Genomic DNA, 54,292 nt, shown 5'->3' on the forward strand with positions numbered 1-54,292 from the left:
GCGCAGCGTTGTAGTCGGACCAGTTCGTCGTGCGATAGCGGGCGGGCTTGGGCTTGCTCATACCACGCGTCTAACTGCATGGATTCGCGATGTGAATCCTTCGCAGCCAGAGTTCTGCAACAATGCCCATCGCTGCCTATCGCAAGATGATCGACGTGTGCCGGGCCTCGGCGCCGAATATCACCGTGATGTGGTCGCCACTCGGTGACGAGGGGATGGAAGAGTATTACCCCGGCGACGATTATGTCGATCTGGTGGGCGTGTCGGTCTTTGGGCTGCAGGCCTGGGATCAGGCGAAGTTCGGCCATGACCGGACCTTCGACGAGATCTTTGGTCCGCGCTACGAGCGCGCCGCCTCGTTCGGCAAGCCGGTCGTGGTGGCCGAGCTCGGCTATGTCGGCAAGGAAGATTACGTCAAGATGTGGGAGAACTCGGTCCGTCAGGAAAAGGCCGAATATCCCAACCTCGTCGGCGTGTCCTACTTCAACTACCCCGAGGTCTATCCGTGGCCGGAAGGCTTCGGGATGCCCGACTGGCGTGTGAAGAACCAGATCCTGAAATGACCAATAAAACTTGGCAAAAATTCGCCGAGTCTGGTCAGCTTCACTAACCTATTGGCCGCGCGCGGAAAAATCTCCGCGCGCGGCCTGATCTTTTCTCGCCCCATTGTTGCCCCAATTCCGCCCCGCTCACGACGCTCTTGACGGGTAGAAAAGTTTTTACCATTCCCGGAGCTAATGAGAGCGCCATGTCTCGTGCGAGAGGAATGGCACCGGATCGTAACTTGAGGCGGAGCGAAATGTCCAAACTCGGAATGATCAAGCACGTGAGCGTGGTGACTCTGGTTGCCGCAGCGATTGCAATCGCCGCCCCGGTGGCGCCGGCCAAGGCTGAGCAGACCGGGGTGATTGCCCTGTCGCCGGTTCGCCTTGCGGCGAAGTCGGTGGCCGGCAAGGGCGAGGCCCGGTTCGACTGGCTCGCCAAGCGTAACACCAAGGCCAAGTCCGACACGCAGCCGGTGCTGGCCTCTGCCACCCCGGTCGGGCATGGCAGCTGGGTGTGCTCGCCGGCCGGTTTCGGCACCAAGTCGCGCTGCTACAAGCGCTGAACCACGATCGTATCGACTGCGAAGGGGCGGGCCGAGGGGCTCGCCCGTTCGCGTTTGGCGCAGCGTCTGGTGGGTGCTGCGTCCGAAGCTCCAAGATTTTGCGACAAAGGGGATTCACAAGCCGAATCACCCATGCTAGCGTTCCCTTAATCAAGGATCTCAAGATCCACAAAAATGAGGCGGGACATACAGGCAATGAAAACGGGCTATCAGGGCACGTTTGTCATTTCATGGGCTCAGACGGAACTCGATGGCGCGGTTGGCGCGCCGGTTGCGGATGTCAGGGTCGGAGCCTGTTGGCGCTGGTGGGGCCAGGCGGTGCGCGTCGACGGCCCCAACGATTACCTGATCTTGCAAAATGCCAAGGGCGAGGCTGCGTTGCGTGCGCGGGCGGCGCGCATGGTGGGGCGGCTGATGGGCATGGCGGTGCAGGGTGGCCAGCCCGACGCCGCGCCCGAGGATGACGCCGCCATTCCCGAACAGAGCTTTTCGGTCACCGACGGGTTTCGGATCTACGTGGTCTCGCTGATCGAGCTGCCGGATGTGGCGGCGCGGCTGCTGATGTTCGTGGGGGCGATCCCGCCGAGCGATTGCGACCTCTGGGTTGTCGATCGCACGCTCGATCCGCGTCCGCGCCAGCTGCGCCTGCCCGAGCCGGGGGTGATCTGTTTCACGCCGGGGACGATGATTGCGACACCCGAGGGGCCGCGCCCGGTCGAGGCGCTGCGTCCGGGCGACCGGGTGGCGACGCGCGATGACGGCCCGCAAGAGGTGCTCTGGATGGGGCAGCGGCGGATGTCGGGGGCGCGGCTGTATACCCTGCAGCATCTGCGCCCGATCCGCATCCGTGCGGGCGCCTTTGGTCTGGACGAGCCCGAGCGCGATCTGCTGGTCTCGCCGCAGCACCGGATGCTGGTGCGCGGACCGGCCGCGCAGGCGTTGTTCAACGACTCCGAAGTGCTGGTGCAGGCCAGCGACCTGATCAACGGGCGCTCGGTCCGGGTCGAGCCGGGCCTGTCCGAGGTGCATTACATCCATCTCTTGCTGGAGCGGCATCAGGTGATCTGGGCGAACGGGCTGGCGACTGAGAGCTTCCACCCCGCCTCGACCGCGCTTGAACTGATCGCCGAGGACCAGCGCGCGGGGCTGCTGCGGATATTGCCCGGGATCGCCGAAGATCCGCTGAGCTATGGCGCCTATGCGCGCCGCGCGCTGAGCGCACCCGAGGCGGCGATCCTGCGCCACGATCTGGCGGCCTGAGGGGCTGTCGCGGGGCAGGGGCGCTGCCCCTCTGGCCTTGCGGCCATTCACCCCGGAGTATTTTTGGCTCGATGAAAGGGGCGGGTGTTGACTCCCGGTTGGTGGGCTGTATAAGCCCGCCATCCCGGGATGCGGCGACGCGGCCCGGGGTATTCATTGGTGTTGGTGGACCCCGCAAGGGGAAACCTGTCGCCCGAAGATGCCTGCGGGGCCCTGTGGCCAAGGTGTCGGGGGAAAGGACAACGCCCTTCGAAACGCTAAGAAGGAGATCAGCCGTGACCAAACGCACGTCTGCCAAGTACAAAATCGACCGCCGCATGGGCGAAAACATCTGGGGCCGCGCCAAGTCGCCGGTGAACCGCCGCGAATATGGCCCGGGCCAGCACGGCCAGCGCCGCAAGGCCAAGCTGTCGGACTTCGGTACCCAGCTGCGCGCCAAGCAGAAGCTGAAAGGCTACTACGGCGACCTGACCGAAAAGCAATTCCGCCGCATCTACGCCGAAGCCGAGCGTGTGAAGGGCGACACCGGTGAAAACCTGATCGGTCTGCTCGAGCGCCGCCTCGACGCGATCGTGTACCGCGCGAAATTCGTGCCGACCGTCTTCGCCGCCCGCCAGTTCGTGAACCACGGCCACGTGACCGTGAACGGCAAGCGCGTGAACATCCCGTCGTACCGCGTCAAGGAAGGCGACGTGATCGCCGTTCGTGACCGCTCGAAGCAGCTCGCCATCGTGCTCGAAGCCGCCCAGTCGGCCGAGCGTGACGTGCCGGACTACCTCGATGTCGACCACTCGAAAATGACCGCGTCCTTCGTGCGCACGCCCTCGCTGTCGGACGTGCCGTACCCGGTCATGATGGAACCGAACCTGGTCGTCGAATTCTACGCGAAGAACTGATCCTTCAGTCTTCGCCGACAGACACGAAAGGCCGCCCGGTTGGGCGGCCTTTTGCGTTGCGGGTGCGGGTGTCAGGAACGGCCGAAATGGCCTTCGTACCAGCGCGCGCCGTCGCGGTTTTTCAGGGCCTCGCCGGGGAACAGGGCGCGGTCGAGATCGCCATTGGCAAGCGCGTCGAAGAAGCTGCGGATGCCCGCGGCGCGGCGCAGGTCGGGGCGAAATCCGCTGTCTTGCTTGAGCAGAATGCGGTCGGCGGCGCGGCGCAGGCCGCGGTCGGTCGCGCGGGTCCAGAGCCCGTCGATTTCGCCGAAATAGAGCTCTGAGAGGGTGAGCTTGCGCTTGAGCGTGTGGCGCAGCACCCGCGGGCTTTCGTGCCATATCCGTTCGAGCGGGGAGATCGCGGCATGAGCGGGGGCGGCGCTGACAAGCGCGAAGCTTGCGCAGATGAGGAAGCGGCGACGGTGCATGGAGGCCTCCGATCGGGACGGGCATGGACCTGCTTGAGTCTCGTTTGGAATGTGGCTCCAAGCGGGCAGTGCGCCGGTTGAAATCGCGCGTTTCGCTAAAGCTTTATCCAATCGCGGGGTGCAACTTGCGCTGGCATTGGCGCGCGGCGCTCGCTAGAAAGCGCGGAGTTGCGAGGAGTGTCTCATGGCCAGTTCGATCAAACCCCAACCCGGCATCATGGAGATCGCTCTCTATCAGGGCGGCCAGGCGCATGTGCCCGGGCGCACGGATGCGATCAAACTGTCGTCGAATGAAAACCCCTTCGGTGCCTCCGACAAGGCGCGCGAGGCGTTTTCGCGCGCGGTGCATTCGCTCCATCGCTATCCGAATACCGATCACGCCAGCCTGCGGCAGGCGATTGGCGATGTGCACGGGCTTGACCCGGCGCGGATCATCTGTGGCGTCGGCTCGGACGAGATCATCCACTTCCTCTGTCAGGCCTATGTCGGCCCGCGCGATGAGGTGGTGTTCACCGAGCACGGGTTCCTGATGTATCGGATCTCGACCTATGCGGCGGGCGGCACGCCGGTTTCGGTGCCCGAGCGCGAGCGCACGACCGATGTCGATGCGATCCTCGCGGCCTGCACGAAAAAGACCAAGCTGGTGTTCATCGCCAACCCGAACAACCCGACCGGCACGATGATCGGCCTGGCCGAGCTGGAGCGTCTGGCCAATGGCCTGCCGAAAGGCGCGCTTCTGGTCGTCGATGGCGCCTATGCCGAATATGTCGAGGGCTATGACGGCGGCGCGGAGCTTGCGACGCGGCTGCCCAACGTGTTCATGACCCGGACCTTCTCCAAGATCTACGGGCTGGGCGGGCTGCGCATCGGCTGGGGCTATGGCGCGCAGGACGTGATCGACGTGCTCAACCGCATTCGCGGGCCGTTCAACCTGTCGACGGCGCAGCTCGAGACCGCCGAGGCGGCCGTGCGCGATCAGGATTACGTCAAGAAATGCCGCGACGAGAACATGCGCCTGCGCGGTATCCTCGCCGAGGCGCTGGCCGAGAAGGGCGTGCCTTCGGACACCTCGACGGCGAATTTCGTGCTGGCGCGCTTCGGCTCGGCCGAAGAGGCCGAGGCCTGCGACGATTACCTGAAATCCGAAGGCATCATCGTGCGCCGCGTCGGCGGCTACAACCTGCCGCATTGCCTGCGCATCACCGTCGGCGATGAACCGTCATGCCGCCGCGTCGCGCATCTGATCGGCGTGTTCAAGGCGGGCGGGGCATGAGCCGGGTCTACAACCGCGTCGCGCTGATCGGGCTGGGGCTGATCGCCTCGTCGATCGCGCATGCGGTGAAGTGGAAGGATCTGGCTGGCGAGGTCGTGGGCCATGCCCGCTCGCGCGAGACGCGCGAGACCGCTCTGGAAATCGGGCTGGTGTCGGAAGTGTTCGAGACCGCCGCCGAAGCCGTGAAGGACGCCGATCTGGTGGTGCTCTGCGTGCCCGTGGGCGCGATGGCCGATGTCGCCGCCGAGGTTGCCCCGCATCTGGCGCCGGGCGCGACCGTGACCGACGTCGGCTCGGTGAAGCAGGCGGTGATCGAGGCCGTTGGCCAGCATCTGCCCGAGGGCGTGCATTTTATTCCGGGCCACCCGCTGGCTGGCACCGAGCATTCGGGGCCGCGCTCGGGCTTTGCGACGCTCTTCGTCAACCGCTGGTGGCTCTTGACCCCGCCCGAGGGCACCGACCCCGAGGCGGTCCAGCGTCTGCGCAGCTTCATCGAGGCGATGGGGGCCAATGTCGACCAGATGGAGGCGGGGCACCATGACCTCGTGCTGGCGGTCACCTCGCACACGCCGCACCTGATCGCCTACACGATGGTAGGCGTGGCCGATCACCTGCGCCGCGTCACCCATGAAGAGGTCATCAAATATTCGGCCTCGGGGTTCCGCGATTTTACCCGCATCGCGGCTTCGGACCCGACGATGTGGCGCGACGTGTTCCTGACCAACAAGGACGCGACGCTCGACATCCTTGGCCGCTTCACCGAAGAGCTTTTTGTGCTACAACGCGCGATCCGGATGGGCGATGGCGATGCGCTGTTTGACTATTTCACGCGCACCCGCGCTATCCGGCGCGGCATCATCGAGGCCGGTCAGGATACCGACGCGCCCGATTTCGGCCGAGGCGCGCCCAAGTCCGACGCCTGATCGCTACCAGAGCCGCGGCGCCGGTCCGAGCGCGAGCGGCCCGAAAAAGATCCCTCCGCTGCGAAACGCCAGAGGCAGCCGCAGCACCCCGTCGGGCGATTGCCGCGCGAGGCTCTCGGCGGCGGCCAGCAGCATCGCCTTGTTCTTTGCGGGCACAAGACCCTGCGCCTCGGCCGTGGCAATCCAGTCGCGCCACTCCGCGCTTTCCAGCACCAGCTTGCCCTGCGGATACCCCGCCGCGTCCGGCGTCAACTCCCCCTGCACCAGCAGGCGTTTCCCGGCCCAATCCAGATAGAGGCGGCGCAGCGAGAGATGCTCGGGGCGGGGCGGGGTCTGGGTTTCGGCGAGGTGACGATCAAGCGGCGCCGTGAGGCTGACCACCGCATCCAGCGTGAGCTGCGCGATCGGGTCGTCGAGCGCGGGGCTGGTCGCATCAAGCAGTTCAAGCCCGATCCGGTAGGCCGGGGCGTCGGGCGTCTCGGGCTGGGCCGGGGCGAGGGCGATTGCGCCGCGGAGTTGCCGGGCCTCGGCGCGCAGGGCGCCCTGGGCCCCGGCCAGCGCGGGCGTCTCGATCACCAGCGTCGCTTCGCTCAGTGGCGCGGCCTCGTTCAGGCCGACCTCGACCGAGGCGCGCATGTCTGTGTTGGTCAAGGTAAAGGCCTGCCCGCCAAGGCGCAGCTCCTGCTCGGGCGGGGCCCAGAAGATCACGCGGTTCGGCTGATAGCTGAGCGCGAGGATCTGCGCGACAGGCGCGCGCCATTCAAAGGCGCCCGCCGGATCGGTCACGCGCGGCGCGTCCAGCGTCAGGTCGAAGCGCGAGGGAAAGCCCGCAAGGCTCAGCCCGCCCGCATCGCCCCAGCCTGCCCGGCGCACCTCGACCAAGGCGGCCTCGGCCCCGCCGCGCAGGGCCTTCGCCCCAAGCGCCCAATACCCGGCGTAAAGCCCCGAAAGGGCCAGGACCACCCAGATCAACCGCCGCATCGCGCGCATCCTTTCCTTCTGCTCGCAGCAGATGTAGGCATCGGGAGGGAAAAGGGGAAGCGCAATGACGGATCGTCTCTGGATCTTCGGCTATGGATCGCTGCTTTGGGACCCGGGTTTCGTGCCCGAGCGCAAGCTGCGCGCGCGGGCACAGGGTTGGCATCGCTCATTCTGCATGCGCTCGGTGGTGCATCGCGGCACGCCCGGAAAGCCCGGGCTGGTGCTGGCGCTGGACCGGGCCGAGGCGGCCAGCTGCTCGGGCGTCGCCTTTGCGGTGCGCCCCGGCGAAGAGGAGACCGTTCTGGCCGATCTGCGCGCGCGCGAGCTGGTTACCGACGCCTATTTCGAGCAGCGCATCGCGCTTGAGGCCGAGGATGGCGCGGCGCTTGAGGCGGTCACCTATGTGATCGACCGCAGCCATGCGCAATATTGCAACCTCTCGCTCGAAGAGCAGGCGCAGGTGATCGCGCGGGCCTCGGGCGGGCGCGGACCGAACCGCGATTACCTGTTCAACACCGCCGCGCATCTGGCCGAGATGGGGGTCTGCGATGCCGATCTCGACTGGCTGGTGCAACGTGTGCGTGCGTTGACGGTTTAAGCCTTGGCAAAGGCGCGGGCGCGCGCCTATCCTCGCCCCCGGGCAGCCAAGCAAGAGGGCCGGAATGCGTAGCAAGGCCGAGCGGTTCGAGACACATTTTTCCCAGCCGGTGCGCCAGATCACGCTGATGCTGATTGCGCTGGGGCTGGTGGGCGCGGGGGGCTGGTTCGCCTATGCCCGCATCTTCCCGATCTTTCTGGCGAATCCCTGGCTGAACGGGTTTATCCTGACGGTGTTCTTTGTCGGTTTGCTGGCCTGCTTCTGGCAGGTGGTGCAGCTGGTCAAGGCGGTCAGTTGGATCGAGGGGTTTGCCGCCGATCGACCGGGGCGCCCGCAGCACCTGCCGCCCTCGATCCTCGCGCCCTTGGTGGCGCTTTTGGGCGGGCATGAAGGCGGGCGGCGCCAGATCGCGGCGACCTCGGCGCGTTCGATCCTCGAATCTGTGGCGACCCGCATCGACGAGGCGCGCGACATCACGCGCTATGTCACCAACCTGCTGATTTTCCTTGGTCTTCTGGGCACGTTCTACGGGCTGGCGACGACTGTTCCGGCCGTGGTCGAGACGATCCGCGCGCTCGCCCCGCAAGAGGGCGAAAGCGGTTTGCAGGTTTTTGACAAGCTGATGAGCGGGCTTGAGGCGCAGTTGGGCGGCATGGGCACGGCGTTTTCCTCGTCGCTTCTGGGCCTTGCCGGGTCGCTTGTCGTGGGGCTCCTTGAGCTTTTCGTGACCCATGGCCAGAACCGCTTTTATCGCGAGCTTGAAGAATGGATTTCCTCGATCACCCGGCTCAGCTTTACCGGCGCCGAGGGTGAGGGCGAGCAGTCGATGGTGGCGGGCATCCTCGACCACATGGCCGAGCAGATGTCGATGCTGCGCGACCTTTTCGCTGAAACCGAGGCCGGGCGCATCGCCACCGACGAGCGACTGAACCGGCTGGCCGACGGGGTCGTCGCGCTGTCCGATCATCTGGGTTCCGAGATCAAGGCGCGTTCGGCGCAGGCGGCCGCGTTGCAGCGCATGGCCGAGGGGCAGGCGCGGCTGACCGCAGCGCTTGAGGCCAATGCCGCGCGCATGGCCGAGGCGGGCGATGAGTTCGATATTCAGGCCGAAATGCGGATGCGGTTGCGCTCGATCGACACGCAGATGCTGCGGATGCTTGAGGAGCTGACGGCGGGGCGGCAGGAAAGCCTGGCCGAGTTGCATAACGATTTCGCGGCCCTCACCCGTGCGGTGCTGACGCGCAACGCGCAGGAGCGCTGAGATGGCGCTGGCACGCCGCAACGGCCAGCGTTTCGCCTCGACGGTCTGGCCGGGTTTTGTCGATGCGATGACGGCGCTGTTGCTGGTGCTGATGTTCGTGCTGACGATCTTCATGGTCGTGCAGACCGTGCTGCGCGACACGCTGAGCACCAAGGAGCACGAGCTCTCCGCGCTTTCGGCGCAGGTGGCGGAGCTGGCAGGCGCGCTGTCTCTGCGCGTGGCCGAGGTCGATGCGCTGAATTCCGATCTGGCCGAGGCGCGCGACAAGGCCGAGGTGCAGCGCCAGCTGATTGCCTCGCTGACCGGGCAGCTGGAAAGCCGCGAGGCCGAGCTGGATGCTGCGGGCCAGAAAATCACCGCCTTCGAGGCGCAGGTGGCCGCGCTCTTGTCGCAGCAGGAGGCCGACCGGGCCGAGATTTCCGAATTGCGCCTTGATGTGGCCGATATGGAGGAGCTGCGCGCCAAGCTGAGGGCCTCGGGCGATGAGCTGGCGGCGATGACGCTGGCGCTGGAGGCGGCGCGGCAGCGGGCCGAGGAGACGCTGACGCTTCTGGCTGCGGCGGAGGCTGCCAAGCAGGATCTGAGCACGCAGTTGGCCGAACAATTGAGCGCGGCCGAGCGCGAGGCGGCACTGAAGGCCACGGCGCAGAAGGCGCTGGCCGATCAGACCGAGATGTCCGACGAGAATGCGCGCAAGGTCGCGCTTTTGAACGAGCAGATCGCCGCGCTGCGCACGCAGCTCGCCGAGTTGCAGGGCGTTCTGGATGCGGCGGCGGCGCGTGACGCCGAAGCCAAGGTGCAGGTCGAGGCGTTGGGATCGCAGCTGAACGCGGCGCTGGCGCAGGTGGCGGCGGAACAGAAACGGCGCGCCGAGGCCGAGACCGCGCGGGCCGAGATGGAGGCCGTGCGCGCCAAGGAGCTGGAGCGTTATCGCTCGGAGTTCTTCGGGCGATTGTCCCAGATCCTGGCGGGGCGCGAGGGCGTTCAGGTGGTGGGGGACCGGTTCGTGTTTTCGTCCGAGGTTCTGTTTGCCTCGGGCTCGGCGGACCTGTCGGACGGGGGGCGCGCCCAGATCGCCCGCGTGACCACGCTGCTGCAGGATCTCGCCGCCGAGATCCCGCCCGAAATCGACTGGATCATCCGGGTTGATGGCCACACCGATGATCAGCCGCTGTTGGGCTCGGCGCAGTTCCGCGATAACTGGGAGTTGAGCCAGGCCCGCGCGCTGTCGGTCGTGCGCTACATGACGAACGATCTGGGCTTTCCGCCGCAGCGGCTGGCGGCGGCGGGGTTTGGCGAGTTCCGCCCGATCGTCGCGGGCGACAGTGCCGAGGCGCGCGCGCAGAACCGGCGGATCGAGTTGAAGCTGACGGAACGCTGAGGGGCGCTGCCCCTCTGGCCTGCGGCCATTCACCCCGGAGTATTTTGGGGCTTGATGAAAGCAGGCGGGGGAGACGGGGACATGAAAAAGCCGCGCGCGAAGGGGGGGCGCGCGGCTTTGTTGTCTTGCCGTCAATCAGTCTGCAGGCAGAAGCCGGGGTTTCGAGCCGGAGAGGCGGCGGGCCTGCGGTTCTTCGACCTCAAGCACGATCTTGCCATCGGCGACCGAGACCTTGACGACGCCGCCCTTGGTGAGCTTGCCGAACAGCAGCTCTTCCGCGAGCGGTTTCTTGATGTGCTCCTGAATGACCCGACCGAGGGGGCGAGCGCCCATCTTGTCGTCATAGCCCTTTTCGGCCAGCCAGTTGGCGGCCTCGGGGGTGAGCTCGATATGGACGTTGCGGTCGATCAGCTGGGCTTCGAGCTGGAGGACGAACTTGTCGACCACCTGCAAGATCACCTCGCGCGGCAGCGGCGCAAAGCTCACCACGGCATCGAGGCGGTTGCGGAACTCGGGGGTGAAGGTGCGCTCGATCGCGGCGGTGTCTTCGCCCTCGCGGCGGTCGCGACCAAAGCCGAAGGCGGCCTTGGCCTGTTCCGACGCGCCCGCGTTCGAGGTCATGATCAGGATCACGTTGCGGAAATCGACGGTGCGGCCGTTGTGGTCGGTCAGGCGGCCGTTATCCATCACCTGCAGGAGGATGTTGAACACGTCCGGGTGCGCCTTTTCGATCTCGTCGAGCAGCAGCACGCAATGCGGGTTCTGGTCGACGCCATCGGTCAGGAGCCCGCCCTGGTCGAAGCCGACATAGCCGGGCGGGGCACCGATCAGGCGGCTGACCGAGTGTTTCTCCATGTATTCCGACATGTCGAAGCGCATCAGTTCGACGCCCAGCGTGTTGGCGAGCTGCTTGGCGACCTCGGTCTTGCCAACGCCGGTGGGGCCGGCGAACAGATAGTTGCCGATCGGTTTTTCCGGCTCGCGCAGGCCCGCGCGGGCCAGCTTGATCGCCGAGGCCAGCTGTTCGATCGCCTCGTTCTGGCCGAAGACAACGCGCTTGAGCGATTTCTCCAGATCGCGCAGCACTTCGGCATCGTCTTTCGAGACGTTTTTCGGCGGAATGCGGGCGATTTTGGCCACGACGGCCTCGATTTCCTTGGCGCCGATGGTCTTGCGCCGCTTGCTTTCGGTCAACAGGTGCTGCGCCGCACCGGCCTCGTCGATCACGTCGATCGCCTTGTCGGGCAGCTTGCGGTCGTGGATGTAGCGCGCCGACAGCTCCACCGCCGATTTGATCGCGTCATTGGTGTAGCGGATGTCGTGATGCTCTTCGAAATAGGGTTTGAGCCCCATCAGGATTTTGATCGAGTCGCCCACCGAAGGCTCGTTCACGTTGATCTTCTGGAACCGGCGGGACAGTGCGCGGTCCTTTTCGAAATGCTGGCGGAATTCCTTGTAGGTGGTCGAGCCCATGCAGCGCAGCTTGCCGCCCTGCAGCGCGGGTTTCAGCAGGTTCGAGGCATCCATCGCCCCGCCCGAGGTGGCGCCGGCGCCGATCACGGTGTGGATCTCGTCGATGAAGAGGATCGCGTCGGGGTGATCCTCCAGCTCCTTGACGACGGCCTTCAGCCGCTCCTCGAAATCGCCGCGATAGCGGGTGCCTGCCAGAAGCGCGCCCATGTCGAGCGAGAAGATCGTGGTTTTCGACAGGATCTCGGGGGTCTCACCGCGGGTAATTTTCAGCGCGAGGCCTTCCGCGATGGCGGTCTTGCCGACGCCCGGGTCGCCCACCAGAAGCGGGTTGTTCTTGCGCCGACGGCAGAGCACCTGCACGCAGCGCTCAACCTCTTCCTCGCGGCCAATCAGCGGGTCGATATCGCCCTTTTGCGATTTCTCGTTGAGGTTCACGCAGTATTTCGACAGCGCCGATTCCTTGGCCTCGCCCGGCGGCGCCTCGGCGGCGGCCTTGGCCTCTTCGTCGGCGCCGGTGATGGGCCGGTTCTCGCCAAAGGCCGGGTCCTTGGCCACGCCATGCGCGATGAAATTCACCGCGTCATAGCGCGTCATATCCTGTTCCTGCAGGAAGAAGGCCGCATTCGATTCGCGTTCGGCGAAGATCGCGACCAGCACATTCGCGCCGGTCACCTCGGAGCGGCCCGAGCTCTGCACATGGATCGCCGCGCGCTGGATCACGCGCTGGAAGGCCGCGGTCGGCACCGCCTCGGAGCCTTCGACCTCGGTGATCAGCGTCGAGAGGTCTTCTTCGATGAATTCGGTCAGGGTCTGGCGCAACTCGTCAAGATCGACGCCACAGGCCCGCATCACGCGGCTTGCATCGGGCTCGTCGATCAGCGCGAGCAAAAGATGTTCAAGCGTTGCCAGCTCGTGACGGCGCTGGTTCGCCAGCGCCAGCGCACCGTGAATGGCTTGTTCGAGCGAGGTCGAAAACGAAGGCATGTGGTGCTCCTTTCCAGTAGGGCCAGCGGGGCGTCTCCCATGAGCCGATCCTGACCGCATATAATTAAACTTCGGTGGAAAGCGGCGCGCTTCAAGCCCTTTTTGATGATTTTTTGCGCGCATTCGCGTGATGCCTGAAAACTAGCCATGCCGGCTGTTCGGTGGCATCCGGGCTGCTCAGCCGTTGTTTTCGGGCTCTGAGGGCGCAGTTTTTGCTTGTTTTGAGGCTTCGGAGGCGGTTTCCGGGGGCTCGGACAGGCGGGTTTCGGCCTCTTGGGGTGCCGGGGAGGGAGGCTCGTCCTCGGCTTTTGTCACGCGCGCGGCCTCGTCCTCGGTCGGGGCGAGACTGCGACTGAGCAAAAAAGTGACAATATCCGAGCGCGCAATGACGCCGACAAGGCGGCCACGCTCGGTCACGGGCACGATCCGGGTTTCGCTGTGCGAGAGTCGTTCCAGCACCGCGCGCAGCGGCAGGTCGGGCGCGACGGGGGACGCGCCGGTGTCCATCAGGGTGCGCGCCTCGGCCTCGGCGGGGGGCGCGAGGCGGCGGAACGGGCGGCGCAGCCGCTCGATATCGGCCACCAGCCGCAGCATCAGCCGGTCCTGATCGAGAATGCCCAGATATAGCCCCTCGCTGTCGCAAACCGGCATCGCATGCAGGCCGAGGGGCGCCATCTTGCGCAGGATCTCGGTCATCGGGGTTTCCGGGGCCAGGGTGATCGGCGCGCGTGTCATCACCTCTGAAACTGGCGTGCCCGCCAGCAGCGCATCGGCTGCGCGGGCCTCGGCAGCGTCCAGCAGGCGTGCAAGATCGGCGGGCGCGATATTGGCGGATTGGTTGAATTCAAGAAGCAAGGATTCAAGGTCGCCCTGCGTGAGCCCGCGGCGTCCACCCGCGCGCCCTGTGTCGCGTCCGCGCGAGGCCGGGCGCGCAGGGTAGGTCGAGCCGAACAGGTTGTTCCAGAGGATGGCGAAGACCACGAGGCCGAATGTGATCACACCGACCGGAAAGATCGCGAATCCCAGTCCCAACGGATGATCGCCCTCGAATTCCAGCACGGCGAGCAGCGCCAGCCCGGCGGCGGGCGGATGCAGCGCGCGCAGGGCCATCATGGCGATGATGGCCCCGGCAACGGCCAACCCGTCGGCCCAGGGCGGTGGCACCCAGGCCAGCACCGCCACAGGCACCGCTGCCGAGACCATCATGCCGACCAGGGCAGACCAGGGCTGAGCCAGCGGCGAATTCGGCAGAACGAACAGCAGAACCGCCGTCGAGGCAAAGCTGGACACGAGGTAGACCTGAGCCTCGAGCGAGCGGGGCTGTGCCGCGACGATCAGGGTGACGATCAGGATACCAAGCCCCGCGCCGACGGCCGCGCGCAGAATGTCGGGCCAGCGCCGGCGCCCCATGGCCGGACCGAAGCGGCCGATCTGGCGGCCAAGCTTGGGCGGAAGGAGACGGGGCAGGGGCATCGCGGGATCGCCGGGCAAATAAAGAGTGCCCCTTTCTGGCAAGCGTGGGGCCTGCGTGCAAGCCTGCGCGCCTAGAAGTTGTCCTTGCGGCGGCGGGCCTCGGTGAAGGTGTCGAGGGCCGAGGCCGAGGGCGGCAGGTCGAGGGCCGCGCGCAGGCCCGGATCGGAGCCGCGCAGGAACGGGTTGGTGGCTTTTTCCACCGAGAGTGCCACCGGCACCGTGGGCCGTCCGGCAGCTCGCATCGCGCGGACCTCGTCCATGCGCTTGAGCAGCGCGGGGTTGTCAGGCTCAAGGCTGAGGGCGAAACGCCCGTTCGCTTCGGTATATTCATGGCCCGAACAGACCAGCGTGGTGTCGGGCAGCTCGGCAAAGCGCGAGAGCGTGGCGAACATCTGCGCGGGACTGCCCTCGAACAGGCGCCCGCAGCCCCAGCTCATCAGGCTGTCGCCCGAGAACAGCAGCCCCGCCTCGGGGAAGTGATAGGTGACATGGCCGAGCGTATGGCCCGAGGCGTCCAGCACCTCGACCTGCTCCATCCCGATCGGGAGGATCTCGCCGGGGTGGGTTTCATGCGACAGGAGCGGCAGTCGGTGCGCGTCGGCCGCAGCGCCGATCACCCGCGCGCCGGTTGCCGCCTCGAGCATCGGCACGCCGTCGATATGGTCGCCGTGGTGATGGGTGATCAGGATATAGGTCGCCTTCCAGCCCCGCTCGATCAGGGCGCTGAGCACGGGGCCCGCCTCGGGAACGTCGATCACCGTTGTGGTGTCGGTCGCCGCGTCATGCAGGACATAGGCGTAGTTATCCGTGAGGCAGGGGATGACAAGTAGTTCAACGGGCATGGAGTTTTCCGTCCTGTCAGCTATTCTGCACGCAGCTTCGCCCAAGGAGAGCCGACGCGCAATGCATCTGGATGTGTTGGACCTGCGCAATTTTTACTACCGCACCCAGTTAGGGCGTGCGGCGCAGCGGGCAATACGTGACCGGGTGACGCAGCTTTGGCCCGCGACGCCCTCCGAGATGGCGGGGCAGACGGTGGTTGGCTTCGGTTTCGCGGTGCCGCTGCTGCGCCCCTACCTGCCGCATGCGCGCCGCGTGATCGGGTTGATGCCGGCGCAGCAGGGCGTGATGCCCTGGCCTGCCGGGATGCCCAATGTTTCAGTGCTCTGCGAAGAGTCGAGCTGGCCGATCGAGACCGGGCTGGTGGATCGTCTGGTGGTGATGCACGGGCTCGAAACCTCGGATAATTCTGAGGCGCTGATGGAGGAATGCTGGCGCGCTCTTGGGCCTGGAGGGCGGGCGCTCTTTATCGTGCCGAACCGCGCAGGCCTCTGGGCGCCGCGCGAATCCACCCCCTTCGGTTTCGGTCGGCCCTACACGCTTGGGCAACTCGACCAGCAGGCGCGCCGCGCGGGTTTCGTGCCCGAGCGCCATGCCTCGGCGCTCTACATCCCGCCCTCGCAGCGCCGCTTCTGGCTACGCTCGGCCCAGTTCTGGGAGCGCATGGGAGGGCGGATTTCGGGGCTTTTGGCGGCGGGCGTGGTGATGCTCGAGGTCTCCAAGCAGGTCCACACGCCACGCCACGGCGGACTGGGGGCGGCGGTGCGCAAACCGCTGTCGATCCTCGAAGGTGCGGGGCGCCCGGTTTCCGATCCGATCTGACGGATTGGTCAGGTGAATCAACCGATTCCGGTGGTATCCGCGACGGGCTGTCGCAGGGGCCGAAAGGGACCGTTTCGACCGTTAGCGCCTCAACTTTTCGGGTGGTTTGGACGTTGCGGCACTATGGGAGGTAAAATGCGTGTCTTTCCCTCACATTCACGTGCGCAAGAAGGTTGCGAGGTGGGGATTGCTCTGCTACACGCAGCCCCGATATGCGGTGCAAAGTGAAACGGCTTTGCGCCGGGGGAGACCTCTGAACGGATAGTTTCATTCGGGATGAGGCCAATACATCGGAAGGGTGGACGTGTCCGAACCAGCTTCGATTTCCGCAGCCATCGCCGGGCGTTATGCCACGGCAATTTTTGAACTCGCACGTGAAGGCAAAGCCCTCGCTGCGCTGGAAAAGGACGTCGACGCTCTGGTCGCCGCGCTGGGCGAGTCGCCCGAACTGCGCGACCTGATTTCGTCGCCGCTCTATTCCCGCGAAGACCAGGGTAAGGCGATTGGCGCCGTTGTCGCGAAGATGGGGCTGTCGGCCTCGCTCGCGAACGGTCTGTCGCTGATGGCGCAAAAGCGCCGTCTCTTCGCGCTGCCGCAACTTCTCAAGGCCCTGGCTGACGCCATCGCCGAGGAGAAAGGCGAAGTGACGGCTGACGTCACCTCCGCCTCGGCGCTCTCGCAAGAGCAGGCCGACAAGCTCGCCGCCGCTCTCGCGAAACAGTCGGGCAAATCCGTCAAACTCAATATCGCCGTTGATGAAGACCTCATCGGCGGCATGATCGTCAAGCTGGGTTCGCGCATGATCGACACGTCGGTCAAGTCGAAGCTCGCTTCCCTCAGAAACGCCATGAAAGAGGTTGGATAATGGGCATCCAAGCAGCTGAGATCTCTGCGATCCTCAAGGAGCAGATCAAGAACTTCGGGCAGGACGCCCAAGTGGCCGAAATCGGCCGCGTGCTGTCGGTTGGCGACGGTATCGCGCGCGTCCACGGGCTGGATAACATCCAGGCCGGCGAAATGGTGGAATTCCCCGGTGGTATCCGTGGGATGGCACTGAACCTTGAAGTCGACAACGTCGGTATCGTTATCTTCGGTTCCGACCGCGACATCAAAGAAGGTGACACCGTCAAGCGCACCAACGCCATCGTGGACGTTCCGGTTGGCGAAGGCCTGCTGGGTCGCGTTGTCGACGGCCTCGGCAACCCGCTGGACGGCAAAGGCCCGATCGCGGCCACCGAGCGTCGCGTCGCCGACGTGAAAGCCCCGGGCATCATTCCGCGGAAATCGGTTCACGAACCGATGGCGACCGGCCTCAAGTCGGTTGACGCCATGATCCCCGTCGGCCGTGGCCAGCGCGAGCTGATCATCGGCGACCGTCAGACCGGCAAGACCGCGATCGCGCTCGACACCATTCTGAACCAGAAGGTCTACAACGACGCGAACCCGGAAAAAGCGCTCCACTGCTTCTACGTCGCCGTCGGCCAGAAGCGCTCGACCGTGGCGCAGCTGGTGAAGAAGCTCGAAGAAGCCGGCGCGATGGAATACACCACCGTCATCGCCGCGACCGCTTCGGACCCGGCTCCGATGCAGTTCCTCGCGCCCTACTCGGCGACCGCGATGGCGGAATACTTCCGCGACTCGGGCCGCCATGCGCTGATCATCTATGATGACCTGTCGAAACAGGCCGTGGCCTATCGTCAGATGTCGCTCCTGCTGCGCCGCCCGCCGGGCCGCGAAGCCTACCCGGGCGACGTTTTCTACCTGCACTCGCGCCTGCTGGAGCGTTCGGCGAAGCTGAACGAAGACTTCGGCGCTGGCTCGCTGACCGCTCTGCCGGTCATCGAAACCCAGGGCGGCGACGTGTCGGCCTTCATTCCGACCAACGTGATCTCGATCACCGACGGTCAGATCTTCCTTGAAACCGAACTGTTCTACCAGGGTATCCGCCCGGCCGTTAACACCGGTCTGTCGGTGTCGCGCGTGGGTTCGTCGGCCCAGACCAACTCGATGAAGTCGGTCGCCGGTCCGGTGAAACTGGAACTCGCTCAGTACCGCGAGATGGCCGCCTTCGCGCAGTTCGGTTCGGACCTCGACGCCGCGACGCAGAAACTGCTGAACCGCGGTGCGCGCCTGACCGAGCTGATGAAGCAGCCGCAGTACTCGCCGCTGACCAACGCGGAAATCGTGGCTGTCATCTTCGCCGGCACCAACGGCTTCCTCGATCGCGTTGCGGTCAAGGACGTCGGTCGCTGGGAAAAAGGCCTGCTCAACCACCTGCGGACCAACCGCAAGGACATTCTTGAGTGGCTGACCAACGACGATCCGAAGATCAAAGGCGCCGACGCGGACAAGCTGAAAGCCGCGATCGAAGAGTTCGCCAAGACCTTCGCTTGAGCCGCCTGAAAGGACAGGGACATGCCCAGCCTTAAGGACCTAAAAAACCGGATCACGAGTGTTAAAAACACTCGCAAGATCACGAAGGCGATGCAGATGGTCGCGGCGGCTAAACTCCGTCGCGCCCAGGAAGCCGCCGAAAGCGCCCGGCCCTTCGCCGAGCGCATGACGGCCGTCATGTCGGGGCTCGCAGCCTCGGTGGGCGGCTCCGATAGCGCGCCCCGGCTTCTGGCCGGGACGGGCTCGGATCAGACCCACCTCTTGGTGGTGATGACCGGCGAGCGTGGTCTGTGCGGCGGGTTCAACGCGAACATCGCCAAGCTGGCCCGCGTGAAGGCGAACGAACTGCTGGCCAAAGGCAAGACGGTGAAGATCCTCACCGTCGGCAAAAAGGGCCGCGACGCGCTGCGTCGTGACCTAGGGCAGTATTTCATCGCCCATGTCGATCTCTCGGAGGTCAAGAAGCTCGGATACAACAACGCGCAGGATATCGCGCGCGACATCCTCGGCCGTTTCGAAGCGGGCGAATTCGATGTGGCGACGATCTTCTACTCGGTGTTCGAGAGCGTGATCTCTCAGGTTCCGACCGCGAAACAGATCATTCCGGCTGCGTTCGAGCAGGCTGACGGGGCTGGCGCCTCGGCGGTCTACGACTACGAACCCAGCGAGGAAGAGATCCTGGCGGACCTGCTTCCCCGTGGTGTCGCGACTCAGCTCTTTGCCGCGCTTCTGGAAAACAACGCGTCCTTCAACGGCGCCCAGATGTCGGCCATGGACAACGCGACCCGCAACGCGGGCGAGATGATCGACAAGCTGACGATCGAGTTCAACCGCTCGCGTCAAGCCGTGATCACCAACGAGCTCATCGAAATCATTTCGGGCGCCGAGGCGCTCTGACGGAATCGGAGAAACGAAAATGGCAAGCAAAGGCAAAGTGACCCAGGTCATCGGCGCCGTCGTGGACGTCCAGTTCGAAGGCGGCCTCCCGGCGATTCTCAACGCGCTTACCACCACCAACAACGGCAAGACGCTGGTCCTTGAAGTGGCTCAGCACCTTGGCGAAAACACTGTCCGCACCATCGCGATGGACGCGTCCGAAGGCCTCGTGCGCGGCGCTGAAGTGGTCGACACCGGCGCCCCGATCTCGGTGCCGGTCGGCAACGCGACGCTGGGCCGCATCCTGAACGTCATCGGCGAGCCGGTGGACGAAAAGGGCCCGGTCAACGCGACCGAGCACCGCGCCATCCACCAGCCGGCCCCGGATTTCGCCGAGCAGTCGACTGCTTCGGAAATCCTCGCGACCGGGATCAAGGTCATCGACCTTCTCGCCCCCTACTCGAAGGGCGGTAAGATCGGCCTGTTCGGCGGCGCTGGCGTGGGCAAGACCGTTCTGATCATGGAACTGATCAACAACATCGCCAAAGTGCACTCGGGCTTCTCGGTGTTCGCGGGTGTTGGTGAACGGACCCGTGAAGGCAACGACCTTTACCACGAGATGATCGAATCGGGCGTTATCGTTCCGGACGATCTGGAAAAATCGAAAGTGGCGCTGGTCTACGGCCAGATGAACGAACCGCCGGGCGCGCGTATGCGTGTGGCTCTGTCGGGTCTGACGCTCGCCGAACAGTTCCGCGACCAGTCGGGCACGGACGTTCTGTTCTTCGTCGACAACATCTTCCGCTTCACCCAGGCGGGTTCGGAAGTGTCGGCGCTTCTCGGCCGTATTCCTTCGGCCGTGGGCTACCAGCCGACGCTGGCGACCGACATGGGCGCTCTGCAGGAACGCATCACCTCGACCAAAGCTGGCTCGATCACCTCGGTGCAGGCCATCTACGTTCCGGCCGACGACCTTACCGACCCGGCGCCGGCTACCTCGTTCGCCCACCTCGACGCCACGACCGTGCTGTCGCGTGCGATCTCGGAACTCGGCATCTACCCGGCGGTTGACCCGCTCGACTCGACCTCGCGGATCCTCGATCCGGCCGTCGTCGGCGAAGAGCACTACCAGGTCGCCCGTGATGTGCAGGGTATCCTCCAGCGCTACAAGTCGCTGCAGGACATCATCGCCATCCTCGGCATGGACGAACTCTCGGAAGACGACAAGCTGACCGTGGCGCGTGCTCGTAAGATCCAGCGCTTCCTGTCGCAGCCCTTCGACGTGGCGAAAGTCTTCACCGGTTCGGACGGCGTTCAGGTTCCGCTGGAAGACACGATCCGCTCGTTCAAGGCGGTTGTGGCCGGCGAATACGACCACCTGCCGGAAGCTGCCTTCTACATGGTTGGCGGCATCGACGAGGTGATCGCGAAAGCCGAGAAACTCGCCGCTGCGGCGTAAGGAGGCTGACCAATGGCCGATACGATGCAATTCGATCTCGTCTCGCCTGAACGGAAGCTCGCTTCCGCGCAGGTGACCGAGGTCCGGGTTCCGGGCGCCGATGGCGACCTGACCGTGATGGCGGGCCATGCGCCCCTCATCGCAACGCTGCGGCCGGGCATCCTCGTCGTCGTCGGGCCGAACGGCACCGAAGACTACGCCGTGACCGGCGGTTTCGTTCAGGTCGAGGCTTCGGGCGTCACCGTGCTCGCCGAGCGCGGCCTGCCGAAAGCCGAGATGACCGCCGAAATCCACGCCGAGATGGTGGCCGCGGCCAAGAAGGTCGTCGAAGAGGCCCACCCGTCCGTCGTGGACGCGGCTGCGAAGATGCTCGCCGATATGGAAGCCCTTGGCACCCATATGAGCCTCTGAGCGAAAGCACAGAAACATGAAGGCCCCGGGTCACTCCCGGGGCTTTTTCTTTGCGGTGTCGCAGGGTAATCTTGCCGCGATAGGGCAGGAATTTTTTCATGATGAAGATGAGCTACGGCAGTGTCGGTGTCGCGCGCGGCTCCATGGTGCTGTTTTCCGATTTTCAGGATGGTGGCGCGATGTGGACGGGCGAAGGCCCGCGCGAGATGCGCAAGACGGTGACATTTCCGGAGGCCTTCGTTGCGCCGCCGGTGGTGCAGGTTTCGCTGTCGATGTGGGACATCGACCAGAAGCACAATCCGCGGATGGATATTTCTGCCGCTGCGGTGACCGAGACGGGCTGCGAGATCGTCTTCAAGACCTGGGGCGATACGCGGGTGGCGCGGGTGCGCGCGGACTGGCTGGCGATCGGCCCCTGCGCGCATGAGGACAACTGGGACGTCTGAGGTGGGGCAGGGGGCGCTGCCCCCTCTTGGCTTGCGCCAATTCACCCCCGGAGTATTTCCGGCTCGATGAAAGGGGCGGCTTGCGCCCATGAAAAAGGGCGCCCCAAGAGGCGCCCTTTCCTGTGTCTGCGGGGGCAGATTACATCATGCCGCCCATGCCGCCCATGTCGGGCATGCCGCCGGCCGGAGCCTTGGGCTCGGGCTTCTCGGCGATCATGCATTCGGTGGTGATCAGCAGGCCCGCCACCGAAGCCGCGTCTTCGAGCGCGGTGCGGGTGACTTTCGCCGGGTCGATCACGCCGAACTTGAACATGTCGCCATATTCTTCGGTCTGGGCATTGAAGCCGAAGGCCAGATCCGACGATTCACGGACCTTGCCAGCAACGACCGCGCCATCGACGCCAGCGTTTTCGGCGATCTGACGCATCGGAGCTTCGAGCGCGCGGCGCACGATGGCGATGCCCGCTTCCTGATCCGAGTTCTCGCCTTTCAGCTCGGCCAGAACCTTGCCGGCCTGGACGAGGGCGACGCCGCCGCCCACAACGATGCCTTCCTGAACGGCCGCACGGGTCGCGTTCAGCGCGTCGTCAACGCGGTCCTTGCGCTCTTTCACTTCAACCTCGGTCATGCCGCCGACGCGGATGACGGCCACACCGCCGGCGAGTTTCGCTACGCGTTCCTGCAGCTTTTCACGGTCGTAGTCCGAGGTGGTTTCCTCGATCTGGGTGCGGATCTGGGCGACGCGCGCTTCGATCTCGGCCTTGTCGCCGGCACCGTCCACGATGGTGGTGTTCTCTTTCGAGATGGTGACTTTCTTGGCGCGGCCGAGCATGTCCATGCCGACGTTTTCCAGCTTCATGCCGAGGTCTTCCGAGATCACCTGGCCGCCGGTCAGGATTGCGATGTCCTGCAGCATGGCCTTGCGGCGATCACCGAAGCCCGGTGCCTTGACGGCGGCGATCTTCAGGCCGCCACGCAGCTTGTTGACCACGAGGGTGGCCAGCGCTTCGCCTTCCACGTCCTCGGCGATGATCAGCAGCGGTTTTTGCGACTGGATCACGGCTTCGAGCAGCGGGACCATCGGCTGCAGCGACGAGAGTTTCTTCTCGTGGAGCAGGATCAGGCAGTCTTCGAGATCCGCGATCATCTTGTCGGGGTTGGTCACGAAGTAGGGCGAGAGGTAGCCGCGGTCGAACTGCATGCCTTCGACGACTTCAACCTCGGTTTCCATGCCCTTGTTTTCTTCGACGGTGATCACGCCTTCGTTGCCGACGCGCTGCATCGCCTCGGCGATCTGCTGGCCGATCGAGGCTTCGCCGTTGGCCGAGATGGTGCCGACCTGGGCGACTTCCTCGGTGCCGCTGACCGGGCGGGCGGCGGATTTGATCGCCTCGACCACTTTCGTGGTGGCGAGGTCGATGCCGCGCTTGAGGTCCATCGGGTTCATGCCCGCGGCCACGGCTTTCATGCCTTCGCGCACGATGGCCTGAGCCAGCACGGTGGCGGTGGTGGTGCCGTCGCCGGCTTCGTCATTGGTGCGCGAGGCGACTTCTTTCACCATCTGCGCGCCCATGTTTTCGAACTTGTCCGAAAGTTCGACTTCCTTGGCGACCGACACACCGTCCTTGGTGATGCGCGGGGCGCCGAAGGATTTTTCGATGACCACGTTGCGGCCTTTCGGGCCGAGCGTGACTTTCACGGCGTCGGCGAGAATGTTGACGCCCTTGAGCATACGGTCGCGGGCATCGGTCGAGAACTTGACGTCCTTGGCTGCCATTCTTTTGGCTCCTTCAAATGTCGTTTGAGAACAGTGGGTTCTCGTGAATTACGAGATGATGCCCATGATGTCGGATTCTTTCATGATGAGGAGTTCCTCACCTTCGAGCGTGACTTCGGTGCCCGACCATTTGCCGAACAGCACGCGGTCGCCCGCCTTGACGGCCGGCGCGATCAGCTCGCCCGAGTCCTTGCGCGCGCCTTCACCAACGGCGATCACTTCGCCTTCGGCCGGTTTTTCCTTGGCGCTGTCCGGGATGATCAGCCCGCCCTTGGTTTTCTCGTCCGATTGAACGCGCTTGACCAGAACGCGGTCGTGAAGCGGTTTGAATGCCATCTGGGGTCTCCCTCAGGTTCCAGGTTGAATGCTTTTAGCACTCGCGCTTGGTGAGTGCTAACGACCCGGAGGTAGTGACTGCCCCGGCACGAGTCAACACTGCCACCCGGAAATTTTCGTGAAATTTTTCCTCGGTCTGGCGGGGCCGGTTTACCGCGGCGGTGCGGCATGACACTGTGGCGGGACTTGACTGGAGGCGCCCTGTGAAATCCTTTGTTTTGTCCGCATTTCTTGCCACTTTCCTGATCCCGGCCTTCGCTGCGACGCCGCATGCGGCATGCCTGGGCGAGGATCTTCTGGCAGGGTTTGCGCCGGAGCGCGTGGCCGCAATCGAGGATGCGGCGGCGGTGGGCCCGTATCCCGAGGGGCGGCTGTTCCGGGCGACGCGCGCGGGGGCCGAGGTGACGCTGGTCGGCACCTTGCACCTGCCCGATCCGCGCTTTGCCCCGCTCGAAGAGCGGCTCGCGCCGATCCTCGCCGGGGCCAGCGCGCTTCTGGTCGAGGCGGGGCCCGACGAGGAGGCGCAGCTCAAGGCGCGGATGGGCCAGCCCGGCAGCCCGATGTTCTCAACCGGCCCGACCCTGCCCGAGCGCCTGCCCGAGGTGGAATGGATGCATCTGGCGGCCGAGCTGACCGCGCGCGGCATCCCGCCTTTCCTTGGCGCCAAGATGGAGCCGTGGTTTCTCTCGACGATGCTGGCGGTTTCGCCGTGTCAGTTGCAGGAGCTGAACCGGGGCGAGGAAGGGCTGGACGCGCGGCTGATCGCATCGGCCGAGGCGCAGGGCATCGCGGTGCGCGCGCTGGAGCCCTGGGACACGATCTTCCGTCTCTTCGGCGAGATGACTGATGAGGAAGAGATCACCGGGCTGCGGGTTGCGCTGTTGCAGGCGGGGCAGGCCGATGACATGACCTACACCCTGACCGAGCTGTATTTCCAGGGCCGGATCCGGCTGATCTGGGAGATCGGGGCGGAACTGGCGCGGGAGCTTGCGCCCGAGGTCGGGCTGAGCGCCGCAGAGGTCGATGCGCAGCTGGCCGAGGCCGACGAGTTGTTGCTGGTCGGGCGCAACCGGGACTGGATCGACCCGATCGAGGCGGCGGCGACCGAGGGGCCGGTGCTGGTCGCTGTCGGCGCGCTGCATCTGGTGGGGCGCGACGGGGTTCTGGCGATGCTGGAGGCGCGCGGCTGGGCGATCTCTCGCCTCGACTAGAAAAACCCTGTTTCTGCTTGCGCAAACGCGGGTGACAAGCCCGCCTGCCTCGCCTATAAGCGCGGCGAAATCCGCAATTTTCCGAGGGTAACATGACCACCAAGGTTTTCGGCCACAAGGCCCCCGATACCGATTCCACCGGCTCGCCGATCATCTGGGCCTGGTATCTGAACGACGTTCAGGGCGTGCCCGCCGCGCCGGTGCTGCTGGGCGAGCCCAACACCGAGGCCGCCTTCGTGCTCAAGCACTGGGATCTGGAAAAACCCGAGATCATCTCGGGCGTGGCCGAGGGCGAGAAAGTCGTCATCGTTGACACCAACAACCCGGCGGAACTTCCCGAGGGCATCAACAAGGCCGATATCACCGCGATCATCGACCACCACAAGCTGGTCGGCGGCCTGGAAACCAAGGGCCCGATCGACATCACCATCCGTCCGCTCGCCTGCACCGCGACGATCATGTACGACCTGATCGGCGCCGACATCGCCAAGGCTCCGCGCGGGATCAAGGGCGCGATGCTGTCGTGCATCCTCTCGGACACGCTGGAATTCCGTTCGCCGACCACCACCGCGCATGACAAGGAAGTCTGCGAGGCGCTGGCCGCCGACCTCGGCGTCTCGATCAACGAGCTGGCCACCGCGATGTTCGAAGCCAAGTCGGACGTGTCGTCCTTCTCGGATGCGGAACTGCTGCGCATGGACTCCAAGGAATACAACGTCGACGGCACCGAGCTGCGCGTTTCGGTTCTGGAAACCACCGCGCCCAAGCTGATCCTTGACCGCAAGGACAGCCTGATGGCCTCGATGGAAGGCGTCGCGAAAGAGGATGGCGCCGATCAGGTGCTCCTGTTCGTGGTCGACATCCTGAACGAGGAAGCCACGCTGCTGGTCCCGAACGATCTGGTGAAGAAGATCGCCGAGGCCTCGTTCGGCTGCACCGTTTCGGGCGACACCGTCGTTCTGCCGGGCGTCATGAGCCGCAAGAAACAGATCATTCCGGCGCTGAAGGTCTGATCCTTCCGCATCGCGAAATCGGATCGGGGCGGGGGAAACCTCCGCCCCTTTTCTTTGGCGCGTGCCCGGTCGCGGGGCTTTGCCTTTGCCGGGGCGCGTGTCATACAGCCTGCATGAAATCATGGGATGCGGCTGCAAGACCCGCCGCGTTTTCAAAACTTTGAGGCCCCGCATGACCCGCATCATCGACTCGCTCGCCGATATCGCCGCCCCTTATGACGTGCTCTTCTGCGACCTCTGGGGCTGCCTGCATAATGGCGTGAAGCCCTTTCCCGAGGCGGTCGATGCGCTGCAGTATTTCCGCGCGCTCGGCGGGCGCGTGGTGCTTTTGACCAACGCGCCGCGGCCGTCGAGCTTCGTTCAGGCGACGCTCGACAAGATGGGGGTGCCGCGCGACGCCTATGACCTGATCGTCTCTTCGGGCGATGCCGCGCGCGATGCGATGTTCGCGGGCGCGGTCGGGCGCAAGGTCTGGCATTTGGGGCCCGCCAAGGACGAGGGCTTTTTCTCCGAGATCCCGCCCGAGTGGGAGGGCCAGCCCGGCATCGAGCGCGTTTCCTTTGACGAGGCCGAGGGCATCGTCTGCACCGGCCCCTTCGACGAGATCAACGAGGTCCCCGAGGATTACCGCCCGAAATTCCTGGCCGCCAAGACGCGCGGTCTGCCGATGCTCTGCGCCAATCCCGATATCGTCGTCGATCTGGGCGACCGGCGGATCTATTGCGCGGGCGCGCTGGCGGCGCTTTACGAAGAGATGGGCGGGCAGGCGATGTATTTCGGCAAGCCCCATCCGCCGATCTACGACCTCGCGCGGCGGCGCCTTGCGGCGATTGGCGGGGGCGATGACATGCGCATCCTCGCCGTGGGCGACGGCATCAACACCGATGTTGCCGGCGCGATGGGCGAAGGGATCGACTGTCTCTTTGTCACCAGCGGGCTGGCGCATGACCAGTTCGGCGCCGATCTCGACCACCCCGAGCCCGAGTTGCTGGCCGACTGGCTGCGCGCGCGCCAGCAAGACCCGCAGTACACGATCGGGCGCCTTCGGTAACGCCTTCGCAACAATGTTGCGACAAATGGCGCTCATCCGAAAATTAGTTGCGCGACCATTTCTGCCATGCTATGCGGCAATGCAGAAAATCTAACCGAGGACGCGCCATGACCGACACTTTCGAACCCGGAACGATCTATCTCGAAGACCTTGAGATCGGCATGGAGCGCGGCCTGCGCAAGGTCATCACCGACCGCGATATCGAGATGTTCGCCGAAGTTTCGACCGACCACAACCCGGTCCACCTGAATGACGACTATGCCAAGGGCACGATGTTCAAGGGCCGCATTGCGCATGGGATGCTGACCGCGGGCCTGATTTCGGCCGTCATCGGCGAGCAGATTCCGGGCCATGGCACGATCTACATGGGCCAGACCCTGAAATTCATGGCGCCCGTCCGCCCCGGTGACGAGGTTCTCGCGGTGGTGCGTGTCAGCGAAATCGACGAAAAGCGGCGTCGTGTCACCCTTGAAACCGTCTGCTCGGTGGGCGATACGGTGGTGCTCAAGGGCGAGGCGCAGGTTCTGGCGCCCTCGCGCAACTGAAACATCCGGCGTCCTCGCCGGGGAGCGAGGACTGCAACGCGATGCAGACGATCCGTCATTGGCGCAATCAGACCGAGGCTTCGCGCGGGGCCTCGGTGGCGATGGGCAATTTCGACGGCGTGCATCGCGGCCATCAATCGGTGATCGACCTCGCGCGGGGCCATGGCGCGCCGCTGGGGATCATCACGTTTGAACCGCATCCGCGCGAATATTTCGCCCCCGACGCGCCGCCCTTCCGGCTGATGAATGCCGAGGCGCGGGCGAACCGGCTGGAGAAGCTGGGCGTCGAGTGGCTTTATGAGCTGCCTTTCAACGCCGAGCTGACGGCGATGACGCCCGAGGTCTTCGTCGAAGAGGTGCTGGTCAAGGGGCTGGGCATCGCCCATGTCGCGGTGGGCGGCGATTTCCGTTTTGGCAAAGGGCGCGCGGCGGGTGCCGACGAGCTGGTTGCGCTGGGCAAGAAGCACGGCTTCGAGGTCACCATTGCGCCCTTGCTGCATCACGACGGGCTTGAGGTTTCCTCGACCGCGATCCGCAACGCGCTGGCCGAGGGCCGCCCCGAAGAGGCGAACGAGATGCTGGGCCACCTGCACCGGATCGAGGGCGCGGTGATCCATGGCGCGAAGCAGGGCCGCGAGCTGGGCTTTCCCACCGCGAACATGGCGCTCGAGCGGCTGCACATGCCCAGGCTCGGCGTCTACGCGGTGAAATGCGATGTGCTGAACGGGCCGCATGCGGGCAGCTATATCGGCGCCGCGAACCTTGGCATCTCGCCGATGTTCGAGGACCGCAAGCCGACGCTGGAAACCTATCTGTTCGATTTTGAGGGCGACCTTTACGGCGCGCATATTTCTGTCGCGCTGGTGTTCTATCTGCGTCCCGAGATGAAATTCTCGAACCTCGACGCGCTGATCGACCAGATGAAGATCGACTGCGGCCGCGCGCGCGAGCTGCTGGTCGGGGCGCATTACGCATGAGCCTGCGCCCGCGCTTCTGGGAACTGCCGCTGGCCAAGCTGAGCTCGGCGGAATGGGAGGCGCTCTGCGACGGCTGCGGCAAATGCTGCCTGAACAAGCTCGAGTTCGAGGATACGAACGAGCTGGCCTTTACCCGCGTCGCCTGCAAGCTGCTCGATGGCGAGACCTGCCGCTGCCTGAAATACGAAACCCGCCACCGCTACGTGCCCGAATGCGTGACGCTGAGCCGCGACAAGATCGACGACATCGCCTATTGGATGCCCGAGACCTGCGCCTACCGGCTGCGCTATGACAACGAGCCGCTGCCCGAATGGCACTATCTGATCTCGGGCTCGCGCGAGAGCGTGCATGAGGCCGGACAAAGCGTGCGCGGCTGGACGGTGTCGGAGCTCGATATCCCCGAGGAAGACTGGGAAGATTACATCATCCCGCCGCTGGTCTGAGACGGCCCGAGGCCGAAGCCCCGGGCGCCAATCCCTCAGGCGCGTTCAAGGTTCATCGCGATCAGATCGGTCAGTTGTGCGGGATGCGTGGCCGGAATCATGTGGCCCGCACCCGGAATGCAGGCCGTGCCGACATCCTGCAGCCGCGCGGCGATCGCGTTGCAGACAAGCGGCATGGTCGGCGGCGAACGGTCGCCGTGCACGATCATCACCGGCGCGTCGATCGCTTCCATCCCGCCTTCGCGAGCGATCTGGCCGGGGTCTTCGAAATTCGCGCTCGAAATGTTGCCGACCATCGGCATCTGCTGAATGAAACGCGCGCGGTGATGCTCGGGGATGGTTTCCCAGGGCTGGCCCGCGCCCCAGTCATTCATGAAGGCGCGCGCGGCGCGTTCAAGATCGCCTGCGGCGATCATCTCTTCGAGGTGGTCCTGCTTGGCGCGCAGCGCCTGCCATTCCGGGTCGCTTTCGGGCAGTGCGGCGAAGAGCACCGGCTCGACCAGCGTCAGCGTGCGGATCGCCTCGGGCGCGGCGGCGGCGATGCGCAGCGCCACCGAGGCGCCGAAGCTGTGGCCCAGAAGGTCGACCGGGCGGTCGATGAAGCTTGCCGCGATTTGCGTGACCAGTTTCTGGAAGGCGCCGGGTTCGGCGCCGGTGGCGTCCCAGCCCCCGCTTTGGCCGTGGTTGGGCTGGTCGAAGGCGGTTGCGGTGATCTGGTCGCCCAAGGGCTCCAGCGCCGGTTTCCACAACCCGCTGGCGCCCAGAGTGCAGTGAATGGCCAGCGCCGGGCGCGGGCCCGAGCCGATGGTCTGCCAGAAGATGTCCTGCCCCATGCGGGTATCAAGAGCCATTACAACGCCTCCAATGCGCGATCGAGAAATTCAAGTCGGTCCTGGCCCCAGAACCGTTCGTCGGTGTCGCGCAGGATGTAGAAGGGCGCGCCGAACACACCGCGCTCGGCGGCCTCGTCGAGGTTCTTTTCATAGGCGATGGCGCCGTCGAACAGGCCGGTCAGCACGAGGTTGCCGTCGAACCCGTTGGCTTCGAGCGCGGCGCGGATCACCTCGTCCGAGGCGATGTCGCGGTCCTCGGCCCAGAGCGCGCGCGTGATCGCCTGCACCAGCCCGCCGATATCGCCGCCGCCCGCCTTTTGCGCCGCGATGATCGCATAGGACGCGGGCGCGGGATTGGGCGGGTAGATCGTGGGGGTGAAGTTCATCTCAGCCCCCAGATGTGCTGCCCAGCGTTTCAGTTCCTGCATGCGATAGGCCATCCGATTCGGGTGGCGCACGGCGGGGCGCGTACCCCCGGTGCGGTCAAACAGCGCCATCAGGTCCAGCGGCTTGTAGGTGATCGTGGCGCCGTGTTTTGCCGCGATCTCTTCCAACCGATTGCCTGCCAAATAGGTCCAGGGCGAAAACACCGAGAAAAAATAATCAATCTGAGCCATTCGAGCCCTCCCAAGCGCCCGTGAGGTTTGCGGCCACGCTAGCCCGGTGCTAAGCGGGGTGCAATCTTGCGAATCCCGCCGGACGCCGCGTTCCGGCCCCCTCGAGGAACTGCCCGATGCCTGCCATGACCGAACCGAAACTGATGTCCGGCAATGCCAACAAGCCGCTTGCCCAGGCCATTGCGCGCCGCATGTCGATGCACCGGGGCATGTCGGTGGGGCTAGTGGATGCCCGCGTTGAGCGGTTCAACGACCAGGAAATCTTTGTCGAGGTCTACGAAAACGTCCGCGGCGAAGACATGTATGTCATCCAGCCGACCTCGAACCCGGCCAATGACAACCTGATGGAGCTGCTGATCATGACCGACGCGCTGCGTCGCTCGTCGGCCGCGCGCATCACCGCCGTGATCCCCTATTTCGGCTATGCCCGCCAGGACCGCCGCACCAAGGCGCGCACGCCGATCTCGGCCAAGCTGGTGGCGAACCTGCTGACCGAGGCGGGCGTCGACCGCGTGCTGACGCTCGATCTGCACGCGACGCAGATCCAGGGTTTCTTCGATATCCCGGTGGACAACCTCTATGCCGCGCCGGTCTTTGCGCTCGATGTGCTGCATCACTTCAAGGGCCAGCTTGAGGACGTGATGGTGATCTCGCCCGACGTTGGTGGCGTGGCCCGCGCGCGCGAGCTGGCGAAACGCATCGGTGCGCCGCTGGCGATCGTCGACAAGCGCCGCGAGAAGGCGGGCGAAGTGGCCGGCATGACCGTGATCGGCGACGTGACCGGCAAGAAATGTATCATCGTCGACGATATCTGCGACACCGCCGGCACGCTCTGCAAGGCTGCCGAAACCCTGATGGAGGCGGGCGCGACCGAGGTGCACAGCTACATCACCCACGGCGTCCTGTCGGGCCCGGCGGTTGAGCGCGTGTCGAACTCGGTGATGAAATCGCTGGTCATCACCGACTCGATCCAGCCCACCGAAGAAGTTCTGGGCTGCAAGAATATCCGCATCGTGCCGACCGCGCCGATGTTCGCACAGGCGATCCTGAACACCTGGTCGGGCACCTCGGTCAGCTCGCTCTTCGAGACCGACACGCTGACGCCGATCTACGAAGGTATGTATTCGCGCGGCTGATCCGGGCGGGCACTTGGCAGTTTGATGGGGAGGGCTTATGTCCTCCCCATGTTCATTCGGGCCCTGCTTTTCCTTGCGTTTTCTGCGATTCCGGCCACAGCCGCCGAGTGCGTCGTGCTGCTGCACGGGTTGGCGCGCGGGCCGAATTCGCTCCTGCTGATCGATTATGCGCTGACGCAGCGGGGCTACCGCGTGATCAACGCGGGCTACCCCTCGACCGCCGCCGACCTGCCCGAGCTGGTCTCCCATGTCGAGACCGCCGTGGCGCGCTGTGGGCCGGGCAAGGTCGATTTCGTCACCCATTCGATGGGCGGGCTCCTGCTGCGGCTCTGGGCGGGCGACAACCCCGACCGCGTCGGGCGTGCGGTGATGCTGGCGCCGCCCAACAAGGGTTCCGAGATTGTCGATCTGTTCGGGGATCAGGCCTGGTTCGCCTGGCTGAACGGGCCCGCGGGGGTGCGCCTTGGCACCGGCCCCGAGGATGCGCCCGCGACCCTGCCGCCAGTCCGTTTCGATCTGGGCGTGATTGCGGGCTCGGGCACGATCAACCCGCTGACCTCGGCACTGGTCGCGGGGCGCGATGACGGCAAGGTCTCGGTCGAGGCGACCAAGGTCGAGGGCATGGCCGCCCATCTGACGCTGCCGGTCACGCATACATACATGATGAACGATCCGCGCGTGATCCGGCAGGTTCTGGCCTTCCTCGACAAGGGCCGCTTTGCACAGGATCTGGGCTGGGGAGCCTCCTTGCGTGATCTGATCGGGCGCTAGGCCCAAAGTCTGATTGCGGCGCGGGCGCGGGCAGGGCAGCATGGCGCCATGCGCCTTGTCCTGCTGACCTGCCTTGTCATGATCGCCTTCGCCGCGAATAGCGTGCTGAACCGCTGGGCGGTGTTCGGCGCGGGGCTGGGGCCTGCAAGCGTCGCTCTGCTGCGCGTCGGGTCGGGGGCGGCGGTGCTCTTGGGACTGACGCTGACGCTGCGTGGCGCCTCGGCGCTGCGGCTTCGGCCGTCCGTTCTGGGCGCGGGGGCCGCGACGCTGTTCCTCTACCTCTTCGGCTTCTCGATCGCCTCCGGGCTAATCGACGCGGGGCTAGGCGCGCTTACGCTCTTCGGTTCGGTGCAGATCACCATGTTCGCCGGCGCCCTGATCCTGCGCGAGCCGATCTCGCGCTGGCGCTGGATCGGTGCGGCGCTGGCCTTTTCGGGGCTTGTCCTGCTGCTCCTGCCCACGGGGACGGTGCGCGTGAGCCCGGCGGGTTTTGCGCTGATGGCGCTGGCCGGCGTCGGCTGGGGGCTCTATTCGCTGAACGGGCGCCGCATCGCCGACCCGCTGGCGGCCACCGCGCTGAATTTCACGCTGGCGACACCGCTGGCCGCGCTCTGGCTGGTCAGTGCGCAGGATTGGGGGCAGGGCGAGGCCTGGGGCATCTGGCCCGCACTGGCCTCCGGAGCGATCACCTCGGGGCTTGGCTATGCGCTCTGGTACCGCGTCCTGCCCGAACTGCCCGCAAGCTTCGCCGCCATCGCGCAGCTTTCTGTGCCGCTTTTGGCCGCGCTGGGCGGCGCGCTGGTGCTGGCCGAGGCGCCCAAGCCGATCTTCTGGATCTCGGCCGCACTGGTGCTGGGCGGCATCGGGCTCTCGCTCAAACGCCGCTAGCTTTCATCGAGCTCGAAATACTCCGGGGGGAGGCACGCAGTGCCGGGGGGCAGAGCCCCCCTTACAGCACCCGGTTCACATGGCCCATCTTGCGGCCCGGCTTCGCCTCGGCCTTGCCGTAAAGATGGATCTGCGTGCGCGGTTGTTTCGCCAGCTCGGGCAGCTGTTCGACATCCGCGCCGATCAGGTTCAGCATCTCGACATCGGCATAGCGCGCGCCATCGCCCAAGGGCCAGCCCGCCACCGCGCGGATATGCTGCTCGAACTGGTCGACGGTGCAGCCGGCCTGCGTCCAGTGACCCGAGTTATGCACCCGCGGGGCGATCTCGTTCACCACCAGCCCGGCTTTCGAGACGAACAGCTCCACCCCCATCACGCCGACATAATCGAGCGCATTCAGGATCCGCGCGGCGATCAGCACCGCGTCGGTGCGCAGCGCTTCCGGGATGCGCGCGGGCACGGTGGTGGTGTGCAGGATGCCGGATTTATGCACGTTCTCGCCGGGGTCGAAACAGGCAACCTCGCCCGAGACACCCCGCGCCGCGATCACCGAGATCTCGGCCGAGAACTCGACAAAACCTTCGAGGATCGAGGGCGCGCCCGCCATATCGGCCAGCGCCTGGGCGGCGTCTTCGGGCGATTTCAGCCGCGCCTGGCCCTTGCCGTCGTAGCCGAAACGGCGGGTCTTGAGGATCGCGGGGCAGCCGATCTCGGCGATCGCCTCTTCCAGATCAATCTCGTCGTCGACGGCGGCGAAGGGCGCGGTGCGCAGGCCCAGGTCGTTCAGGAACGCCTTTTCCACCAGCCGGTCCTGGCTGACGGCAAGCGCCTTGCGATTGGGGCGGATCGGGCGCAGGCTTTCCAGCAGATCGAGCGCCGAGGTCGGGATATTCTCGAACTCGTAGGTGATGACATCGACGCCCTCGGCGAAGGCGCGCAGCGCGGCCTCGTCCTCATAGGCGGCGGTCACCACCTTTTCGGCGACATGGCCGGCGGGTGGCGCGGCACCGGGCTCGAAGATGTGGCATTTGAAGCCCAGCCGCGAGGCCGCGACCGAGAGCATCCGGCCCAACTGGCCACCGCCCAGAATTCCAATCGTCGCCCCCGGTGCCAGCATCTTATTCATCCTCGGGTTCATCGGGGATCGAGGCCGAAAGCGCCTCGCGCCAAGTATCGAGACGGGCGGCCAGATCGGCGTCGTTCAGCGCCAGGATCCCCGCCGCCATCAGCCCGGCATTGGCCGCACCCGCCGCCCCGATCGCCATGGTCGCGACCGGGAAGCCCTTGGGCATCTGCACGATCGAATACAGGCTGTCGACGCCCGAAAGCGCACGGGTCTGCACCGGCACGCCGACGACCGGCACGCGGGTTTTCGAGGCCATCATGCCCGGCAGATGCGCAGCACCCCCGGCGCCCGCGATAATCACCTGCAGGCCACGCTCGGCCGCGGTCTTGCCATAGGCCCAGAGACGGTCGGGGGTGCGATGCGCCGAGACGATCTTTTTCTCATAGGAAATACCGAGTTCCTCAAGGATCACGGCAGCTTCGCGCATGGTCGGCCAGTCGGACTGGCTGCCCATGATGATTCCCACTTTCACGCCCATTCTCATCCCTTTCCGCTGGAGCGCGCACTATAGGCAGAGCGGCCCTCAGGGCAAGCCCCGCAGGCGTTTTCAGGCAATGATATCAGGGGTCAGCAGGTCTTCGATCCGGGCGATCGCGTCCTTGAGCTGAAGCTTCTGCTTCTTGAGGCGGACAAGGCGCAGCTGGTCGGGGTGGCGCGATTCGATCAGCGCGTGGATCGCCTCGTCCAGATCGCGGTGCTCGCGCACGAGCACTTGCAGTTTCACACGGAGCACCTCTTCCGGGTCCATTTCGATATGGGCATTCATATCTAGCTTCCGAATTCTGCTGATGAGAGGCGCGACTCGCCCCGCTTTTCTTATCAATACAGCAAAAACAGGGAGTTGCGGGAAAAATCTTGCCGCTTTCGTGGGGGTGGTCGCGAGGGGGAGCCCCTTGCACAGGGCGGGCGGCGCTCCCATATTCGGTCAAAGGGGTCGCCGATACGCGGGGCCCTCAACGGGTGCAATGTCGCTTCATCAAGGGCTTGCGAGATGACGAAACTGAATATCGGGGCACATCCCTACCTTCTGGGCTTTGACCAGCTTGAGCGTCTGGTCGAGCGCACCGCCAAGGCTGGCACGGATGGCTTCCCGCCTTACAATATCGAACAATCGGCTGCGGATGCGTTTCGCATCACGCTCGCGGTGGCGGGGTTCTCCGAGGATGACCTCGCGATCACGATGGAGGACCGGGCGCTTGTGATCCGGGGCCGCCAGTCCGAGGATCAGGCCAGCCGCGTGTTTCTGCACCGGGGCATCGCCGCGCGCGCCTTCCAGCGCAGCTTCGTGCTGGCCGAGGGCGTCGAGGTCGCGGGGGCGAGCCTTGAAAACGGGCTCTTGCACATCGAACTCACGCGCGCGCAGCCCGACCCGGTGGTGCAGACCATCCCGATTGCCAGAAAGTAAGGGGGCCAAGATGGATCACAAATTCGATTTCGGCGCGGAGACGGGCGACAAGATCGTCTATGTGCGCCCGGTCGCCGTTGCCGACCTGCCCGAAGAAGTGCAGGCCGAGCTGGACGGTGTCGAGACGCTCTATGCGCTGCATGACGCCAATGGCGAGCGGCTCGCGCTGGTGCGCGACCGGCGCACGGCCTTCATCCTTGCGCGGCAGAACGACCTTGCGCCGGTGAACGTGCACTGAACGGGCATTTGTGACCGGCACAAAGGGCGGCTTGGGGCCGCCCTTTTTCTTTGCCATCGTGATGCGCGGAAAGAGAGGCAAAGATGTTCACACGCTCCGAACTCGAAGAGGCGCATCGGCTGGTCGGCCGCTTTGTGCCGCCCACGCCCGCGCATGATTGGCCGCTGCTGGCCGAGGCGCTGGGCACCCAGGTCATAGTCAAGCACGAGAACCACGCCCCCACCGGCGCCTTCAAGGTGCGCGGCGGCGTGACGCTGATGCACTGGCTCAAGCAGGCGCATCCGCGCCTCGAGGGCGTCATCACCGCGACGCGCGGCAATCACGGCCAAAGCCAGGCCCGCGCCGCCACCGCGCTGGGGCTGCGCGCGAAAATCGTCGTGCCGCATGGCAATTCCACCGAGAAAAACGCGGCCATGCGCGCCTATGGCGCCGAGCTGATCGAGCATGGCGCCGATTTCGACGCGGCGCGCCTCGAGGCGATGTGCCTGGCCGAGGCCGAGCCGCTGTTTCCCGTGCCGCCCTTCCACCGCGAGCTGGTGCGGGGCGTGGCGACCTACGGGCTCGAGCTGTTCCTCGCGCATCCCGACCTCGACGTCGTCTATGTGCCGGTGGGCTGCGGCTCGGGGATCTGCGGCGTGATCGCGGCGCGCGACGCGCTGGGGCTCAAGACCGAGATCGTCGGCGTCGTCTCCGAAGGTGCTCCGGGCGTCAAGCTCTCGGTCGAGGCCGGGCGCCTGATCGAGACCGAAACCGCCCGCACTTTCGCCGATGGCGTCGCGGTGCGCGTGCCGGTGCAGGCCGCCTATGACATCTATTCCGAAGGCGCGGCCCGGATCGGTGCGGTGTCGGATGCGGAAATCGCCGCCGCGATCCGGCTCTACTACAGCGCCACCCACAACCTCGCCGAAGGCGCAGGCGCCGCCGCCCTTGCGCTCGCCTTGCAAGAGTGCGACCGCAACCTCGGCCGCAAGGTCGGGCTGATCCTTTCGGGCGGCAATATCGACGCACCGCTTTACGCCGAGATCCTCGCCGGGCGGGTGCCGCAACCCGGCTGATCCTTCACTTTGCTGCAAATATCCATGGCCTTGCGGGGGCGGTAATCCTGACGCCCGGCAAAAGAAAAACGCCCCGGATCGCTCCGGGGCGTTCGCAATTCGCGGTCTTCGCGATCAGGCCTTGATCAGGCCCATCGCCTCGAGCTTCAGGATCACCTGATGCGCGCAGTGGTCCACGTCGACATCGACCGTGTTCACCACCAACTCGGCGGCGGTCGGCGCCTCGTAGGGGTCCGAGATCCCGGTGAACTCCTTGATCTTGCCCTCGCGCGCCAGCTTATACAGCCCCTTGCGGTCGCGGCGTTCGCATTCCTCGATCGGGGTCGCGACATGGACCTCGACAAAGGCGCCATAGGCCTCGGCCATCTCGCGCACGGCGCGGCGGGTGGCGGTGTAGGGCGCGATTGGCGCACAGATCGCGATACCGCCGTTCTTGGTGATCTCGCTCGCCACATAGCCGATGCGCTTGATGTTGATGTCGCGGTGCTCCTTCGAGAAGCCCAGCTCCGACGAGAGGTGTTTGCGCACCACGTCGCCATCCAGAAGCGTCACCGGACGACCGCCCATCTCCATCAGCTTGACCATGAGCGCGTTGGCGATGGTCGACTTGCCCGAGCCCGACAGGCCGGTGAAGAACACGGTGAAGCCCTGCTTCGAGCGCGGCGGCGAGGTGCGGCGCAGCTCGGTCACCACCTCGGGGAACGAGAACCACTCCGGAATGTCGAGCCCTTCGCGCAGGCGGCGGCGCAGTTCGGTGCCCGAGATGTCGAGGACCGTCGAGCCCTCGGGAACCTCGTTCGCGGGGTAATACTGGGCCTTCTCCTGCACATAGACCATGTGCTTGAAGTCGACCATGGTGACGCCGATTTCCTCTTCGTGCTCCTTGAACAGCTCCTGCGCATCGTAGGGGCCGTAGAAGTCCTTGCCTTCCGAGTTCTTGCCGGGGCCGGCGTGGTCGCGGCCGACGATGAAATGCGTAACGCCGTGGTTGGCGCGGATCAGCCCGTGCCAGACCGCCTCGCGCGGGCCCGCCATGCGCATCGCCAGGTTCAGGAGCGACATGGTCGTGGTTGATTGCGGGTATTTATCGAGCACCGCTTCGTAGCAGCGCACGCGGGTGAAGTGATCGACGTCGCCCGGCTTGGTCATGCCCACGACCGGATGGATCAGCAGGTTCGCCTCGGCCTCTTTCGCGGCGCGGAAGGTCAGCTCCTGATGCGCGCGGTGCAGCGGGTTGCGGGTCTGGAAGGCGACAATCTTGCGCCAGCCCAGCTTGCGGAAATAGGCGCGCAGTTCGTTCGGCGTGTCGCGGCGGCCCTTGAAGTCGTAATGGACGGGCTGCTGGATGCCGATGATCGGGCCGCCCAGATAGACATTGCCCGCGGTGTTGTGCAGGTAGTTCACCGCCGGGTGGGCGAGGTCATCGGCACCAAAGACCTTCTCGGCTTCGCGCGCCTTGTTCGGCACCCATTTGTCGGAGACCGAGAGGATCGCCAGGATCACGCCTTCCTGGTCGCGCAGCGCGATGTCCTGGCCGGGCTCGATGGTCTCGGCGAATTTCTCGTTCACGTCGAGGGTGATCGGCATCGGCCAGAGCGCGCCATTGGCGAGGCGCATGTTCTCGACCACGCCGTTATAATCCTCTTCCGAGAGGAAGCCTTTGAGCGGGTTGAAGCCGCCGTTCATCAGCAGCTCGAGGTCGCAGATCTGGCGCGGCGTCAGATCCCAGGACGGCAGGTTGCCCGCCTCTTCCTTGAGCTTCTGCGCGGATTCATAGGAAACATACAGCTCCGGGACCGGAGCGAGGGGGGACTGCGGCATCTGGGATCCTGCCTCTGACTTCACTGATTGCATGGAGCGGCGCCGTAGCGCGGGCTGCCCTGCGCTTAACGCGGAGGGCAGGGCGAATTCAAGCCGAAGCGGTAATCCTTAATAAAAAAAGGCAGAATCCCGGGCAAATTCTTGCCGAGAAGGAGAAATGCTGCAGTTGCACAGTGGCGAAACGAAAACGGCGCCCCTTCGGGCTCCGTTCTGGGAAATCCGTGTCGCGGGATCAGTCCTGCTCGGCCAGCCAGCGCTCCACATCGAGCGCCGCCATGCAGCCCATCCCCGCCGAGGTCACCGCCTGGCGATAGGTGTGGTCGGTCAGGTCGCCCGCGGCGAACACGCCCTCGACCGAGGTGCGGGTCGAGCCGGGTTCGACCCAGACATAGCCGCCCGCGTGCAGTTTCAACTGGTCTTTCACCAGTTCTGAGGCCGGCGCATGGCCGATCGCGACAAAGAAGCCGTCGCAGGGAATGACGCGGGTCTCGCCGGTGTTCACGTCTTTCACCCGCACGCCGGTCACGCCCAGCGGTGCCTCGGTGCCGAGGATTTCCTCGGGGGTGACGTTCCAGACGGTCTCGATTTTGGGGTTCTTGAACAGGCGGTCCTGCAGGATCTTTTCGGCGCGCAGCGTGTCGCGGCGATGGACCAGCGTGACCTTCGAGGCGAAATTGGTCAGGAACAGCGCCTCTTCCACGGCGGTGTTGCCGCCGCCGATCACCACGACCTCGCGGCCGCGATAGAAGAACCCGTCGCAGGTTGCGCAGGCCGAGACGCCGAAGCCCTTGAACTTCTCTTCGGACGGCAGGCCCAGCCAGCGCGCCTGCGCGCCGGTTGCCAAAATCAGCGCGTCGGCCTCGTAGCGCGTGCCCGAATCGCCCAGTGCGACGAAGGGGCGGGCCGACAGGTCGACCGAGGTGATGTAATCGGTGCGGATCTCGGCGCCCATGGCGGCGGCATGGGCCTCCATCTTGACCATCAGGTCGGGGCCCTGGATCTCGGTCTCGCCGGGCCAGTTCTCGACTTCGGTGGTGATGGTGAGCTGTCCGCCGGGCTGAAGGCCCTGCACCAAAACGGGTTCCAGCATGGCGCGCGCCGAATAGACGGCGGCCGTGTAGCCCGCCGGGCCCGAACCGATGATCAGAACGCGGGTTTTCTTGGTCTCGCTCATGCTGTCCTCCTGGATTCCGGTCTGTTGGATATAGACAGCGGCGCGCGCGGGGGGAAGGGGCACTGTCCTGCGGCGAATTGCTCTTGCAGCCGCCGTCGCGAAATAATATTGCGCATTCAGCTGCGCGCAGCTAAGTTTTCGCCGCAGCCGAGGAAAGGATGATCATGGCCAGCACCAAGCTTGACGAAATCGACCGCAAGATTTTGGCCGAGCTGCAGGCGGATGGCCGGATGACCAACGTCGAGCTGGCCAAACGCGTTGGCATTTCCGCGCCGCCCTGCCTGCGCCGCGTGCGCACGCTGGAAGAGGCTGGCTACATTCGTGGCTACCACGCCGATGTGAACCCCCGCGAGCTGGGATTCGAGGTGCAGGTTTTCGCGATGGTGCGGCTGCACAGCCAGGCCGAATCCGACCTGAGCGCCTTTGAGCAGCGTTGCCGCGACTGGCCCCTGGTGCGCGAGTGCCACATGCTGAACGGCGAGATCGACTTCGTGCTGAAATGCGCCGCGCCGGACCTGAGCACATTCCAGAGCTTCCTGACCGGGCAGCTGACCGCCGCCGACAACGTGGCGAGCGTGAAGACGAGCCTGGTGATCCGCTGCGCGAAGGATGAGCCGGGCGTGCCGTTTGACGTGCTCGAAGACCGGCTGGCGAAGCTCGCCTGAGATCCGCGCGACACGAAAAAAGGGGGCTCCCGCCCCCTCTCTCCTGCGGAAATTCACCCCGCGGGATATTTTCGGCAAAATGAAAGCGCCGGTCAGGCCGGGATCTTCATGCCCTTGTCGCGGGCAAGGTCGCGCATCTTGTCCTGGAGTTTTTCGAAGGCGCGGACCTCGATCTGGCGAATGCGTTCGCGCGAGACGCCGTATTGTTCCGAGAGCTCCTCGAGCGTGACAGGGTCGTCGCGCAGGCGGCGCTGCATCAGGATGTCTTTTTCGCGATCGTTGAGCACATCCATCGCCGCCATCAGCATTTCGCGGCGTGTCTGCAGTTCGTCCTGCTCAGCATAGGCCTCGGCCTGATCGGCATCCTCGTCCTCAAGCCAGTCCTGCCATTGCGCCGAGGAATCGCCATCTGAGGCGCCAACCTGCGCATTGAGCGAGGCGTCACCCCCCGACAGGCGCCGGTTCATCGCGATCACCTCGTCTTCGGAGACGTTCAGGTCGGTCGCGATCTGGCGCACGTTCTCGGGGCGCATGTCGCCCTCTTCGTAGGCGCCGATCTTGGCCTTGGCCTTGCGCAGGTTGAAGAAGAGCTTCTTCTGCGCCGAGGTGGTGCCGAGTTTCACCAGCGACCAGGAGCGCAGGATGTATTCCTGGATCGCGGCGCGGATCCACCACATCGCGTAGGTCGCGAGGCGGAAGCCCTTTTCCGGGTCAAAGCGTTTCACCGCCTGCATAAGGCCAACATTGGCCTCCGAGATGACCTCGGCCTGCGGCAGTCCGTAGCCGCGATAGCCCATGGCGATCTTGGCCGCGAGGCGCAGGTGCGAGGTGACCAGCCTGTGGGCCGCGTCGGTGTCCTGATGGTCGGCCCAACGCTTGGCCAGCATGTATTCCTCTTCCGGTTCCAGAAGCGGAAACTTGCGGATTTCCTGCATGTAGCGGTTTAAGCCCTGTTCGGGGCTGGGCGCTGGCAGGTTGGCGTAATTCGACATTCAGACCTCTCTCCCTTGCGAGGACATCGTAACATGGGGCAGGGACATCGGGTTTTCAAGCGCCCATCCCTTTCAGGCGCAGGTCCGACAGCCCGGCTAGCACAGGGATCTGAACGAAAAATGAAAGGGTTTCCGGCGCGACTCAAGGCCGGTTAACGCGGATTTGAACGGTGTTTCAGCCCTCGGCGCCCGCGCGCAGGACGTCAAGGAGCGCCTCCATGTCGGCGGGAAGGGGCGAGGAAAACGACAGTTCCTCGCCGCTGACGGGGTGAATGAAGCCCAGCGTCGCGGCATGCAGCGCCTGGCGCGGGAAGGCCGAGGCGGCCTCGCTCGCGGTCTCGCCGATCACCTTCGCGGGCAGCTTGCGCTTGCCGCCATAGGTCGGGTCGCCGATCAGCCCGTGGCCGCAATGGGCCAGGTGCACGCGGATCTGGTGCGTGCGCCCGGTTTCCAGCCAGCAATCGATCAGGGCTGCGGCACCGGCGAAATCCTCGACCACGCGGGCGCGGGTGACGGCATGGCGCCCACCGTGGAACAGCACCGCCTGCCGCTGCCGGTCGGTTTTATGGCGCGCGAGTTGCGAGGTGACCTTGAGCACATTGCCGGGCTCAAAGCTCACCCCCTTGGTGCCGCGCAGGCGCGGGTCGGCGGCGTCAGGTGTGCCGTGGCAGATGGCGAGGTAATGGCGGTGGACGCTGTGGCGCTCGAATTGCTCGGCCAGCCCGTGATGGGCGCGGTCGGATTTCGCGACCACCAGGAGCCCCGAGGTATCCTTGTCGATGCGGTGCACGATGCCCGGGCGGGCGTCGCCGCCGATGCCGGACAGGTTGCCGCCGAAATGATGCAAGAGCGCGTTGACCAGCGTGCCATCCTCCGAGCCGGGCGCCGGATGCACGACCATCCCCGCGGGCTTGTCGATCACGATCAGGTCTTCGTCTTCCCAGAGCACGTTCAGCGGGATGTCCTGTGCCTGCGTCTCGACCGGGCGCGGGGGCTCCAGCGCGATCTCGAAGACATCGCCTTCGCTGACCCGGGCCTTCTGGTCGGTGACGGGCTGGCCATCGCGGCACACGGCGCCGTCGGCGATCAGCTTGGTCAGCCGAGACCGCGAAAGGGCCGCTTCCTCTGGCACAAGCTCGGCCAAGGCTTTATCAAGGCGGGCAGGCGGGTTTTCCCCGATCACCACGCGAAGGATGCGCTCTTCCATGTCCGACATGCTGCCTTCCGATCCGGCCCCGCTGCCCGAGATCCGTTTTCTCAAGATATTGGTCAGCTTGCTGACCGCGACGATGATTGCGGGCCTTGTAGCGATTGTGACGCTGCTTGTCATCCGCCTGCCGGGGCAAGCGCCGATGCCCGAGCTGCCGCCCACGATTTCCTTGCCCGAGGGCGCCTCGGTCGAGGCAATCACCTTCGCGCGCGAGTTCACGCTGGTAGTGACCGAGGCCGGCGTGGTTCTGGTCTATCGCCCCGACGGGACGCTGGCGCAAGAGCTGGCGCTCGAATGAGCGGGCCGGTTCCGCGGCTGGGCGTTTTGGCGGTGGTGCTGCGCGGCTCCGAGGTGCTGCTGGTGCGCCGTGCCAATCCGCCCGATGCCGGGCTTTGGGGCTATCCTGGTGGCAAGGTCGAATGGGGCGAGACGGTCGAGGCGGCGGCCTTGCGCGAATTGCACGAGGAAACCGGCATTCGGGCCGAGGCAGGACCAGTGCTGGGGCAAACCGATGCGATCAGCCGCGACGCCGGCGGAGCGGTGCAGTTTCACTACCATCTTGTCGCCGTCGCCTGTCGCTATCTGGGCGGCTCGCCTGAGGCGGACGACGATGCGCTGGCGGCGGAGTGGGTGGCGCAGGCCGATGTGCTGGCCCGGCGCCTGCCGATGAGCGCGCGCGTCGAAGAGGTTCTCGCGCGCGCCCTTGCTCAGACGGGCTGAGCGCGCTCAGGCGTCTTTCTTCGCCCGCGCGGGTTTCTTTGGGGCGGAGGCGGCTTCGAGTGCATCGAGGCGGGTCTTCAGCGCCTCGTTCTCCTCGCGCGCCTTCTGCGCCATCGCGCGCACCGCGTCGAATTCCTCGCGGGTGACGAAGTCGCGCTCGGCGAGCCAGCGGTCCATCCAGGATTTCATGGCCGTCTCGGCCTCGCTCTTGGCGCCTTGGGCCACGCCCATGGCGTTGGTCATCAGCTTGGACATCTCGTCGAGAAACTTGTTGGGCGCTTGCATCGGGCTCTCCGGTCTGGTCGCGGGGGTCTGGTCGCGGGCTTTGGCCTTATATGCGCGCGTGCGGCCCGCCATGCAAGGGCGGGGCAGGGTGCCATCGGCTGACAAGGGCGCGAGCGGGCCGTCGGGGCGGTTGACTTCACGCGCCCGGCGCGCTTGGGTGCCGCGCGAAACGAGGAGCGCCATGGCCATTCCCTTCCCCGATATCGACCCCAATGCCTTCGTGATCCCGGGGGTTGACCTGCCGATCCGCTGGTATGCGCTGGCCTATATCGCGGGTCTGGTCGCGGGCTGGCAGATTATCGTTGCGCTGATGAAGCGGCCTCGGCTTTGGGGGGGCGAGGCGCCGATGGAGCCCGCGCGCGTCGAGGACCTGCTGACGGCGGTGATCCTGGGGGTCATTCTGGGCGGGCGGCTGGGCTATGTGCTGTTCTATCAGCCGGGCTATTACCTCACCCATCCGCTCGAGATCCTGAAGGTCTGGGAAGGCGGCATGGCGTTTCACGGCGGGTTTCTGGGCGTGGTCGTGGCGGGGCTGTGGTTTGCGCGCCGCCACCAGATCGCGCCGCTTGCCCTGGCCGATGCCTTTGCGCTGGTGGCGCCGATCGGGTTGTTGCTGGGGCGGGTTGCGAATTTCATCAAGCCCGAGCTTTGGGGACGGCCGACCGATGCGCCTTGGGGCGTGATCTTTCCGGTGCCCGAGGCGCAGTTTTGCGACGGCATGGCCGGGCAGATCGACGGCGCCTGTGCGCGCCATGCTTCGCAGCTCTACGAGGCGGGGCTTGAAGGTCTGGTGCTGGGCGCGATCCTCTGGGGGCTGCTGGCGCTGGGCGGTTTGCGCAGGCCGGGGCTGTTGCTGGGCGTGTTCCTCGCGGGCTATGGCGCCGCGCGCGCCTTTGTCGAGCTGTTCCGCCAGCCCGACGCGCAATTCGCCAGCCCCGAGAACCCGCTGGGCTATGTGCTGCAGTTCGGTGGCGCGGGGCTGACCATGGGGCAGATCCTGTCGATCCCGATGATCCTCGTGGGGCTGTGGTTCGCCTGGCGCGCGATGCGCCTGCCCAAGCGCGGCGAGGCGGCGCTATGACGCCCCTGACCGAGATCCTCGCGCGGCGCATCGCGGCCGAGGGGCCGATGCGGCTCGATCATTTCATGGCCGAGTGCCTGTTGCATCCCGAGCATGGCTATTACGCGACGCGCGACCCGTTCGGAGCGGCGGGTGATTTCATCACCGCGCCGGAAATCTCGCAGATGTTCGGCGAGATGCTGGGGCTTTGCCTTGCGCAGGTCTGGCTCGATCAGGGGCGACCCGCGCGGTTCATCCTGGCCGAGCCGGGGCCGGGGCGCGGCACGCTGATGGCGGATATGCTGCGCGCGATGGCGGCGGTGCCGGGGATGGTCGAGGCCGCCGAAATCCACCTGGTCGAGGCCTCGCCGACCCTGCGCGAGGTGCAGCGCCAGACGCTGGCGGGGCGCTCTGTCATCTGGCACGCGCAGGTCGAAGACCTGCCGAATGACGCGCCCCTGTTCCTTGTCGCGAACGAGTTTTTCGACGCGCTGCCGATCCGTCAGTTCCAGCGCGCCGCGCGCGGCTGGTGCGAGCGTCAGGTGGGGCTCGCGCCCGAGGGTGCGCTGATCGCCGGGCTTGCGCCCGAGACCGATTACGCCGCGCTGGCGCATCGGCAGGAAGACACGAAGCCCGGCGATGTCGTCGAAACCTGCCCGGCCGCCGAGCCGATCATCACCCGCATCGCAGGGCAGATCGCCGCGCAGGGCGGGGTGGCGATCGTGATCGACTATGGCAATTGGTATTCGCTGGGCGATACCTTTCAGGCGCTGCGCGCGCATCAGCCCGAGGACCCTCTGGCCAGCCCCGGCGAGGCCGACCTGACCGCCCATGTTGACTTCGAGCCACTGGCCCGCGCGGCCCGTGCGGCGGGGGCGGCGGTGTCGGGAATGACGGCGCAAGGCGTTCTGCTGGAGCGTCTGGGCATCACGCAACGCGCGCAGGTTCTGGCGCGTGCTCTGCAGGGTGCGGCGCTCGACGCGCATGTCGCCGCGCATCGGCGCTTGACCCACCCCGCCGAAATGGGTCACCTGTTCCAAAGCCTTGCCATCGTCCCGAAAACCGCCCCGCCCGTGCCGGGGTTCGACCCTGTGAAACCGTCCTGAACATGAGCGCTCATCATGGCCGCCACGCTTGAAATCCTGACCTCTCCGGCGCTTGACGGCGTTCGCCACGGGTTTTTGACCCGCAAGGGAGGGGCCTCATCGGGTGTGTTCAAGGGGCTGAACTGCGGGCCGGGGTCGAGCGATCTGGCCGAGGTCGTGGCGATCAACCGCACCCGCGTGGCCGAGGCTTTCGATGTCGATCCCGCGCAGCTTGTCGGGGTGCATCAGACCCATTCTGCGGATGTCGTGCATGTCACTGGCCCGCTGGCCGCGCCGGTTGAGGCGGATGCGATGGTGACCGATGTGCCGGGCGTGCTTCTGAGCGTGCTGACCGCCGATTGTCAGCCGGTGCTGTTTGCCGATCGCGAGGCGGGCGTTGTGGGTGCGGCCCATGCCGGCTGGCGCGGGGCGCTTGACGATATTCTGGAAAACACCGTCGCCGCGATGGTCAAGCTGGGCGCGCGGCGCGAGAAGATCGCGGCGGTGATCGGGCCCTGCATCTCGCAGCGGGTCTATGAGGTGGGCTGGGACTTCATGGATCGGTTCACCGACGAAGACCCGGAGTTCGCGCGCTTCTTCACGCAAGGACCCGGCGAGCGGCCGATCTTCGACCTGCCGTCCTTTGGGCTGCACAAACTGCGCGAGGCGGGCGTGGGCCGGGCGGAATGGGTGCACCATTGCACCTATTGCGAGCCCGAGCTGTTCTATTCCTACCGTCGTGCGACCCATGAACAAGAGGTTGACTACGGTCGCCTGATCTCGGTGATCCGCCTCTGATTGGTGCCGGTCGGGGGAGTGTTCGCCCCAAGTGCGCCAAGATTTTGCTGAATTTCGAAACAGGCCCCGCAAATTTCGGGGGATTGTCATCGTTTTCGAGACGATTTCGCAAAATGCATGGCCGGATTGTCTCCATCTGAAAAACGCAGCTTTGCCAAAACGCTGCCGCATTGGCTGGCGATAAATCTGGAATACGGGCGCAAGACCCGAACCGTCAGAAGGCAGGAGCAGAGCCATGAGCACCAAGAAATCGCAGCGCTGGATCAATGCCGTCGTCGCCGAGGCGGCCAAATGCGATCAGCCGATGCCCTGGGATCGCGGGCTGCGCGCCCTCGCGCGCCGGGCCAGCCGAGCGGCACCCTTGCGCCAGCCCCGGACGGCCCTGTCGCGCGCATCCTGAGCGCCACGATCCGCCGATCCGGCTGTAATCCGAATCGCATTGCGGCCAATTTCGGGCAAATGAGGTAGGTTTGTGGCGATTGTTGCGGTTGTCCGCACAATCGCAAAGCTGTGCCCCGGATTGGTTTGCAAGTCCTCCCGGTTTTTCAAGAAATTTGACGCCTGCGCCGCGATCCGGCAGGTTGGCCTTGTCGATCTGCACCGGGCGGGGGCCAAGCAGATGTGACCAGACCGAGAGGCTGATCGCATGTCCTATCCTCGCAGGGTGTCGCAAGACGCTCTTCCTGCTACGCCCGTTCGCCTGCCGCGCATTCGCACCGGCACCACGTCACCGGCCCCTGCCGCCGCTGTGGCGCGTCCGCTGCGCGCGATGCCGCTGACCCGCCGCTATGAATCGATGTGGCTGACGCCCGAGGGCGAGATCGATAGCTCGACCCGGATCGCCCCGGCCACGCCGCTTTTCGAAGAGGCGTTCTCGGGGCTGGCGCGCGGTTCGGTTCTGACTGCCGAGACCGGGCCCGTGGCGATTGAGGACGTGGTGCCGGGGATGCGCCTGCTGACTGCCGAAGGGGTGTTCGAGCAAGTCACCTGGGTCGGCTCCTTGGTGCAATATCCTGCGACCGGGGGCGGGCCCGGTTCGCAGGATATATCCGAGGCGCCGGTCGGGCTGACGCGGATCACCGCCGAAGCCTTTGGCGCGGGGCGCCCGATGGCGGATCTGGTGCTGGGGCCGCGGGCGCGGATCTGTCTGCGCGATGCGCGGCTCAAGCGGGCCACCGGGCTGGATGCGGCCTTTGTTCCGGCGCGCGCCTTTATCGACGGCGTGAGCGTGATTGAGGTCAGCCCCGTCGCGCCGGTGACGCTTTATCACCTTGTTCTCAAACGGCAATCGGCGCTCAAGGTGATGGGCCTTGAGTTCGAAAGCTACCATCCGGGCGACGGTGCGGCCGAGATGATCGACCCGCGCATGCTGTTGCTGTTCGAGGCGCTTTTTCCGCAGATGGTGAGCCTTGCGGGCTTTGGCCGGATGCGGCACCCGCGGCTGACGCGCTTCGAGGTCGAGGATATGCTGGGCGCCTTCTAGGCGCCCGCCGCCAGCCCGGCGAGGCCTAGGTCTGTAAGGTCGGCGCCGGTCGCGCCGATGCGTCGCGCAGCGCGTTGCAGCAGGTCGGGGCGGCCCGCGTTCAGCATCTTTTCGCCCAGAAACCAGTGCAGGAAGGCGTCAAACGGCCAGTCCCGCGCCAGCGCGCGGCTGAGGGCCGCGGGCCAGTCTTCGGCGCGGGTCACGGTTTCGGTGCAATGGTGGAAATCCGAGCGCCCGAACAGCACCGCCGGGCGGTGGTGCAGCATTCCCTCCAGCGAAACCGCCGAGCACAGCGACACCGTCACCGCCGAGGCCGCGAGGATGTCGTGGATATTGCCGAGGCTGATGGTCACGCGCGGATCGTCGCGCAGCGCCGCGATCCGCTCGAAGGTTTCAAGGTCGCGCGTCAGCGGGTGCGGCTTGATGATGACGGGACGGCCCTGCGTGTCGGCCAGAACCGCGCGCAGCATCTCGTCCTCGGGCATATAGCCAAGCCGCTCGGTGGGTTCGGACTGGCCTTGCAGGAACACCGCGATCGCGCCCCGGGGCAGGGGGGCGGTGACCTCGGGCTGGGGCAGGCGGCTCTGGCGCGGCTCGACGAGGCGCTTGCGCAGCCGGTCGGCGAAGGCACGCGCTTCGGCCGGATCCTGAGCGTCGGGGTCAAACCGCGCCCCGGTCACCGTTGAGGCGCCGTAGACGCCCTGCGGGTCGAGATACCAGAACGGAAACACATAGGCGATCGCGGTATTGAGCAGGCGCGGATGCTGGTACCGCCCCTGCCAGACGATATGAAAATCGGGCGTCTCGGCCAGCGCCTCAAGGGCGGCGCGGTCGCGCTGGCGGATCTCGACCTGCGCGCCGGCCGCAGAAAAACCGGCGTGCAGCTTGGACAGAAAACCGGGTAGGCGCGAGCCATCGGGCGCGCCCATCGCTCCCGGCAGGTGCAGAACGATACGGCCCTTGGGCGCGCGCCCCGCCTGACTCATTCCAGCGCTTCCAGCTCGTCGATCAGCCCTGCGATCATCGACAGCCCCTTGTCCCAGAAGGCCGGGTCGGTGGCGTCGAGGCCGAAGGGGGCCAGCAGTTCCTTGTGATGCATCGAGCCGCCCGCTTCGAGCATGGCGAAATACTTGTCCTGGAAGCCCGGCAGCCCGTCGGCATAGGCGGCGTAAAGTGCGTTCACCAGCCCATCGCCGAAGGCATAGGCATAGACGTAGAAGGGCGAGTGGACGAAATGCGGGATGTAGGACCAGAAGGTCTCATAGCCCGGCATGAACTCGAACGCGGGGCCGAGGCTCTCACCCTGCACCGACATCCAGAGCGCGTTGATCTCGTCGGGCGTCAGCTCGCCCTCGGCGCGGGCGGCGTGCAGCTTGCATTCGAAATCATAGAACGCGATCTGGCGCACCACGGTGTTGATCATGTCCTCGACCTTGCCCGCCAGAAGCGTCTTGCGCTCGGCCGGGGTCTTGGCGGCATCGAGCAGCGCGCGGAAGGTCAGCATTTCGCCAAAGACGCTGGCGGTCTCGGCCAGGGTCAGCGGCGTCGAGGCCAGCATTTCGCCCTGTTTCGCGGCCAGAACCTGATGCACGCCGTGCCCCAGCTCATGCGCCAGCGTCATCACGTCGCGCGGTTTGCCGAGGTAGTTCAGCATCACATAGGGGTGCACATTGGTGACGGTCGGATGGGCGAAGGCTCCGGGCGCCTTGCCGGGTTTCACGCCCGCATCAATCCAGCCCTTGTCGAAGAAGGGTTGTGCAATCTCGGCCATGCGCGGATCGAAGGCAGCATAGGCCTCCATCACGGTTCTGCGCGCCTCGGCCCATTGGATCGTGCGCGGCGCCTCGGTCGGCAGCGGCGCGTTGCGGTCCCAGACCTGCAGCTTGTCGAGCCCCAGCCATTTCGCCTTCAGCGCGTAATAGCGGTGCGACAGCCGCGGATAGGCGGCCACGACCGCGTTGCGCAGCGCCTCGACCACCTCGGGTTCGACATCGTTCGACAGGTGCCGGCCGAATTGCGGCGTCGGCATCTTGCGCCAACGGTCCTCGATTTCCTTTTCCTTGGCCAGCGTGTTGTGGACGCGGGCGAAGAGCTTGATCTTCTCGCCGAAGACACGCGCCAGTTCGCGCGCGGCGGCCTCGCGTTTTGCGCGGTCGTGGTCGGACAGAAGCGTCGTCGTCGCCTCGAGGTTCAGCACCTCGCCATTGACCGTGAACTCCAGCCCGGCGGTGGTTTCATCGAACAGACGGTTCCACGCAGCCGCGCCCACAACCGACTGATCGTGCAGGAATTTCTCCAGCTCATCCGAGAGCTGATGTGGGCGCATCTTGCGCATCCGGTCAAACACAGGCTTGTAGCGCGCGACCTGCGCATCGGCGAAAAGCGCCTCATAGGTGGCGTCGTCGATGCGGTTGAATTCGAGCGAGAAGAACACCAGCGGCGTGGTGAAAGTGGTCATCCGGTCCTGCGCGTCGGCCATGAATTTGGCGCGCTCGGCATCCATCGTGTTCTGGTAATAGCGCAGCCCGGCATAGGACATGATGCGCCCCGCGACCTGCTCGATCGCCTCGTAGCGTGCAATGCAGCGCGCCATGCCCGCGGCGTCGAGACTGGCGAGCTTGCCTTCGTAATCGGCGGCGAAGGCGGCGCATTCGGTTTCCAGCCAGCCCATGTCACGCGCGTATTCGGGCGCGTCGGGGGCGGCATAGAGGTCGCCCAGATCCCAGTCGGGCAGATCGCCGAAGCCGCCCGATGCGCCCCCGGTCGGGGTGGTTGCGTCGAAAACGGGGCGGGGAAGGTGAAAGCGCATCCGGGTCCTCTTTTGCTGTCTGTCCCAGAGATAGGGGCTGCGAGGGGGCGGGCGCAAGGGCGCGAAAGCGGCTCCGGCAGGCCCGCCCTGGCACCTGCCTTTTCATGCCTGCCTGAATTTTAGGCGCGCGCATGTGAAATAGGCGGCAATTGCGGCCTGCCGACGCGAATGCCCGCCACACACCTTTTACTCGGACGTCACGCTTTCTAGGGTTAACGCAAAGGCGGAGGAATCAGGCGATGACCACCTATTTCAACGAGATGTTCGAAAACGATCAGGTCCGCGCGCCCTATGCTCGTCTGGAAGACTGGATGCGGGCCATGCCGGCGGAGCTGCGGCAGATGAAACAGGCCGAGGCCGAGGCGCTGTTTCGCAGGATCGGGATCACATTCGCGGTTTATGGCGAGGGCGGAGACCCGGACCGGTTGATCCCCTTCGACATGTTCCCGCGCGTCTTCGCGCAGAACGAATGGCGCCGGCTGGAGCGCGGCATCAAGCAACGCGCGCGGGCGCTGAACGCGTTTCTGACGGATGTCTATGGCCGTGGCGAGATCGTGCGCGCGGGCAAGATCCCGGCGAAGCTGGTCTATCAGAACGAGGCCTATGAGCGCGCCGTGGTAGGCTTTCAGCCGCCGCGCGGGATCTATAGCCACATCGTCGGCATCGACCTCGTGCGCACCGGGCCCGACCAGTTCTATGTGCTTGAAGACAACTGCCGCACGCCTTCGGGCGTGAGCTACATGCTGGAAAACCGCGAGATCATGATGCGGATGTTCCCGCAGCTGTTCCGCGAGAACCGGATCGAGCCGGTCGATGGCTATGCCGAGCTGTTGCGGCGCACGCTGGCCTCGGTGGCGCCGGCGAAATGCGACCGCGATCCGACCATCGCGATCCTGACGCCGGGCCATTTCAACTCGGCCTATTACGAGCACAGCTTCCTGGCCGACCTGATGGGCGTCGAGCTGGTCGAGGGCGCCGATCTGTTCGTCGAGGGCGGCTTCGTCTGGATGCGCACCACGCGCGGCCCGCAGAAGGTCGATGTGATCTATCGCCGGATCGACGACAGTTTCCTCGACCCGCTCTGCTTCCGCCCGGATTCGATGCTGGGCGTGCCGGGGCTGATGGATGTCTATCGCTCGGGCGGGGTGACGATTGCGTCCGCGCCGGGCGCGGGCGTGGCCGATGACAAGGCGATCTACACTTTCGTGCCCGAGATGGTGCGCTTCTACCTCGGCGAAGAGCCGATCCTCGAAAACGTGCCGACCTGGCAATGCGCCAAGCCCGACGAGCTGAAATACGTGCTCGAACACCTGCCCGAGCTGGTGGTGAAAGAGGTGCATGGCTCGGGCGGCTACGGCATGCTGGTCGGGCCGAAATCGACCAAGGCGCAGATCGAGGCCTTTCGTGCCAAGATCGAGGACGACCCCGACAATTACATTGCCCAGCCGACGCTTGCGCTGTCGACGACGCCCACTTTCGTCGAGGAGGGGATCGCGCCGCGCCATGTCGACCTGCGGCCCTATTGCCTCGTCGGCGAGCAGATCGAGCTGGTGCCGGGCGGGCTGACCCGCGTCGCGCTGACCGAAGGCTCGCTCGTGGTGAACTCGTCGCAGGGCGGGGGCGTCAAGGATACCTGGGTGCTGGCGGAGTAACGGATATGCTGAGCCGGACGGCGGAGAATCTTTTCTGGATCGGGCGCTACATCGAGCGCGCGGAAACCATGGCACGTTTGCTGGAGGTGGGGGCGCGGATCGCGCTGATGCCCTCGGCGGGGCACGGCTATCGCTCGGAATGGGAGAGCCTGCTTCTGGCCTCGGGCACGGCCGAAGGGTTCGCGACGAAATATGGCGACCCGGTGCAGCGCAATATCGAGAGCTACCTGTTTTTTGACCGCGACAACCCCTCGTCGGTGATTTCCTGCATCTACCGGGCGCGCGAAAACGCCCGCATCGTGCGCACCGCGATCACCTCGCAGCTTTGGGACGCGCTGAACACGACCTATCAGGAAATCACCCAGCTCGAACGCCGCGCGCGCTCCGAGATGGAGCTGACCGAGCTGACCGAATGGGTGATGCGCCAGAGTGCGATGATCCGTGGCGCGATCGAGGCGACGCTCCTGCGCAATGACGGCTATCACTTCCTCAACATCGGCTTCGCGCTGGAACGTGCCGACAACACCGCGCGCCTGATCGACGTGAAATATTACGTGCTCCTGCCCTCGGTCGAACTGGTGGGCTCGGCGCTTGATAACTACCAATGGCAGGTGCTGTTGCGGGCGATGTCGGCGCATCGGGCCTTCCACTGGGCCTATGGTGGCGACATCACCGCGCGCAAGATCGCGCATTTCCTGATCCTGAACCGGCAATGCCCGCGCGCGCTGATTACCTCGCTGGAAACGGCGCTGGCGCATCTTGACGGGTTGTCGCGCGAGTATAACCATTCGGGGGCGGCGCAGCGGCGCGCCCGTGCGCTGGTCGGCGATATCGCCGAAACCAATGTCGAAGAGATTTTCGAGGAAGGGCTGCACGAGTTCCTCAATCGCTATATCGCCGAGATCGGGGCGCTCTCGACCCTCGTTTACGACAGCTATCTCAGTGGGGAAGCCCGATGATCCTCGATGTCAGCCATGTCACCGTTTACCGCTATGACGCCTCGATGCGCTCGGCGGTGCAGTCGCTGCGGCTGTTCCCGTCGCGTTTCGATGGCCAGCGCGTGATCCGCTGGTCGGTCGAGGTCGTGGGCGGCATGCGCGGCGGTTCGTTCCGCGATGGCGCGGGCGACAAGATCGAAAGCTGGAGCCTGCGCGGTCCGCTGCAAGAGGTGGTGATCCGCGTCGAGGGGCAGGTCGAGACGGTCGATCTGGCCGGCGTTCTGCGTGGTCACCGTGAGCTTGCGCCGCCAGAGGCCTACCTGCGTGAAACCCTCGCGACCGATGCCGATGCCGCGATCCGCACGCTGGCAGAGGATGCAATCGAGGGGATTTCGGGCGATCTGGAAAAGGCCCATGCGCTTGCGGGCGCGGTCGCCGAGGCCATCGCCTACCGGCCGGGCGTGACCCATGCCCATACCACCGCCGCCGAGGCGCTGAAGTTGGGTGAAGGCGTCTGCCAGGATCATGCTCATGCGCTGATCGCGGCCGCGCGTCATGTCGGCCTGCCCGCGCGTTATGTCTCGGGCTATCTGTTCGCGGGCGCCGACGGCGAGCCGCACGAGGCCGCCCATGCCTGGGCCGAGGTCTTTGTCGCGGGGCTCGGCTGGGTGGGCTTCGATCCGGCCAATGGCTGCTGCCCGGATGACCGCTATATCCGGCTGGGCTCGGGGCTCGATGCGCGTGACGCCGCACCGATCCGAGGGCTTGCGCGCGGCGAGGGCGAAGAGAGCCTTGATGTGACCGTTGCTCTTGCTGCGGCACAGCAATAGATTGGCCCGACTCTGATCGGTT

Annotated in this window: 58 protein-coding genes; 39 read left to right on the forward strand and 19 right to left on the reverse strand. The window is 65.5% G+C overall.

The annotated features are described in order from the left end of the window. Positions 1 to 122 precede the first annotated feature (122 nt). The 4 genes from CLN94_RS04220 (at position 123) to rpsD (ending at position 3,264) form a co-directional block, all read left to right on the forward strand. Positions 123 to 563: a glycosyl hydrolase gene (locus CLN94_RS04220; RefSeq protein ID WP_096431505.1), complete on the forward strand. Its 441-nt coding sequence runs from the start codon at positions 123 to 125 to the stop codon at positions 561 to 563. Between the two features lie 236 nt (positions 564 to 799). Continuing rightward, the gene (locus tag CLN94_RS04225; RefSeq protein ID WP_143598876.1) at positions 800 to 1,108 is read left to right on the forward strand and encodes a hypothetical protein; all 309 of its coding nucleotides are present in this window, start codon (positions 800 to 802) and stop codon (positions 1,106 to 1,108) included. Positions 1,109 to 1,303: 195 nt separating this feature from the next. Next, positions 1,304 to 2,368, forward strand: a complete 1,065-nt coding sequence (locus CLN94_RS04230; protein WP_096431509.1) for a Hint domain-containing protein — start codon at positions 1,304 to 1,306, stop codon at positions 2,366 to 2,368. Between the two features lie 275 nt (positions 2,369 to 2,643). Beyond that, positions 2,644 to 3,264 (forward strand): 30S ribosomal protein S4, encoded by a 621-nt coding sequence (gene rpsD, locus CLN94_RS04235; protein ID WP_096431511.1) that lies wholly within the window; start codon positions 2,644 to 2,646, stop codon positions 3,262 to 3,264. A 71-nt stretch (positions 3,265 to 3,335) separates the two neighbouring features. Here rpsD and CLN94_RS04240 read toward each other — a convergent pair whose 3' ends face one another. Further along, positions 3,336 to 3,731: a hypothetical protein gene (locus tag CLN94_RS04240; RefSeq protein WP_096431513.1), complete on the reverse strand. Its 396-nt coding sequence runs from the start codon at positions 3,729 to 3,731 to the stop codon at positions 3,336 to 3,338. Between the two features lie 184 nt (positions 3,732 to 3,915). Between CLN94_RS04240 and hisC the strand changes: the two genes are divergently transcribed. Together hisC and CLN94_RS04250 are read left to right on the forward strand one after the other, a co-directional pair. Continuing rightward, positions 3,916 to 5,004, forward strand: a complete 1,089-nt coding sequence (hisC, locus tag CLN94_RS04245; RefSeq protein ID WP_096431515.1) for a histidinol-phosphate transaminase — start codon at positions 3,916 to 3,918, stop codon at positions 5,002 to 5,004. Further along, positions 5,001 to 5,927 carry a prephenate/arogenate dehydrogenase family protein gene (locus CLN94_RS04250; RefSeq protein WP_096431517.1) on the forward strand — a complete coding sequence of 309 codons (927 nt, stop codon included), beginning with the start codon at positions 5,001 to 5,003 and terminating at the stop codon, positions 5,925 to 5,927. The genes hisC and CLN94_RS04250 overlap by 4 nt, the downstream gene beginning before the upstream one ends. Positions 5,928 to 5,930: 3 nt before the next feature. Here CLN94_RS04250 and CLN94_RS04255 read toward each other — a convergent pair whose 3' ends face one another. Beyond that, positions 5,931 to 6,908 (reverse strand): DUF2125 domain-containing protein, encoded by a 978-nt coding sequence (locus CLN94_RS04255; RefSeq protein WP_179300227.1) that lies wholly within the window; start codon positions 6,906 to 6,908, stop codon positions 5,931 to 5,933. A 64-nt stretch (positions 6,909 to 6,972) separates the two neighbouring features. On the opposite strand from CLN94_RS04255, the gene CLN94_RS04260 reads away from it, so the two are divergent. From CLN94_RS04260 to CLN94_RS04270, 3 genes are all read left to right on the forward strand, one after another. Beyond that, positions 6,973 to 7,506: a gamma-glutamylcyclotransferase gene (locus tag CLN94_RS04260; protein WP_096431521.1), complete on the forward strand. Its 534-nt coding sequence runs from the start codon at positions 6,973 to 6,975 to the stop codon at positions 7,504 to 7,506. Between the two features lie 64 nt (positions 7,507 to 7,570). Next, positions 7,571 to 8,767: a biopolymer transporter ExbB gene (locus tag CLN94_RS04265; RefSeq protein WP_096431523.1), complete on the forward strand. Its 1,197-nt coding sequence runs from the start codon at positions 7,571 to 7,573 to the stop codon at positions 8,765 to 8,767. Position 8,768: 1 nt separating this feature from the next. After that, complete coding sequence (locus CLN94_RS04270; protein ID WP_096431525.1) at positions 8,769 to 10,148, forward strand: peptidoglycan -binding protein; 1,380 nt, start codon at positions 8,769 to 8,771, stop codon at positions 10,146 to 10,148. Positions 10,149 to 10,283: 135 nt separating this feature from the next. On the opposite strand, the gene clpA is transcribed toward CLN94_RS04270, so the two are convergent. From clpA to gloB, 3 genes are all read right to left on the reverse strand, one after another. Further along, positions 10,284 to 12,605 carry an ATP-dependent Clp protease ATP-binding subunit ClpA gene (gene clpA / locus CLN94_RS04275; RefSeq protein WP_096431527.1) on the reverse strand — a complete coding sequence of 774 codons (2,322 nt, stop codon included), beginning with the start codon at positions 12,603 to 12,605 and terminating at the stop codon, positions 10,284 to 10,286. A gap of 177 nt (positions 12,606 to 12,782) precedes the next feature. After that, positions 12,783 to 14,078, reverse strand: a complete 1,296-nt coding sequence (locus tag CLN94_RS04280; protein ID WP_096431529.1) for an HPP family protein — start codon at positions 14,076 to 14,078, stop codon at positions 12,783 to 12,785. Positions 14,079 to 14,149: 71 nt separating this feature from the next. After that, on the reverse strand, positions 14,150 to 14,920 hold the full coding sequence (gene gloB, locus CLN94_RS04285) for a hydroxyacylglutathione hydrolase (RefSeq protein WP_096431531.1): 771 nt from the start codon (positions 14,918 to 14,920) through the stop codon (positions 14,150 to 14,152). A gap of 61 nt (positions 14,921 to 14,981) precedes the next feature. On the opposite strand from gloB, the gene CLN94_RS04290 reads away from it, so the two are divergent. The 7 genes from CLN94_RS04290 to CLN94_RS04320 all read left to right on the forward strand — a co-directional run bounded on the left by CLN94_RS04290 (position 14,982) and on the right by CLN94_RS04320 (position 21,326). After that, positions 14,982 to 15,740 (forward strand): class I SAM-dependent methyltransferase, encoded by a 759-nt coding sequence (locus CLN94_RS04290; protein ID WP_096431533.1) that lies wholly within the window; start codon positions 14,982 to 14,984, stop codon positions 15,738 to 15,740. Positions 15,741 to 16,044: 304 nt separating this feature from the next. Continuing rightward, a complete protein-coding gene (locus CLN94_RS04295; protein ID WP_096431535.1) occupies positions 16,045 to 16,605 on the forward strand; it encodes a F0F1 ATP synthase subunit delta in 561 nt (186 codons plus the stop codon). Further along, entirely contained in the window at positions 16,605 to 18,134 is a 1,530-nt protein-coding gene (atpA, locus tag CLN94_RS04300) for a F0F1 ATP synthase subunit alpha (RefSeq protein WP_096431537.1), read from the forward strand. Before CLN94_RS04295 ends, atpA begins: the two co-directional genes overlap by 1 nt. A gap of 21 nt (positions 18,135 to 18,155) precedes the next feature. Further along, positions 18,156 to 19,031 (forward strand): F0F1 ATP synthase subunit gamma, encoded by an 876-nt coding sequence (locus CLN94_RS04305; protein WP_096431539.1) that lies wholly within the window; start codon positions 18,156 to 18,158, stop codon positions 19,029 to 19,031. Between the two features lie 19 nt (positions 19,032 to 19,050). Further along, complete coding sequence (atpD, locus tag CLN94_RS04310; RefSeq protein WP_096431541.1) at positions 19,051 to 20,469, forward strand: F0F1 ATP synthase subunit beta; 1,419 nt, start codon at positions 19,051 to 19,053, stop codon at positions 20,467 to 20,469. Between the two features lie 12 nt (positions 20,470 to 20,481). Then, positions 20,482 to 20,880, forward strand: a complete 399-nt coding sequence (locus tag CLN94_RS04315) for a F0F1 ATP synthase subunit epsilon (protein WP_096431543.1) — start codon at positions 20,482 to 20,484, stop codon at positions 20,878 to 20,880. Between the two features lie 98 nt (positions 20,881 to 20,978). Beyond that, positions 20,979 to 21,326, forward strand: a complete 348-nt coding sequence (locus tag CLN94_RS04320; protein WP_096431545.1) for an H-type lectin domain-containing protein — start codon at positions 20,979 to 20,981, stop codon at positions 21,324 to 21,326. Positions 21,327 to 21,465: 139 nt separating this feature from the next. Here CLN94_RS04320 and groL read toward each other — a convergent pair whose 3' ends face one another. Continuing rightward, positions 21,466 to 23,103, reverse strand: a complete 1,638-nt coding sequence (gene groL, locus CLN94_RS04325) for a chaperonin GroEL (protein ID WP_096431547.1) — start codon at positions 23,101 to 23,103, stop codon at positions 21,466 to 21,468. Positions 23,104 to 23,151: 48 nt separating this feature from the next. Continuing rightward, positions 23,152 to 23,439 carry a co-chaperone GroES gene (groES, locus tag CLN94_RS04330; protein ID WP_096431549.1) on the reverse strand — a complete coding sequence of 96 codons (288 nt, stop codon included), beginning with the start codon at positions 23,437 to 23,439 and terminating at the stop codon, positions 23,152 to 23,154. Positions 23,440 to 23,642: 203 nt separating this feature from the next. On the opposite strand from groES, the gene CLN94_RS04335 reads away from it, so the two are divergent. The 6 genes from CLN94_RS04335 (at position 23,643) to CLN94_RS04360 (ending at position 28,679) form a co-directional block, all read left to right on the forward strand. Continuing rightward, positions 23,643 to 24,650: a TraB/GumN family protein gene (locus CLN94_RS04335; protein ID WP_245845092.1), complete on the forward strand. Its 1,008-nt coding sequence runs from the start codon at positions 23,643 to 23,645 to the stop codon at positions 24,648 to 24,650. A gap of 92 nt (positions 24,651 to 24,742) precedes the next feature. Next, positions 24,743 to 25,663: a manganese-dependent inorganic pyrophosphatase gene (locus CLN94_RS04340; RefSeq protein ID WP_096431553.1), complete on the forward strand. Its 921-nt coding sequence runs from the start codon at positions 24,743 to 24,745 to the stop codon at positions 25,661 to 25,663. A 172-nt stretch (positions 25,664 to 25,835) separates the two neighbouring features. Then, complete coding sequence (locus tag CLN94_RS04345) at positions 25,836 to 26,714, forward strand: TIGR01459 family HAD-type hydrolase (protein ID WP_096431555.1); 879 nt, start codon at positions 25,836 to 25,838, stop codon at positions 26,712 to 26,714. Positions 26,715 to 26,821: 107 nt separating this feature from the next. Beyond that, positions 26,822 to 27,259 (forward strand): MaoC family dehydratase, encoded by a 438-nt coding sequence (locus tag CLN94_RS04350; protein WP_096431557.1) that lies wholly within the window; start codon positions 26,822 to 26,824, stop codon positions 27,257 to 27,259. Between the two features lie 41 nt (positions 27,260 to 27,300). Further along, the gene (locus CLN94_RS04355) at positions 27,301 to 28,236 is read left to right on the forward strand and encodes a bifunctional riboflavin kinase/FAD synthetase (RefSeq protein WP_096431559.1); all 936 of its coding nucleotides are present in this window, start codon (positions 27,301 to 27,303) and stop codon (positions 28,234 to 28,236) included. Then, positions 28,233 to 28,679 carry a YcgN family cysteine cluster protein gene (locus tag CLN94_RS04360; RefSeq protein ID WP_096431561.1) on the forward strand — a complete coding sequence of 149 codons (447 nt, stop codon included), beginning with the start codon at positions 28,233 to 28,235 and terminating at the stop codon, positions 28,677 to 28,679. Before CLN94_RS04355 ends, CLN94_RS04360 begins: the two co-directional genes overlap by 4 nt. A 35-nt stretch (positions 28,680 to 28,714) precedes the next feature. Here the strand turns inward: CLN94_RS04360 and CLN94_RS04365 are convergent, their stop codons facing one another. Beyond that, positions 28,715 to 29,530, reverse strand: a complete 816-nt coding sequence (locus CLN94_RS04365; RefSeq protein ID WP_245845095.1) for an alpha/beta fold hydrolase — start codon at positions 29,528 to 29,530, stop codon at positions 28,715 to 28,717. Next, positions 29,530 to 30,129 (reverse strand): 2-hydroxychromene-2-carboxylate isomerase, encoded by a 600-nt coding sequence (locus CLN94_RS04370; protein WP_096431563.1) that lies wholly within the window; start codon positions 30,127 to 30,129, stop codon positions 29,530 to 29,532. Before CLN94_RS04370 ends, CLN94_RS04365 begins: the two co-directional genes overlap by 1 nt. A 116-nt stretch (positions 30,130 to 30,245) precedes the next feature. Between CLN94_RS04370 and CLN94_RS04375 the strand changes: the two genes are divergently transcribed. The 3 genes from CLN94_RS04375 to CLN94_RS04385 are packed head-to-tail and all read left to right on the forward strand — an operon-like array spanning position 30,246 to position 32,924. Further along, complete coding sequence (locus tag CLN94_RS04375; protein ID WP_096431565.1) at positions 30,246 to 31,265, forward strand: ribose-phosphate pyrophosphokinase; 1,020 nt, start codon at positions 30,246 to 30,248, stop codon at positions 31,263 to 31,265. A gap of 48 nt (positions 31,266 to 31,313) precedes the next feature. After that, a complete protein-coding gene (locus CLN94_RS04380; RefSeq protein WP_096431567.1) occupies positions 31,314 to 32,036 on the forward strand; it encodes an alpha/beta fold hydrolase in 723 nt (240 codons plus the stop codon). 48 nt (positions 32,037 to 32,084) lie between these two features. Then, complete coding sequence (locus CLN94_RS04385; RefSeq protein WP_096431569.1) at positions 32,085 to 32,924, forward strand: DMT family transporter; 840 nt, start codon at positions 32,085 to 32,087, stop codon at positions 32,922 to 32,924. Positions 32,925 to 32,985: 61 nt separating this feature from the next. On the opposite strand, the gene CLN94_RS04390 is transcribed toward CLN94_RS04385, so the two are convergent. The 3 genes from CLN94_RS04390 to CLN94_RS04400 form a co-directional block, all read right to left on the reverse strand. Beyond that, on the reverse strand, positions 32,986 to 34,050 hold the full coding sequence (locus tag CLN94_RS04390) for a 5-(carboxyamino)imidazole ribonucleotide synthase (protein WP_096431571.1): 1,065 nt from the start codon (positions 34,048 to 34,050) through the stop codon (positions 32,986 to 32,988). After that, entirely contained in the window at positions 34,043 to 34,528 is a 486-nt protein-coding gene (purE, locus tag CLN94_RS04395) for a 5-(carboxyamino)imidazole ribonucleotide mutase (protein ID WP_096431573.1), read from the reverse strand. The genes CLN94_RS04390 and purE overlap by 8 nt, the downstream gene beginning before the upstream one ends. A gap of 69 nt (positions 34,529 to 34,597) precedes the next feature. Beyond that, positions 34,598 to 34,816, reverse strand: a complete 219-nt coding sequence (locus CLN94_RS04400) for a YdcH family protein (protein ID WP_096431575.1) — start codon at positions 34,814 to 34,816, stop codon at positions 34,598 to 34,600. A gap of 225 nt (positions 34,817 to 35,041) precedes the next feature. Between CLN94_RS04400 and CLN94_RS04405 the strand changes: the two genes are divergently transcribed. From CLN94_RS04405 to CLN94_RS04415, 3 genes are all read left to right on the forward strand, one after another. Next, the gene (locus tag CLN94_RS04405; protein ID WP_096431577.1) at positions 35,042 to 35,455 is read left to right on the forward strand and encodes an Hsp20 family protein; all 414 of its coding nucleotides are present in this window, start codon (positions 35,042 to 35,044) and stop codon (positions 35,453 to 35,455) included. 10 nt (positions 35,456 to 35,465) lie between these two features. Further along, the gene (locus tag CLN94_RS04410) at positions 35,466 to 35,693 is read left to right on the forward strand and encodes a DUF1150 family protein (protein WP_096431579.1); all 228 of its coding nucleotides are present in this window, start codon (positions 35,466 to 35,468) and stop codon (positions 35,691 to 35,693) included. Between the two features lie 83 nt (positions 35,694 to 35,776). Further along, on the forward strand, positions 35,777 to 36,748 hold the full coding sequence (locus tag CLN94_RS04415) for a threonine dehydratase (RefSeq protein ID WP_096431581.1): 972 nt from the start codon (positions 35,777 to 35,779) through the stop codon (positions 36,746 to 36,748). A 114-nt stretch (positions 36,749 to 36,862) separates the two neighbouring features. Here the strand turns inward: CLN94_RS04415 and CLN94_RS04420 are convergent, their stop codons facing one another. Beyond that, positions 36,863 to 38,569, reverse strand: a complete 1,707-nt coding sequence (locus CLN94_RS04420; RefSeq protein WP_096431583.1) for a bifunctional sulfate adenylyltransferase/adenylylsulfate kinase — start codon at positions 38,567 to 38,569, stop codon at positions 36,863 to 36,865. Positions 38,570 to 38,801: 232 nt separating this feature from the next. Next, positions 38,802 to 39,743, reverse strand: a complete 942-nt coding sequence (gene trxB / locus CLN94_RS04425) for a thioredoxin-disulfide reductase (RefSeq protein WP_096431585.1) — start codon at positions 39,741 to 39,743, stop codon at positions 38,802 to 38,804. A 164-nt stretch (positions 39,744 to 39,907) separates the two neighbouring features. Here trxB and CLN94_RS04430 point away from each other — a divergent pair, with 164 nt between their 5' ends. Then, positions 39,908 to 40,408 (forward strand): Lrp/AsnC family transcriptional regulator, encoded by a 501-nt coding sequence (locus tag CLN94_RS04430; protein ID WP_096432193.1) that lies wholly within the window; start codon positions 39,908 to 39,910, stop codon positions 40,406 to 40,408. A 92-nt stretch (positions 40,409 to 40,500) separates the two neighbouring features. Here CLN94_RS04430 and rpoH read toward each other — a convergent pair whose 3' ends face one another. After that, positions 40,501 to 41,400: an RNA polymerase sigma factor RpoH gene (gene rpoH / locus CLN94_RS04435; RefSeq protein WP_096431587.1), complete on the reverse strand. Its 900-nt coding sequence runs from the start codon at positions 41,398 to 41,400 to the stop codon at positions 40,501 to 40,503. Positions 41,401 to 41,575: 175 nt separating this feature from the next. Next, a complete protein-coding gene (locus tag CLN94_RS04440) occupies positions 41,576 to 42,607 on the reverse strand; it encodes an RluA family pseudouridine synthase (RefSeq protein WP_096432195.1) in 1,032 nt (343 codons plus the stop codon). Here CLN94_RS04440 and CLN94_RS04445 point away from each other — a divergent pair. After that, entirely contained in the window at positions 42,606 to 42,908 is a 303-nt protein-coding gene (locus CLN94_RS04445; protein WP_096431589.1) for a DUF6476 family protein, read from the forward strand. The genes CLN94_RS04440 and CLN94_RS04445 overlap by 2 nt on opposite strands. After that, positions 42,905 to 43,330 carry an NUDIX hydrolase gene (locus CLN94_RS04450; protein WP_096431591.1) on the forward strand — a complete coding sequence of 142 codons (426 nt, stop codon included), beginning with the start codon at positions 42,905 to 42,907 and terminating at the stop codon, positions 43,328 to 43,330. Before CLN94_RS04445 ends, CLN94_RS04450 begins: the two co-directional genes overlap by 4 nt. A gap of 6 nt (positions 43,331 to 43,336) precedes the next feature. Here the strand turns inward: CLN94_RS04450 and CLN94_RS04455 are convergent, their stop codons facing one another. Continuing rightward, positions 43,337 to 43,615, reverse strand: coding sequence for an accessory factor UbiK family protein (locus tag CLN94_RS04455; protein WP_096432197.1), 279 nt, complete (start codon positions 43,613 to 43,615; stop codon positions 43,337 to 43,339). Between the two features lie 181 nt (positions 43,616 to 43,796). Between CLN94_RS04455 and lgt the strand changes: the two genes are divergently transcribed. From lgt to CLN94_RS04475, 5 genes are all read left to right on the forward strand, one after another. Further along, positions 43,797 to 44,696, forward strand: coding sequence for a prolipoprotein diacylglyceryl transferase (lgt, locus tag CLN94_RS04460; protein ID WP_096431593.1), 900 nt, complete (start codon positions 43,797 to 43,799; stop codon positions 44,694 to 44,696). After that, positions 44,693 to 45,781, forward strand: a complete 1,089-nt coding sequence (locus CLN94_RS04465; RefSeq protein WP_096431595.1) for a class I SAM-dependent methyltransferase — start codon at positions 44,693 to 44,695, stop codon at positions 45,779 to 45,781. Before lgt ends, CLN94_RS04465 begins: the two co-directional genes overlap by 4 nt. 15 nt (positions 45,782 to 45,796) lie before the next feature. After that, complete coding sequence (pgeF, locus tag CLN94_RS04470) at positions 45,797 to 46,558, forward strand: peptidoglycan editing factor PgeF (protein ID WP_096431597.1); 762 nt, start codon at positions 45,797 to 45,799, stop codon at positions 46,556 to 46,558. Between the two features lie 235 nt (positions 46,559 to 46,793). Beyond that, positions 46,794 to 46,958, forward strand: a complete 165-nt coding sequence (locus CLN94_RS13920; protein WP_179300228.1) for a hypothetical protein — start codon at positions 46,794 to 46,796, stop codon at positions 46,956 to 46,958. A 246-nt stretch (positions 46,959 to 47,204) separates the two neighbouring features. Further along, complete coding sequence (locus CLN94_RS04475) at positions 47,205 to 48,041, forward strand: Hint domain-containing protein (RefSeq protein ID WP_096431599.1); 837 nt, start codon at positions 47,205 to 47,207, stop codon at positions 48,039 to 48,041. Here the strand turns inward: CLN94_RS04475 and CLN94_RS04480 are convergent. Together CLN94_RS04480 and CLN94_RS04485 are read right to left on the reverse strand one after the other, a co-directional pair. Continuing rightward, positions 48,038 to 49,027 carry a hypothetical protein gene (locus CLN94_RS04480; RefSeq protein ID WP_096431601.1) on the reverse strand — a complete coding sequence of 330 codons (990 nt, stop codon included), beginning with the start codon at positions 49,025 to 49,027 and terminating at the stop codon, positions 48,038 to 48,040. The two genes, CLN94_RS04475 and CLN94_RS04480, sit on opposite strands and share 4 nt — an antisense overlap. Continuing rightward, on the reverse strand, positions 49,024 to 50,850 hold the full coding sequence (locus CLN94_RS04485) for a M3 family oligoendopeptidase (RefSeq protein WP_096431603.1): 1,827 nt from the start codon (positions 50,848 to 50,850) through the stop codon (positions 49,024 to 49,026). Before CLN94_RS04485 ends, CLN94_RS04480 begins: the two co-directional genes overlap by 4 nt. Positions 50,851 to 51,089: 239 nt before the next feature. Here CLN94_RS04485 and CLN94_RS04490 point away from each other — a divergent pair, with 239 nt between their 5' ends. Genes CLN94_RS04490 through CLN94_RS04500 form a run of 3 tightly spaced genes read left to right on the forward strand, consistent with a single transcriptional unit; the run spans position 51,090 to position 54,270 of the window. Beyond that, positions 51,090 to 52,502, forward strand: coding sequence for a circularly permuted type 2 ATP-grasp protein (locus tag CLN94_RS04490; protein ID WP_096431605.1), 1,413 nt, complete (start codon positions 51,090 to 51,092; stop codon positions 52,500 to 52,502). A gap of 5 nt (positions 52,503 to 52,507) precedes the next feature. Then, complete coding sequence (locus tag CLN94_RS04495; protein WP_096431607.1) at positions 52,508 to 53,461, forward strand: alpha-E domain-containing protein; 954 nt, start codon at positions 52,508 to 52,510, stop codon at positions 53,459 to 53,461. Continuing rightward, positions 53,458 to 54,270, forward strand: a complete 813-nt coding sequence (locus CLN94_RS04500) for a transglutaminase family protein (RefSeq protein WP_096431609.1) — start codon at positions 53,458 to 53,460, stop codon at positions 54,268 to 54,270. Before CLN94_RS04495 ends, CLN94_RS04500 begins: the two co-directional genes overlap by 4 nt. Positions 54,271 to 54,292 lie beyond the last annotated feature (22 nt).

Source organism: Pseudothioclava arenosa (genome assembly GCF_002358085.1).
GTDB classification, from domain to species: Bacteria; Pseudomonadota; Alphaproteobacteria; order Rhodobacterales; family Rhodobacteraceae; genus Pseudothioclava; species Pseudothioclava arenosa.

Coding starts and splice junctions, on each gene's coding strand:
- CLN94_RS04220 (WP_096431505.1), top strand. CDS start 123: ATGCCCATCGCTGCCTATCGCAAGATGATCGACGTGTGCCGGGCCTCG.
- CLN94_RS04225 (WP_143598876.1), top strand. CDS start 800: ATGTCCAAACTCGGAATGATCAAGCACGTGAGCGTGGTGACTCTGGTT.
- CLN94_RS04230 (WP_096431509.1), top strand. CDS start 1,304: ATGAAAACGGGCTATCAGGGCACGTTTGTCATTTCATGGGCTCAGACG.
- CLN94_RS04240 (WP_096431513.1), bottom strand. CDS start 3,731: ATGCACCGTCGCCGCTTCCTCATCTGCGCAAGCTTCGCGCTTGTCAGC.
- hisC (WP_096431515.1), top strand. CDS start 3,916: ATGGCCAGTTCGATCAAACCCCAACCCGGCATCATGGAGATCGCTCTC.
- CLN94_RS04250 (WP_096431517.1), top strand. CDS start 5,001: ATGAGCCGGGTCTACAACCGCGTCGCGCTGATCGGGCTGGGGCTGATC.
- CLN94_RS04255 (WP_179300227.1), bottom strand. CDS start 6,908: ATGCGGCGGTTGATCTGGGTGGTCCTGGCCCTTTCGGGGCTTTACGCC.
- CLN94_RS04260 (WP_096431521.1), top strand. CDS start 6,973: ATGACGGATCGTCTCTGGATCTTCGGCTATGGATCGCTGCTTTGGGAC.
- CLN94_RS04265 (WP_096431523.1), top strand. CDS start 7,571: ATGCGTAGCAAGGCCGAGCGGTTCGAGACACATTTTTCCCAGCCGGTG.
- CLN94_RS04270 (WP_096431525.1), top strand. CDS start 8,769: ATGGCGCTGGCACGCCGCAACGGCCAGCGTTTCGCCTCGACGGTCTGG.
- clpA (WP_096431527.1), bottom strand. CDS start 12,605: ATGCCTTCGTTTTCGACCTCGCTCGAACAAGCCATTCACGGTGCGCTG.
- CLN94_RS04280 (WP_096431529.1), bottom strand. CDS start 14,078: ATGCCCCTGCCCCGTCTCCTTCCGCCCAAGCTTGGCCGCCAGATCGGC.
- gloB (WP_096431531.1), bottom strand. CDS start 14,920: ATGCCCGTTGAACTACTTGTCATCCCCTGCCTCACGGATAACTACGCC.
- CLN94_RS04290 (WP_096431533.1), top strand. CDS start 14,982: ATGCATCTGGATGTGTTGGACCTGCGCAATTTTTACTACCGCACCCAG.
- atpA (WP_096431537.1), top strand. CDS start 16,605: ATGGGCATCCAAGCAGCTGAGATCTCTGCGATCCTCAAGGAGCAGATC.
- CLN94_RS04305 (WP_096431539.1), top strand. CDS start 18,156: ATGCCCAGCCTTAAGGACCTAAAAAACCGGATCACGAGTGTTAAAAAC.
- atpD (WP_096431541.1), top strand. CDS start 19,051: ATGGCAAGCAAAGGCAAAGTGACCCAGGTCATCGGCGCCGTCGTGGAC.
- CLN94_RS04315 (WP_096431543.1), top strand. CDS start 20,482: ATGGCCGATACGATGCAATTCGATCTCGTCTCGCCTGAACGGAAGCTC.
- CLN94_RS04320 (WP_096431545.1), top strand. CDS start 20,979: ATGATGAAGATGAGCTACGGCAGTGTCGGTGTCGCGCGCGGCTCCATG.
- groL (WP_096431547.1), bottom strand. CDS start 23,103: ATGGCAGCCAAGGACGTCAAGTTCTCGACCGATGCCCGCGACCGTATG.
- groES (WP_096431549.1), bottom strand. CDS start 23,439: ATGGCATTCAAACCGCTTCACGACCGCGTTCTGGTCAAGCGCGTTCAA.
- CLN94_RS04340 (WP_096431553.1), top strand. CDS start 24,743: ATGACCACCAAGGTTTTCGGCCACAAGGCCCCCGATACCGATTCCACC.
- CLN94_RS04345 (WP_096431555.1), top strand. CDS start 25,836: ATGACCCGCATCATCGACTCGCTCGCCGATATCGCCGCCCCTTATGAC.
- CLN94_RS04350 (WP_096431557.1), top strand. CDS start 26,822: ATGACCGACACTTTCGAACCCGGAACGATCTATCTCGAAGACCTTGAG.
- CLN94_RS04355 (WP_096431559.1), top strand. CDS start 27,301: ATGCAGACGATCCGTCATTGGCGCAATCAGACCGAGGCTTCGCGCGGG.
- CLN94_RS04360 (WP_096431561.1), top strand. CDS start 28,233: ATGAGCCTGCGCCCGCGCTTCTGGGAACTGCCGCTGGCCAAGCTGAGC.
- CLN94_RS04365 (WP_245845095.1), bottom strand. CDS start 29,530: ATGGCTCTTGATACCCGCATGGGGCAGGACATCTTCTGGCAGACCATC.
- CLN94_RS04370 (WP_096431563.1), bottom strand. CDS start 30,129: ATGGCTCAGATTGATTATTTTTTCTCGGTGTTTTCGCCCTGGACCTAT.
- CLN94_RS04375 (WP_096431565.1), top strand. CDS start 30,246: ATGCCTGCCATGACCGAACCGAAACTGATGTCCGGCAATGCCAACAAG.
- CLN94_RS04380 (WP_096431567.1), top strand. CDS start 31,314: ATGTTCATTCGGGCCCTGCTTTTCCTTGCGTTTTCTGCGATTCCGGCC.
- CLN94_RS04385 (WP_096431569.1), top strand. CDS start 32,085: ATGCGCCTTGTCCTGCTGACCTGCCTTGTCATGATCGCCTTCGCCGCG.
- CLN94_RS04390 (WP_096431571.1), bottom strand. CDS start 34,050: ATGAATAAGATGCTGGCACCGGGGGCGACGATTGGAATTCTGGGCGGT.
- purE (WP_096431573.1), bottom strand. CDS start 34,528: ATGGGCGTGAAAGTGGGAATCATCATGGGCAGCCAGTCCGACTGGCCG.
- CLN94_RS04400 (WP_096431575.1), bottom strand. CDS start 34,816: ATGAATGCCCATATCGAAATGGACCCGGAAGAGGTGCTCCGTGTGAAA.
- CLN94_RS04405 (WP_096431577.1), top strand. CDS start 35,042: ATGACGAAACTGAATATCGGGGCACATCCCTACCTTCTGGGCTTTGAC.
- CLN94_RS04410 (WP_096431579.1), top strand. CDS start 35,466: ATGGATCACAAATTCGATTTCGGCGCGGAGACGGGCGACAAGATCGTC.
- CLN94_RS04415 (WP_096431581.1), top strand. CDS start 35,777: ATGTTCACACGCTCCGAACTCGAAGAGGCGCATCGGCTGGTCGGCCGC.
- CLN94_RS04420 (WP_096431583.1), bottom strand. CDS start 38,569: ATGCCGCAGTCCCCCCTCGCTCCGGTCCCGGAGCTGTATGTTTCCTAT.
- trxB (WP_096431585.1), bottom strand. CDS start 39,743: ATGAGCGAGACCAAGAAAACCCGCGTTCTGATCATCGGTTCGGGCCCG.
- CLN94_RS04430 (WP_096432193.1), top strand. CDS start 39,908: ATGGCCAGCACCAAGCTTGACGAAATCGACCGCAAGATTTTGGCCGAG.
- rpoH (WP_096431587.1), bottom strand. CDS start 41,400: ATGTCGAATTACGCCAACCTGCCAGCGCCCAGCCCCGAACAGGGCTTA.
- CLN94_RS04445 (WP_096431589.1), top strand. CDS start 42,606: ATGTCCGACATGCTGCCTTCCGATCCGGCCCCGCTGCCCGAGATCCGT.
- CLN94_RS04440 (WP_096432195.1), bottom strand. CDS start 42,607: ATGGAAGAGCGCATCCTTCGCGTGGTGATCGGGGAAAACCCGCCTGCC.
- CLN94_RS04450 (WP_096431591.1), top strand. CDS start 42,905: ATGAGCGGGCCGGTTCCGCGGCTGGGCGTTTTGGCGGTGGTGCTGCGC.
- CLN94_RS04455 (WP_096432197.1), bottom strand. CDS start 43,615: ATGCAAGCGCCCAACAAGTTTCTCGACGAGATGTCCAAGCTGATGACC.
- lgt (WP_096431593.1), top strand. CDS start 43,797: ATGGCCATTCCCTTCCCCGATATCGACCCCAATGCCTTCGTGATCCCG.
- CLN94_RS04465 (WP_096431595.1), top strand. CDS start 44,693: ATGACGCCCCTGACCGAGATCCTCGCGCGGCGCATCGCGGCCGAGGGG.
- pgeF (WP_096431597.1), top strand. CDS start 45,797: ATGGCCGCCACGCTTGAAATCCTGACCTCTCCGGCGCTTGACGGCGTT.
- CLN94_RS13920 (WP_179300228.1), top strand. CDS start 46,794: ATGAGCACCAAGAAATCGCAGCGCTGGATCAATGCCGTCGTCGCCGAG.
- CLN94_RS04475 (WP_096431599.1), top strand. CDS start 47,205: ATGTCCTATCCTCGCAGGGTGTCGCAAGACGCTCTTCCTGCTACGCCC.
- CLN94_RS04480 (WP_096431601.1), bottom strand. CDS start 49,027: ATGAGTCAGGCGGGGCGCGCGCCCAAGGGCCGTATCGTTCTGCACCTG.
- CLN94_RS04485 (WP_096431603.1), bottom strand. CDS start 50,850: ATGCGCTTTCACCTTCCCCGCCCCGTTTTCGACGCAACCACCCCGACC.
- CLN94_RS04490 (WP_096431605.1), top strand. CDS start 51,090: ATGACCACCTATTTCAACGAGATGTTCGAAAACGATCAGGTCCGCGCG.
- CLN94_RS04495 (WP_096431607.1), top strand. CDS start 52,508: ATGCTGAGCCGGACGGCGGAGAATCTTTTCTGGATCGGGCGCTACATC.
- CLN94_RS04500 (WP_096431609.1), top strand. CDS start 53,458: ATGATCCTCGATGTCAGCCATGTCACCGTTTACCGCTATGACGCCTCG.